Consider the following 56,424-nt stretch of genomic DNA (forward strand, 5'->3'; position numbering starts at 1 on the left):
GCGTCGCGCTGGGCCTCGTTGTGCGGGGTGTGGTGGCGTGAGCCCTTCATGGGGGTGAGGGTGGCGCCGACGACGCGCAGGCCGTGGGCGCGGGCCTCCCGGATCAGGGCGAGGTGGCCCTCGATCAGTTCGCCGACGGTGACCTCGGGGCCGCTCGTGGCACCGAGGTCGTTGATGCCTTCGAGTACGACGACGGTGGTGACGTCCCGTTCGGTCAGGACGTCCGGCCCGAAGCGGGTGGTGGCCTTCTCGCCCAGGGGGCCGCTGTCGCGGACGACCTTGTTGCCGGCGATGCCGTGGTTGAGGACGGCGCGGGGGCGGCCGGCGGCGGTGAGGCGTTCGGCGAGCACGTCGGGGTAGCGGCGGTCGGTGTCCCGCGTGGAGCCGGAGCCGTCGGTGATGGAGTCGCCGAAGGCGACGACGGCGCCCTCGGCGCGACTGTCCGGTGAGGTGCCCCGGACCTCGACGCCGGTGAGGAAGTACCAGGAGGCGTCGGTCTCGGTGAACGCCGAGCCGTCGGTGTCGGCCAGGTGGTCGCCCTCGGCCCGGTGGCTGGTGGTGGCGGCCACACGGTGCACGGTGGCCGGTCCGGTCGCTCCGGTGAGGCGGAGGGTGACGGTGACCCGGTCGAAGGGCCGGATCCGCAGGGCGGCGGCGTCGCTGAGGAGCGTGCCGCTCGCCGGGATCGTGACGGTGCCGTCGCCGCCGAAGGTCAGCCGGCGGACGGAGCCGGGCAGGACCGAGCCTTCGCCGGCGGCGGCGGTGCGGGCCACGGTGGCGCCCGCGACCCGGAGCGGCCGGGTGCCGTAACGGTTGCTCAGTTCGATCCGCAGCCGGTCCCCTCCGGTCGTGACCCGGACGGACTGGCGGAGGGTGTGGTCGGTGAAGCCCTCGGCGGACCAGTTCTCGCTGCTGGTCCCGGGGGGCTGGGGCGAGGCCGCCCAGGCGCCCCGCCAGGGGGCGGGGGCCGCGCCGGGGGCCGGGGACGCCGTGGTCCCGGAGGCCGTCGTGCCCAAGTGCCGCTCCGTGCCGCAGGCCGTGAGGGCGGCGGCGGTGGCGAGGGCGAGGAAGGTGGCGGTCGCCCGCCGGTACATCTGGTGCGTGGTCATCCGTCCCGCTGTTCCGCCCCCGTCGGAGGGGCATCCGCGCCGAACATCACGCCGGTCAACGACCGGCGGACCTCGCCCGGTTCCCGACCGGCGACCGGTTCGTCCAGATTGTGGGTGCGAAGCAGCGTAGCGAAGCCGTGCACGAGCGACCAACGGCGATATCGGCCGTACGGGTGTCGCCCCCTTCCGGCAGGGCGCCCCCGGCAGCTCCGCGGCGCCCCGCGCACCCGGGCCGATGGGGTTCACCACCCCCGCCTAGGATCGCCGGATGCGCACCTCTCGGAAGACACGCAGGCATCCGGGCGTACTCCGGCGGACACCCGCGGCGGTCGGGCTGGTGGCCGCCGCGCCACTGGTGGCGGGGTGTCAGGGGACCGAAGGCGGGGTACGAGCGCGAGAAGTTCGGCCGGGCGTGGGCGGACACCGCCCACGGGGTGCCGTTCGCCCGGAACGGCTGCGACACCCGCGTTGTCTCTGTGCTTCGCGCCGTGACGGATCTGTTCTCGCAGCGTATGCAGGGTGAGGTCGGCTGTGCGTAGTGAGAGGCACGTGAGCCACGGGCTCCCGCGGACTCGAGGGAAGAAGGCCGTGCTTTCGGCCGTGGTCGTCGCCGCGTTCGTCGCAGGCTGTGATGGCCTGGAGCCGGGCGGAAGTTCCGCAGGATCCGGACCGGGCGCAGCGGCCGGCCAGGCAGTGAGCCCGTTGACGAATCCCGACGGGACGAAGCCGGGGCTCGCCGCGCTCACGTCGGAAGCGGACAAGGCCGACGCACGCAAGCTCATTCAGGGACTCACCACAAAGGCGCGCGGGCCGAAAACGGGTTACGAGCGGGATGAGTTCGGCTACGCGTGGATGGATACGGCGGACGGGGTGCCGCTGGCGAGGAATGGTTGTGACACACGGAACGACGTGTTGAAACTCCATGGGAGGCATGTGCAGTTCCGTTCAGGTTCCGACTGCGTGGTTGTCGCGATGGACCTGTACGACCCGTACACCGGCAAGGACATCGCTTGGAAGAAGGCGAAGGCCGCCGAGGTGCAGATAGACCACGTGGTCCCGCTCTCCTACAGCTGGCAGATGGGCGCCGCTCGATGGCCGGAAAGCAAGCGCGAGCAGTTGGCGAACGACGTGCTCAATCTGCTTCCTGTCGAAGGGCGCGCCAATTCGGCGAAGCGGGACTCGGGGCCCGCGTCCTGGTTGCCGCCGAACAAGAAGATCCGGTGCTCGTACGTGGTTCGCTTCGCGCAGGTCGCCGACAAGTACGAGCTCCCGGTGACGGCGGCGGACAAGGCGATGATGCTGAAGCAGTGCGAAGGCTGATCGAGCCGCATTGATGTGGGAAAACGCCATCGCTTTTGGACTGTAGGACACATACGCTTCCCGCTGTGGCTGACCGCGTACAGAAGATCGTGACGGAACTGCCGGGCCTGAAGAGCGTCACCGACGTCTGGAAGGTGGCCGACCGTCGCCTGGCGCAAGGGGACGCCGCCTTCGTCGCGGACCTCGGCATCGCGCTCGCCGGGGCGTACGGCTCCGAGCCCAGGCCGATCTGGCAGTACGGGAGCGTCTTCGACCACCTGCTCCGGCTGCTGGCCACCGATCCCGGCCCCGGGAACGTGAGGCAGGCGCTACGGCTGGTCTCCTCGACGGAAGCCGCGCACAGGGAGCTGGACCGCTACACGGCATCCTTGCTGGCCTCCAGCCACCCGGCAGAGGAACTCGCCGAGGCGTTCACCGGCAACGCCTCCGAGGAACTGCGTGCCTGCCTGGTCCATGAACTCGTACTCAGGGGCGCCGCAGTCACGGAAACGCCGGGGATCGCGGGGTGGGCGGCATCACCGCACTGGAGACACCACTCGCTGGGATGGCTGCCGCTGGCGCTGTCCGATGTGGAAGGGCAGCCGGATCTGCCGAGCTACAGCGCTCGCGGCAGCAGCCACGCGATGCCGTACGGCCCGTCGGCGCATCGCGGGATGTGGGTCGATGCCGGGGCGCAGGTGCCGTCGGTCGAGGAAACGACGACCGAGGCGGCCGCCGAGGTCATCGGCACCGCTGTGGCGAACTGGGCTGAGGAGTCGAACGGTCGGATCGAGGCGAGGGTCTTCGACCTGGCCGCTGTTCCGAAGGCCGAGGTGGTGCCGAGCGTGTTGCTGGGGCTGGACCTGGAATGCCTGAAGGGTGCGGGGAAGGAGACCGCCTTCTCCGTCGCCGCCTGCCCGCCGGACCAGGCATGGAGGGTCCTCTTCGCCGCCGCGTCCACGGGAGGTGCCTATAACTCCGGCGCCCGTGGTGCTTACGGACGGCTGGCCGCGTGGCAGTCCCTGGCCGGCCTCTGCGGTACTGCCGAGGGTGCCCCCGTGGAGGAGGTCGAGGCATGTGCACGGGAGTGCGCCTGGTACGGCTTCGGCGCCGACACCGAGTGGTTCGAGCGCGTGGCCTGGGACATCGGCCTGATCTGTGTCACTCCAGGACGCCGACGCTTGGCGGTGTTGGCCGCGACCGACACCGATTGAGCATGCCGGGGACCCGCTTCGGCGAAGTCCTGACCGTTGGAACGACGTGCCTAGCGGCTGTCCGGTTGACGGGGTGACACGCTCAACCTGCTGCCGGTCGAGGGCCGGGCCAACGCGGCCAAGGGGGACTCCGGCCCGGCGTCCTGGCTCCCGCCCGACAAGCGCGTCCGGTGCGCCTACGCGGTCCGCGTCGCGCAGGTGGCCCTCGCGTACGAACTGCCGGTCACCGAGGCCGACCAGCGCGCGATGGCCCGTCAGCGCGGCGGCTGACCGACCGGCGTCGCGCGGCCCCGGGTGAGGGTGAGCGGGAGCAGGGCGAGGAGGGAGACGAGGACGCAGACGCCCCACCAGCCGGCCAGGTCGAAGGCGCGGACGCCGAGCCAGGAGCCCAGGGTGCCGCCCAGATAGGCGCAGGTCATGTAGGCGGTGTTGAGGCGGCTGCGGGCGTCGTCGCGCAGGGCGTAGACGCGGGCCTGGTTGGCGACGCTGCCCGCCTGGAGGGCGATGTCGAGCAGCAGGGTGCCGGCGAACAGGGCGATCAGGCCCGGCGCGCCCCCCAGCGCTCCGGCGGCCAGGACCGCGGCCGCGAGGAGGACGCCCAGCGCGCAGACGCGGTTCACCGGGTCCGGGCCGTGGCGGTCCACCAGGCGGCCGGCGAGCGGGGTGCACAGCATGGTGGCGCCGCCGACGAGGGCGAGCAACCCCACGGCCGGGGCGCCCAGGCCGTAGCCGGGGCCGGTGAGCAGGAGCGCCACGCACGTCCAGACCGCCGAGAAGCCGCCGAAGACCGCCGCCTGCTGGAGCGCGGAGCGCCGCAGGTCCGGTTCGGCGCGCAGCAGCCGCGGCGCCTCGGCCAGGAGTGACGGGTAGGACCGGTCCGCGGCGCCCGGGGGTGCCGGGGCGGTGGTGCGCAGCGCGCGGGCCAGGACGAGGGCCAGGGCCAGGACGAGGGCGGCGGCCACCAGGTAGGGGGCCCGCCAGCCGGCGGCCTCGCCGAGGGTGCCGCCGAAGGCGCGGGCCAGGAGCATCCCGCCGATGGAACCGCTCAGCAGCGTGCCGAGCACCGCGCCCCGGCGGTCGGCGGGGACGAGGCCGGCCGCCATGGGGCCGACCACCTGCGCCGCGACGGTGGTGAGCCCGACAAGGGCGCTCGCGGCGAGGAGGAGCGGCAGCGTGGGGGCGCAGCCCGCGGCGAGCAGGCCCGCGCCGGTCAGGACGAGGAGGACGACGAGGAAGGGGCGGTACGCGAGCCGGTCGCCGAGCGGCACCAGCAGGAACATGCCGGCCGTGTAACCCGCCTGGGTGGCGGTCACGGTGGCCGAGGCGGCGTCGGGGGAGACGCCGAGGTCGCCGGCGACGAGGGGCGTGAGCGCCTGCGGGAAGTAGAGGTTGCCCACGGCGAACGCGCAGGTCAGGGCCAGGAGCAGGGTCAGTCGGCGGCTCAGGGAGGCCCCGTCCGCCGGTGCGTCGCCCGCCCTGCCCGCCGGTGCGGTACGCCCTCCGCGCGTTCGTGGTGTCATGGGCGAAGTCCACGGCATCGGCGCCCCGGCGCCAATCGATGTAGCGTACGGCTTAATGATCAGCTTCGTGCTCGGGGTCGAGGACCTCGCGGACACCCGCTTCGCGCTCTCCCCGCTGCACGAGACCCTGCTGAGCCTGCGGGTGCTCCAGGACCCGGGGCTCTCCGCGCTGCACCTGCCCTGGCGCCGGTCGGTGATCGGTGAGCTGGGCGGCCTCGACACGGGCCTCCTCATGGCGCTCGTCGCCCGGCGGCGTACCCTCCCCGACTTCCTCACCCCCAACCCCACCGGCTTCGCCCCCTCCTTCGAGGAGGAACTCGCCGCCGTCGGCCGCACCCATCCGGCCCGGGTCCGGCGTGATCTGCTGCTCGCCCACGCGCCGGACCCCCTTCCGGCGCCGCTGCGCGCCGCGACGGCCGGCGACGAGGGCGTCGCGGAGCTGCGGGAGGCCGTCTGCGAGGTCCTGCGGCGGTACTGGAAGGCGGCCGTCGAGCCGATGTGGCCGAGGATGCGCCTGGTGCTGGAGGCCGACATGACCTACCGCGCCCGGCAGCTCGCCCTCGGCGGCGCCCGGCTGCTGTTCGCGGACATGCACCCGCACCTGCGCTGGCACGACGGCGAGCTGCGCATCGGCAACATGATCAGCAGTCATCGCGTGGTGGCCGCCGGGCGGGGACTGCTGCTTCTGCCGTCGGTGTTCGTGCACCAGCCCGCGCCGCCCGTCAGCCCGGAGGAACCGCCGAGCCTCGTCTACCCCAGCCGGGGTGTGGCGACCCTGTGGGACCAGGCCCCGCCCCCGGACGGCACCGCGCTGGCCTCCTTGCTCGGTGCGCCCCGGGCGGGGCTCCTGCGGCTCCTGGAGGAGCCGCTGCCCACGGTGGAACTGGCGCGCCGGCTGAGGGTGACTCCGAGCGCCGTCTCGCAGCATCTGCGCGTCCTGCACGCGACGGGGCTCGTCATCCGGGCGCGGGACGGGCGCCATGTGCTGTACCGGCGCAGCCGCCTCGGGGACCACCTCGTGGCGGGCGGCGCGCAGTGAGGCCGGGGCCGGGCCGGAAAAACGTTTGGGCAGGATCGGACGTGATCACTAGCCTGCCCGCATGGACCTCCGCATCACGACCCTCGCCGAACGCCCCGAACTCGAAGGGGCGATGTGGTCCATGAAGGACCTCTGGCCCGAGTTCATGCTCCACGACCCGGTCGGCTGGGCGAACATGGGGCGGATAGCGCGCGAGCTGCCGCAGTACGTGCTCGTCGCGACCGACGCGGAGGGTGAGGTCGTCGCCCGGGGCTTCAGCGTCCCCTTCCGGCTCGACGCCGACGGCCGCCGCGAGCTGCCGGACCGGGGCTGGGACGAGGTCCTGATGTGGGCGTTCTCCGACCTGCGGCACGGGAAGGAGGCCGACACCGTGAGCGCGATCGAGATCACCGTCGACACCTCGGTGCTCGGCCGGGGCATCTCGCACCGGATGCTGGCCGCCCTGCGCGAGAACGCCGCCGGGCTCGGTTTCACGGAACTCGTCGCCCCGGTCCGCCCGAACGGCAAGCACCGGGAGGCCGGGGCCTCCATGCACGAGTACGCCTTCCGGACCCGCCCCTCCGACGGTCTGCCGCACGACCCGTGGCTGCGCGTCCACGTCCGCGCGGGCGGCACGATCGAGGCGGTCGCCCCGGCCTCGATGACGGTCTCCGGCTCGCTCGGCCAGTGGCGCGCCTGGACGGGCCTGCCGTTCGACGCGGACGGACCCGTCGAGGTGCCGGGCGCCCTGGTCCCGGTCCACTGCGAGGCCTCACGCGGCTACGCGGTCTACGTCGAGCCCAACGTGTGGGTGCGCCACCGGCTCTGACGGCCCGGTGCCCCCCGGCCGGCCGTCACCCGGCGGGGTCGACCACGTCCTTCGCGGCGGGCACCCGCGCGGTGACGGGCTTGCCGTAACCGGAGAAGGTGACGGTCATGGGCTCCTCGCCCCCGGTGGCGGCGATCCGCAGCAGGTGCGGGGTGCCCTCGGTGGCGACGTGGAGGGTGTACGTCTCGGCGCCGTCCTTCTCCGTGAGGGCCAGCGCCTTGTGCCCGCCGACCGTCGTCTCCGCGCCCTTCACGGCGCCGCTGCCGCCCTCGAAGTCGGACAGCAGCCGCTTCAGGTCGCAGAGCTCCACCATGTCCCGGGCGTCCGGGTCGCTCACGGCCGTCTTCGTCCAGCGGCCCTTGAGTTCCTTCAGCACGGCCGCCTGGACCTCGGGGGACTCGCCCTTCGACTCCTCCCGCAGGAAGGCCTCGTCGAAGCGGACGTACGCCGTGGTGGCGTCCGGCTTGATCAGCTCGACGGTGCCGGCCGTCCCCACCGTCATCGTGCCGGAGCACTTCCCGCCGGTGTCGGCGGAGACGTAGGCCTTGATCGGGCCGTCGGCGGTCGTCAGGGAGATGTCCATGGTCAGCGACCGGGCGTTCCGGGTGGCGGTCATGGCCTTGTCGACGATCCGGTCGCCGGTCAGGTCCGCGAAGGGGCCGCCGGCGGTGGCCGGGGAGGCCGCACCGGGGCCGGTCCCCGGGGTGCCGGTCCCGGTCCCCGTCCCGCTGGTGGAGGACGGCCCGCAGGCGGCGGCGCCCGCCGAGAGGGCCGCGCAGAGGGCGGTGGCGAGGGCCGTACGGACGGGGCGGGGGCGGCGGGGGGCGCGCATGGGGGTCTCCGGGGTGGTGCGGTGTGCGGTGCTGCGGGTGGGGCGGGGCCTGGTCAGGGTGTCAGGCGGGGACGCGGGGACGGGGAGAGGGGCCCGTGAGGGCCCCGGTCCTTCCGGTGGCCGGGGTCAGCCGACCTTCAGTTCCCACTGCGCCGCGTTGTAGTCGAAGCCGGGGCTGACCTCGACGGTGAGGTTCCGGGCCGTCGCCGGGGCGTCGAAGGCATAGGTGACCGTGGCCTTCTTGCCGGGCAGGATCGTGCCGCTGAAGCCCTCGCCGACCTTGCCGTCGTAGATCTGCTCGGCGGTCACGCCGTCCTTGCCGGCCCGGGCGTCCAGGGTGACGGCCACGGCGTCGAACTTCTCCTTGCCGCCGTTCTCGATCACGACGGTGAACTGGTAGGCCTTGTTGCCCTTGGTGTGGCCGACCGCGAACTCGCCCGGCGTGTACGGCTTCGGGTCCGAGACGGTGACCTTCAGGTCGTCGTCGTAGACGGAGGTGTCACCGGCCGCCAGGCCGCCGCCCTTGCCGTCGCCGGGAGCGGCGCTCGCCCCGCCCTTGGCCCCGGAGGCGGAGCTCTGCGGGGACGGGTCCTGCGGTGCGGCGTCCTTCACGGCCTTGTCGATCTCCTTCACCGCGTCGCTGACGGCCGTGAAGGTGATGACCGCGCCGACCACCGAGAGGATCAGGGCCGCGAGGCCCAGGAGCGCGCCGGTGAGCGCCACTCCCTTGTTGTTCGCCTCCCGGCGCTTGACCCGGCCCTTCCCCACAAGGCCCAGGATCAGGGCGATCAGGCCGAGGATGCCGGCCAGCCAGAAGAGGAGCGGGATCAGTCCGGCGAGGGTGCCGATGATGCCGAGGATCAGCGCCGCGGTTCCGAGGCCGTTGCGCATGACGGCCTGCGGGGACGGCGGGACCTGCGTGTCGTACGACATGGGTGGTGTCCTCCCGGACCTTGGAGATGTCTGACGCGATGGGTCAATCACAGCAGAGCGTGTGAACCGAGTCAACACGGTTCACGAAAAAACGGATCAGCTCACGCTGTGAAGGGGGGTGAGCGGCCTCTCGCAGTAAGATCGGCGACACACGAGGGACGAGTCAGAGGTCAGGGACGAGCCAGGGGAGCCGCAGCATGCGTCAGGAGCCGGACAACAGGCCCGAGCCGGACACGGCGGGAACCAGCCCGGCGGCGACCGGCACGACCGAGGCGAGCCCGGCGCGGGCGAACCGGTCCGCGACCGGCCCGGTGATGCCGGACCCGGCATCGCCCACCGCCGAACCCGGCGCGAGTACGACCGAGGTGACGGCCGCCGGGATCGCCCGGCTCGCCGGGGTCGGCCGCGCGGCCGTGAGCAACTGGCGGCGGCGCCACGCCGACTTCCCCAAGCCCGTCGGCGGCACCGAGACCAGCCCGTCCTTCGCCCTCGCCGAGGTCGAGCAGTGGCTTCGCGACCAGGGGAAACTCGCCGAGGTCCCGCTCCGCGAGCGTGTCTGGCAGCAGATCGCGGGCCACCCCGCCGGAGCCGTCGCCGCCCTCGTCCACGCCGGCTGCGCACTCCTCCTCGTACGGGACAGGTCGGCCGTCTGGTCCACGCTGGCCGCCCTCCCCGACGACCGGTTCGCCGACACCCTGCCCCTCGCCCTGGAGGAGACACTCACGGCGCGCCTCGGTCCCGTACGGGCCGTCCGCACCCCCGCGCCCGTCGAACTCGCCCCGTCCGTCCCCCTCCTGCGCGGCGCCGCCGACCTGGCCGCCGAGACCGGCGCCCGGCAGGCCTTCGAGTTCCTGCTCGGCCGGCACCTGGACGCCAACCCGCGCCAGTACACCCTGACCCCGCCCGGCCCGGCCGCCCTCATGGCCGAACTCGCCGCGCCCACCGGCCTCCAGGCCGACGGGGCCGGCCGCCCCACCGTCCTCGACCCGGCCTGCGGCACGGGCGGTCTGCTGCGCGCGGTCGAGCGCCCCGCCGCCCTCCACGGCCAGGACGCCGACCGCGACCTCGCCGCCCTCACCGCCCTGCGCCTGGCCCTCTCCACCGACGCCGACATCCGCGTCCGCGGCGGCGACAGCCTGCGCGCCGACGCCTTCCCCGCCCTCACCGCCGACGCCGTCCTCTGCCACCCGCCGTTCAACGAGCGCAACTGGGGCCACGACGAACTCGCCTACGACCCGCGCTGGGAGTACGGCTTCCCGGCCCGTACGGAGTCCGAACTCGCCTGGGTCCAGCACGCCCTGGCCCGGCTGCGGCCCGGTGGCACCGCCGTCCTCCTCATGCCTCCCGCCGCCGCCTCCCGCCGCTCCGGCCGCCGCATCCGCGCCGACCTGCTGCGGCGCGGCGCCCTGCGGGCCGTCGTCGCCCTCCCGGCCGGCGCCGCACCCCCGTACGGCGTGCCGCTCCACCTCTGGGTGCTCCGCAAACCCCTCCCCGGCGGGCGGCCGCCCGCCGAACTCCTGCTGGTGGACGCGGCGTCCGAGCACGCCACGGCGGGCGGCGGCACGGGCGTCCGGGACGGCAGGGACGGCCGCGACCGGCTCGACTGGCAGGCCGTGCACACCGCCGTCCTCGACGCCTGGACGCCCTTCGACCGGGACGGGACGATCGCCGGGACGCCCGGTGCAGGCCGCTCCGTGCCCGTCATCGAACTGCTCGACGACGACGTCGACCTCGCCCCCGCCCGGCACCTCCCGCCACCGGCCGCCGCCGAGGACGCGGACCAGCTCGCCGGTGTCCGCGAGCGGCTCACCGAGACCCTGCGCCGCACGCGGGAACTGACCCCGCCGCCCGTGACCGGCCCGGCGCCGGCCGGTCCCGGCGGACCGGTCCGCGGGCCCACGACGACCGTCGGCGAACTCGCCCGCGCCGGCGCGCTCACCCTGCGCCCGGGCGGGGTGGGCACGGCCCGCGCGGGCACCCCCGTCGCCGTCCTCACCGACCACGACGTCCTCGCCGCGCAGCCGCCGTCCGGCACCCTGCCCGACGGGCCCCCCGAGGAGCCGGTGCTGCTCGCCGCCGGTGACGTCGTCGTGCCCGTCCTCGGCGGCGGCTCGGCCGTACGGGTCGTCGACGCGGCCACGGCCGGCGCCGCCCTCGGCCGCAACCTCCAGCTCCTGCGCCCCGATCCGGCAGCACTCGACCCCTGGTTCCTCGCCGGTTTCCTCCGGGCCACCGCCAACACCCGCCAGGCCAGCAGCTACGCCTCCACCGCCACCCGCCTCGACGTCCGCCGCCTCCAGCTCCCGAGGCTCCCCCTGCGCGAACAGCGCGCCTACGGGGCCCGCTTCCGCGCCCTCGCCGAGTTCGAGGAGTCCCTCCGCCTCACCGCCCGCCTCGGCGAACAACTCGTCCAGGGCCTCCACGACGGCCTCGCGAACGGCACGGTGAGGCCTTAGCCCGTGCCCTCCACGGCGAAGCCGGTCCGGAGCGAGGAGAGCCCGCCGAGCTGCGTGTCGGCGCAGGGCGGGTCAGCGCCGGGCGGCCTCCAGGACCGCTTCCAGCTGCCGCAGCGGCTCGGCGCCGACGAACCGGAGGACGACGGTGTCGGCGCCCGACTCCCGCAGCGCGTCGATCCGTGCCGCGGCCCCGGCGGCGTCACCGGAGACGGTGAAGACCTCCTCCTGCGGGCGGCCCAGCCAGGCGCCGTGCCCCTCGGTGTGCGGGTGCAGGGTCCGCGCGACCTCCTCGGGGTCGCCGCCGACGCAGGCGAACGCGAACACGTTCAGCGTGTGGTCGTCACCCGCGCCGCCCTTGGCCAGCAGCGCCCGGATGCGCTCCAGGTCCCGCGGTCCGTGGCCCTCGGCGATCAGCGTGCCGTCCGCGACCCGCCCGGACAACTCCAGCGAGCGCGGCCGCACCACCCCCGCCACCAGCGGCGGCGGCTCGGCGGGCGGATGCACCAGCTCGATGCCGTCGATCCGCACCTCCCGCCCGTCCACCGTGACCCGCTCCCCGTGCAGCAGCGCCCGCACCGCGGTGATCGTCTCCTCCAGCAGGGCCAGCGGAGAGCGCGGCGCCACCCCGACCTGCTCCATCCACTCCCGTACGCCATGACCGATCCCGGCCACCAGGCGGCCGGGGAACACCCGCGCCAGCGTGGCCAGTTCCATCGCCAGCAGGGCCGGGCTGCGCAACGGCGCCGGGGTGATCCCGATGCCCACCCGCAGCCGCTCGGTCGCGCCCAGCGCCACGGCCGCCGCCGACACCCCGCCGTTCCAGCGCAGATCCTCCACCACCCACAGGTCGTCCGCGCCGAGCGCCTCGGCCCGCCGCGCGAAGGCGGGCAACTCCTCGGGCACCCAGTCGCGGTCGTACATCACACCGATCCGGAGATTCGTCATGCGACGGAACCTACGGTCCGGCCGAAGAGGTGATCAACGGCTTTGCCGGTACGGGTCGGCTGCCGCCGAAGCCCTGGACGTGGTGCCGGACACTCCGGTCCGACGCGTCCTGGACGGAGACGCCGGCTGCCCGGTGGCCTCGCGGAGCCACGCCGGGTGATCCGTTCGACAACGGTTCCGCACAAGGCGGAACCGTTGTCGGCCGTCGTGTATACGCTCGTCTCCGCATCCGTCCGTCCGAGCAGGAGCGCGCCCCATGTACGGCCCCCCGCAGCCGCCCCCGTCGCCGAAGGGTCCCGCCTCCGGCGGCCTCGTCGCGCTGCGGGCCCTCTTCATCGCGCTGCCGCTGCTGAGCTGCGGTTTCCTGGCGTGGGCGCCGCTGCTGCGGCTCGCGGTCCTCACCCGCAGGAAGCTGGACTGGACGCTGTTCGGGCTGACGCTGGCCGTGGCGGCCGGCCTCTTCGTGTTCATGGGCGTGACCGGGGAGGAGTCCACCGACCTGGAGGCGGTCATCGGCGTCGGCCTCATCGTCACCCTGGCGGCCGGGTCGGTCGCGTACTACGTGGTGGGCGAGATCCGGCACTTCGACCGGGCCGCCTCCACCGCCCCGCCCTACCGGGCCGGGGCCGGGGCGTGGACCGGCGTCGCCGCCCAGGCGGTCACGGTGCCGAGCCCGGGCACCGCGCCGAACCCGTACACCTCCGCCCCGCCCGTCACCCCCGCCCCGCCGGTCACCTCCCTCCCGTCCGGCGGGTCCGTCGGCCCGCCCCCCGTGGTGGGCGGGGCGCGGATCGAGCAGGTCCGCGCCGAACTGGACGAGCTGAGCGACCTCCTGCGCCAGGACCCCCGCGACCCCGGCGACGGTGAGGGCCGCCGGTGAACGGCCGCGTCATCGGCGGGCGTTACGAGCTCGCCACCGTCATCGGGCAGGGCGGCATGGGCCAGGTGTGGACCGCGTACGACGGCCGGCTCGACCGCCGGGTCGCGGTCAAGCTGCTCCGCCCCGCCGCCATCACCGGCCCCGCCACCGCCGCCGACGAGCTGCGGCGCCGTTTCGTGCGCGAGTGCCGGGTCACCGCCCGCGTCGCCCACCCGGGCCTGGTGACGGTCCACGACGCCGGCAGCGACGGCGAGGACCTGTACCTCGTCATGCAGTACGTGGAGGGCGCGGACCTCGCCGACCACCTCGCCGAGCACGACCCGTACCCGTGGCAGTGGGCCGTCAGCGTCGCGGCCCAGCTCTGCGCGGTGCTGGCCGCCGTGCACGCGGTGCCGATCGTGCACCGCGACCTCAAACCGCGGAACGTGATGGTCCGCCCCGACGGCTCGGTCGTCGTCCTCGACCTCGGCGTCGCCTCCGTCCTCGACACCGACACCACCCGCCTCACGCACACCGGGTCCCCGATCGGCAGCCCCGCCTACATGGCACCCGAGCAGGCCATGGGCGGCGCCGTCGGCCCCTCCACCGACCTGTACGCGCTGGGCGTCCTCCTCCACGAACTGCTCAGCGGGAACGTGCCGTTCGCCGGTTCCACGGCCCTCGGCGTGCTCCACCGGCACCTGTACGAGCCCCCGGTCCCGGTCCGGCGGGCCCGCCCCGAGGTCCCGGAGGTCCTGGAGGCGCTCGTGCTGCGGCTGCTGGCGAAGGACCCGCAGCACCGGCCGTCCGGCGCGCACGAGGTGTACGAGCACCTGCTGCCGCTGCTGCCCGCGCGCGGGACCCCGGCGGGTCCGATGGACCCGACGCGGCCGTTCCTGCGTCCGCACGCCCCCTGGCCGGACCGCCCGGCCGCGCCGCCGGCACCGGCCGTGCCCGCCCCTCCCCCCGCGCCGCCGGCCGTCCCGGCCGACCCCCGTACGGATCCGCGGACGTACGGTTCCACCCCCGTGCCCGGCCCGGCGCGGCCCGACGTGGCCGCGGCCGTGGAGGAGGTCAAGCGGCTCCTGGGGGAGGGGGCGCTGACGCAGGCCGTGGACGTCCTCGGCGGCATCCTGCCCGCCGCGGCGGCCGAGCACGGCGAGCGTTCCCCCGTCGTCCGCATCCTGCGCAAGCAGTACGCCTCCACCCTGATGGACGACGGCCAGTACCGCCGGGCGCTCCCGGAGCTGCGCCGGCTCGCGGAGGACCGGGACGCGGAGGCGGGTCCGGCGGACGCGCAGACGCTCCAGTTCCGGTACGACGCCGCGCTGTGCCTGGAGCAGATCGGGGAGACGGCGGCGGCGCTTGCCGAGTACCGCGCGGTCCTGCCGTACTACGAGCAGGATCCGGACCCCGGCCGGGCCTTCGACATCCGCCGCCGCGTCGGCCTGCTGCTCGTGGCGGCGGGCGACCACCCCTCGGGTCAGGCGCAGCTGCACCGGCTGCTCCTCGACGCGGAGCGCGCCTACGGCCCGTACCACCCGCTCGTGTCCGAGGTCCGGCGCGTCCTGGAGCACCAGGGCCGCGTCGGGCAGCGGTTCTGACCCCGGGCCGGAACGAGCCGTTCCACCCTCTCGGCCGCATCCTCCGCGCCCGCCCCGCACCGCGTCCCGAGGGGGAGCCGACCGGATCCCGCGAACTCGTGACCCGGGGTCGCGGGACATCTCCCAAGTACCGGAGGAAAGTACCCACCCCACCCCTCCAGCCTCCCCGCACGGCAACACCGGAGCCCCCCTCACCCGCACGGGGGAACTTTGCCAACGCAGCTGGATTCCCAGGTGGTTGCCTGGCATATGCTCGCGGCGACCCAACTGAAAAAGTTCGGCCCCCGGCCGGGACTGGCATCCCGATCGAGGGCCTGACCAACGAGGAAGCGAACCCTTCCCGATGGATACCCAGCACTGTAGCGCGCCCGCTTTCTGCGGGGGCGTCATCCACGTCGTCGTCCCCCACACGCGGGAATACGTGGTCGTCGGCAACCACCTCGCCCAGCACGAGCACCTCTCGCTGACCGCGATCGGCCTCGCCGTCCACATCCAGTCGCTCCCGGCGGGCACCCGCATCGGCGTCAAGATCCTCAGCGAGCGCTTCGAGGAGGGCGCGATCCGCATCGCCGCCGCCCTGCGCGCGCTGGAGCGGTACGGCTACCTGGAGCGGGTCAGGGAACGGCGCCCCGACGGCCGCCTGGTGACCCGTACGACCTTCTACAACCAGCCCGGCGCGGTACGCCTCCCGGACCCCGAGCCGGAGCCGGACCCCGATCCGGACCCCGGGCCCGCGCCCGCCCTGGGGCCGGGGTGCGGATGCGACCGTGCCGGGGAGCCGGCGGCCCCCGCGCCCACCGCCCTGCCGCGGCCCTCCGAGCGGCCCGCGCGGGCGACGTCGCGCACGGAGCCGGTGCCGCTGCCCCAGGGACCGGCGGCCGACCTCCTCCTGGGCCTGCGGCACGAGGACCCCCGGCTGCTGCTCTCCGCCAGGGACGTGCACCGCCTCGCCCCGGCCGTGGACACCTGGTTCGCCCGCGGCGCCACCCCGGACGCGGTCACCCGCACCCTCACGGCCACCCTCCCGGACCGCCTCACGCACCCGGCGGGCCTCCTCGCCCACCGCCTGGAAACCCTGCTGCCGCCCCCGCTCCCGGCCACCCGCCCGGCGACCCCGCGCCCCGAACCCTTCCAGGACTGCGACTCCTGCGAACGCGTCTTCCGCGCCAGGGAACCGGGCACATGCCCCCGCTGCGCCGCCGACGCGAGGCAGCGCGCGGCCTGACGGACGGCGGCGCGCGCAAAGGGTCAGCCTAGGGCGCGCCGGGCGGACGGGCGGCGGCGCCCCCCGCCCGTTCAAGATCGTCCACGGGTGAAGAATGAGCCGCATGACCCCGACGAACACGCCGAAACCGGCGACGATCGACGACGCGGACCTGATCAGCCGCATCCTGGCGGACGCCTTCGACGACGACCCGATGATGCGCTGGTTCTTCCCCGAGGAGAGCACCCGCGCGGCGGGCCTGCGCCGCTACTTCACCACCCTGTTCACCCGGCAGTACCTGCGGCACGGCGTGTGTGAGCGCACCGGGTCCGCCGCCGCCTTCTGGGTGGCCCCGGAGGGCCAGGACAAGGCCGTGCCGGACGCGGAGACCGTGGCCGAGCTGACCGACATCCTGGGCGACCGGGCCCCGCTGTTCCGTGCGGCCGTCGAGGCGGCGGTCGAGCACGGGCCGAAGGAGCCGCACTGGTACCTGGCCGTCGTCGGCGCCGACCCGGCCGCGCGCGGTCAAGGGCACGGTGCGGCGCTGCTGCGCTCCGGCCTCGCCCAGGCCGACGCGGCGGGCATGCCCGTGTACCTGGAGTCCTCCAAGCCCGACAACCTGCCTTTCTACCGGCACTTCGGCTTCGAGGTCCTCGGCGAGGGCGCCCTGCCGGGCGGCGGTCCGACCCTGTGGGCGATGCGCCGCGCGCCCCGCGTCTGAGCCGGTCCCACCCGACCGGATGCCGCCTCCGTGAGGCGGACCCCTCCACCGGGGCGTCGCCGGCCGCCCCGGCGGGGAACGACCTCAGGGACCCCGGCCCCCGCCCGACCCCGCCGGGTCCCTTCCCCCTGCGGACCCTGACCGGGCTCGGGCACGCGCGCGCGTACGGGCACCCACCCGCAGGGCCACCAGCGCCACCAGCGCCGCGGCTCCCGCCACCAGGCCCGCCCGCAGCCCCGGAGGCCGGAAGGAGCAGCTCACCGACGTCTGCCCGGGTGCCACCGGAACGGCGAGCAGACCACCGTACGACCGCGCCGGGGCCCCTTCACAGCTCCAGCCCGCGATGCGCGGGGCCGCCACGACCGCCGTGCCGCCCTCCGCGCCCGGCGGCAGGACGGCCCGCAGCCCGTGCGCGGTGAGCGACACCGAGACCGCCGCCCGGGGGCGCAGCGCGGCCACCGCCGCCCGCAGCCGTCCGTGGTCCAGGCAGCCCTGTTCACCGCGCGGCCCCACCGGCCGCTCGCCCGCCACCCGCTGCACGCCCAGCGAGACCAGGGCCGCCCGCCGCTTGGGCCGGACGCCGAGGAGCCGGACCGGGGCGTGGGTGCCGAGCCGGGCCGTGCCGGTGGCGTCCGGCGCCCACAGGAACACCTCGCTGCCGACCGGGCAGGCCCCGGCGCGCGGAGCGTCGTACACCCGGGCGCCCAGCAGGAGTTCCTGGTTCCGGAACGGTGACGGGCCGTAGGCGGGGCCGGGGCCCGGCGGCCGTACCGTCACGAGCGGCAGGAAGGTGCCGTTTCGCACCACCCGGCCGTCCCGCCAGCGCGCCCCCACCCCGAACAGGGCGTCCGTCACCGGATTGTCCAGGGTCAGCAGGTTCCGGCCGCGCGAGGTCCAGCCGCCGCCGAGCGCCTCCAGCGTCCGCGTCAGGACCGCCGGGGTGTGACTGCTGTAGTACGCGGCGCCCTGACCGCCCAGGAGCAGCGGATCGTTGCCCGCCACCCGGGGCAGCCCCGGATCCGTGCGGTACGCGGGCCAGCCGTCGGCCGCCGCCAGCGCCGCCGCCCGCCGCGCGTGCTCGGGCCCCCACGGCGGATAGTCGTCCAGGCGGGCCAGGCGCTCCCGGTCGGCGTGCGCGGTGGTCGCGGCGGCCTGCCCCACCAGGGTGCCCGCCACCAGGAGCGCGGCGAGCAGCCCGTACCGCCCGCGCCGGGGCAGCAGCAGCGCCCCCGCCACCGCCGCCAGGCCCCCGAGCCCGAGGAGCAGCGCCCAGCGGGTCAGCAGCGCGCTGGGCAGCGCGCCCGCCGCCAGGACGAGCACGACGGCCGCTCCCCCGAGCAGGGCCCGCCGGTCCGGCAGCCCCCGGGCGAGCGCCGCACCGGCGGCCAGCACGAGGACACCGGCCAGGACGAACGTCTGCCGGTACGGGCTGCCGTTCGGGGTGGCGAAGGCGTGCCACACCAGATGCGTCGGCCCCCACTGCGTCGAGGCGACGACCGCCGCGCACAGCCCCGGCCACAGCCACCGCTCCCGGCCCGGCACGTCCCGGCGGAAGAGGAGCGCGGCCACGAGCAGCGGCACCGCCGTGCACACGAAGACCGCCGGGGTCGCGAAGCTGTACGTCACCGGGAACAGCCGGGCCAGCACGTCCGCGCCCGCCACCGGGACGAACTCCCGCCGCACGCCCGGGTGGGCGTGGAGCGAGCCCAGGAGGACGGGGAGGAGGACCGGGGCCGCCAGCCCGGCACCGAGAACGGTGGTCACCACGGCCCGCGCCAGGACGCGGGGCGCCCTCACCCCCGGCCCGGCCGGGCCGGTCGCGAGACGGACCAGCAGGACCAGGGCCGCGCCGAGCGTCGCCATGTGGGCGGTGTAGAAGTTCGCGCACCAGCAGACAGCGACCGTCAGCGGCCCCAGGAGCGGCCGGCGCCCCTGACGTACCCACTCGCCCACCAGACACAGCAGCGGGAAGGCGATCAGACCGTCCAGCCACATCGGGTTGTACGTGCCCTCCGCGAGCGACCAGCCGCACAGCGCGTACGCGGCGCCCAGGACACCCGGCCACCACCGCGCGGGGAGGCCCGGCCCGTACAGGCGGTGCAGCAGGAACGCCATGGCCGCCGCCGCGACCGCCGTCTTCAGCACGGTCAGCCCGTACACCGCGTACTCGACGTCCCCGCGCGGGACCAACGCCACCAGCGGCGCGAACGGGCTCGACAGATAGGTGCCGAGGTCCGGCAGGAAACTCGTGCCCCAGCCCGCCCGCCAGTCCAGCAGGAACCCACCGCCCGGCGCCCGGCCGTGCAGCAGGTCCCACAGGTAGGCGTGGTACGGCACGAACTGGTTCGCGAGGTCGTTGACGGCCCGGCGGCGCGGCCCGAACGGGAAGACCCGGGCCACCGCGTCCCCGCCGCAGACGGCCGCCACCGCCAGGGCGGCGGCGAGCGCGGACGGGAGGAGGGGCCGGGCACCGGCGGACTCGGTGATGTTCGACTTCGGCATGACGAGTCGAATATGTCAGCGAACGGGTGGGAAACAGGCGGTCCGCGAGCCCGTTCACGCAATGGTCGCCTGCCCGCCATCCGCCCGGACCGGCCGGGTCACCGGGCTCCGTTGTCGTGGTCCGCGTGCTGCTCTCGATCGTGGTCCCGTGCTTCAACGAGGAGGACGTCCTCGACCGCTTCCACGACCATGTGACCAAAGAACTCGACCGTCTCGACGGCGAGTTCGAACTGGTCTACGTGGACGACGGAAGCCGCGACCGGACCCTCGCGCTGCTCCAGCGACTCGCCGCCGCCGACCCCGGCCGCGTCCGCTACGTCTCCTTCAGCCGGAACTTCGGCAAGGAGGCCGCCATGCTCGCCGGACTCCGGCACGCCACCGGCGACGCCGTCGTCATCATGGACGCCGACCTCCAGCACCCGCCGGAGCTCGTCCACCGCATGGTCGCCCTGCACGCCGAGGGATACGACCAGGTCGTCGCCCGCCGCACCCGCGAGGGCGACCGGGTGACCCGCACCCTCACCGCCCGGCTCTACTACTGGGCGATCAACCGGCTCGTCGACGTCGAACTCGTCGACGGCGTCGGGGACTTCCGGCTCCTGTCCCGCCGTACCGTCGACGCCCTCCTCGGCCTCGGCGAGTACAACCGCTTCTCCAAGGGCCTCTTCTCCTGGGTCGGCTTCCGCACCACGACCTTCGCCTACGAGAACGCCGTCCGCGAGCAGGGCCGCTCCAAGTGGACCTTCGGCAAGCTCCTCAACTACGGGCTCGACGGCCTGCTCTCCTTCAACAACAAACCCCTGCGGGCCGCCGTCTACCTCGGACTCCTCCTCGTCTCCCTCGCCGTCGCCTACGCGGCCTGGATCGTCGCCGACGCCCTCCTCAACGGTGTCGACACGCCCGGCTACGTCACCCTCCTCGTCGCCGTCACCGCCCTCGCCGGCGTCCAGATGGTCATGGTCGGCCTCATCGGCGAATACGTCGGACGCATCTACTACGAGGTGAAACGGCGGCCCCACTACCTCGTCGCCGAGACCGAGACGGGACGCCAGGAACAGGAGGGACGGGCCGACACCCGGCGGACCGGTGGGTCGTTGTGGGAAACAGTCGCTCCGAAGTAGTGGCTACGGCCCCGGCGACTCCCTACCATCGATCACCGCAAGGTCGTCCAACTTGACGCACGACCAGCCCGGGAGGCTCCTTTGCACCGCCGCACTGCGCTCTCTGTCTCCGCCGCGATCCTCGCCGCGGCCCCGCTGCTCACCGCCTGCGGCAGCGACGCCCACCCAGGGGCGGCGGCGATCGTCGGCGGCCAGCGGATCGACGTCGCCGGCCTCCAGGCCCAGGTGAAGGACGTCCGCGCCGCGCAGGAGGCCTCCCCGAACGGCGCCGAACTGCTCAGGGCCACCGGGGACCTCGGCCGCCGGACGCTCAACGGCATGATCTTCGACCGCGTCGTGGCGAAGGTCGCCGGCGACCAGGGCGTCACCGTCACCCGCGCCGAGCTCCAGCAGACCCGCGCCGCCTTCGTCCGCGAGAGCGGCGGGCAGGAGCGGCTGGAAGCGATGCTGCTCCAGCAGCAGGGCGTGGCGCCCGGGCAGATCGACGAGGTCGTCCGGCGCAACGTCCTCATGAACAAGATCGCCGCCAAGCTGGGCGCCACCGACACCCCCGAGGGCCAGAAGAAGCTGACGGACGTCTTCTCCGCCGCCTCCAGGGAACTCGACATCGACGTGAACCCCCGCTACGGCACCTGGGACGACACCCAGGTCCGGCTCGCGGACTCGGCCCGCGTGCCGTGGCTCCGCCAGACGGACAGCGGCCCGGCCGCCGCACCCGGAAGCTGATCTTCCAGGCTCGGTTCGCCTCCGGGCGCTCAAGCCGGACTCACCGTCCCGACCGTGCTCGGCCCGCTCGTCCCTCGCGGGCCTGCGCGCGTTCGCGCCCGTTCCCCCGGCGCACCCTTCGGCTCACTCGCCCCTCTTTTCCAGGCTCGGTTCGCCTCCGGGTGCCCGAGCCGGACTCACGGCCCCGACCGTGCTCGGCCCGCTCGTCCCTCGCGGGCCTGCGCGCGCTCGCGCCCGTTCCCCCGGCGCACCCTTCGGCTCACTCGCCCCTCTTTTCCAGGCTCGGTTCGCCTCCGGGCGCCCGAGCCGGACTCACGGCCCCGACCGTGCTCGGCCCGCTCGTCCCTCGCGGGCCTGCGCGCGCTCGCGACCGTTCCCCCGGCGCACCCTTCGGCTCACTCGCCGGGGGTGTCCGGGGAGGGGCCGACGTGGGGAGGTAGGTTCGGAAGGTGACTTCTGAGAGCCCCGGCCGCATCGTCCTGCTCACCGCCAGCCACCGTGTCGCACCCGGACTGCTGTCCTGGCCGGCCTGGCAGGCGCTGCGCGGTGCGGACCGGGTGCTCTGCCCCGACGCGCACCACCCCCAGCTGCCGTACCTGACGGAGGCGGGCGTCGCCGTCGAGCACCTGCGGCCCACCGCCGAGGAGCTCGTCGCCGCCTGCGCCGGGGGCCGGACCGTCCTCGTGCTGCCGTCCGGCGAGGGCGACCGCGACCTGACCGACGGGCTCGCCCGTCTCGCCGGCTCCGGCCGGTTCGCCATGCCCGACCTGGAGCTGCTGCCCGGCTCGTACGACCTGCCGGGCGCCCGGCTCCTCGACCTCGTGCAGGTCATGGACCGCATCCGCCGCGAGTGCCCCTGGTCCTCCCGGCAGACCCACCGGGGCCTCGCCAAGTACGGCATCGAGGAGGCCTACGAGCTGGTCGAGGCCATCGAGGACGGCAGCCGGGAGGAACTGCGCGAGGAACTCGGCGACGTCCTGCTCCAGGTCGTCTTCCACGCGCGGATCGCCGAGGAGGACCCCGAGGAGCCGTTCTCCGTGGACGACGTCGCCGGAACGATCGTCGAGAAGCTCGTCCACCGGCACCCGCACGTCTTCGGGGACGCCACCGCCGAGACCCCCGAGGACGTCAAGGCGCACTGGCTGCGCACCAAGGCGGTCGAGAAGCAGCGGGACTCCGTCACCGACGGGGTGCCGCTCGGACAGCCCGGCCTGGCGCTCGCCGCGAAGCTCGCCGGCCGCGTCCGTACCGCCGGCCTCGACGTGCCCCCGCCGGCCGGGGAGGGCATCGGGTACGAACTCCTCCACCTCGCCGCCCGCGCCGAGGCCGAGGGCGTGGACCCGGAGGCGGCCCTGCGCGCGGCCGCCCGCGCCTACCGCGACGCGATCCGCGCCGCGGAAGGGCTGTAGGACAGCGACCAGGCCCGGCTCAGGGTGCGCGCGGGGCGCGGGCCGCCGGGTCGAGCCAGGGGAGCGGCGGGCGGGCCAGCAGCCACTCCGCGCGCGTGGCCGGACGGGCGGCGAACCGGCCCACCGGCGGCAGCGTGTCGTGCCGGATCCGGGCCGGGTCCGCCCCCAGCTCCTGAAGCGTGCCGGCGACCTCCGTCAGGAAACCCGGCGGCCCGGCCAGCCGCACCTCGTGCTCCGGCCACCGGACGCACGACCGCAGCGCCGTCAGCAGCCGCTCGGTCGCCTGCTCCCGGGGACGGCCGGGCGCCGCCGTGATGAACGTGACGCTCAGCCCCGGCAGGCGCGCGCCCAGCCGCTCCGCGTCCCCCCGCCCGTACAGGTACTCCTTCGCGCGCCCCACCACGAACAGCCGCCCCTCCAGGTCCGGCCCGCGCCCGGCCGCCTCCTCCAGGAGCGCCTTCACCGGCGCCCAGCCCGTACCCGCGCATATATAGGTGTGCAGGGCGTCCGCGGGCCCGTCCGCCGCCAGCGCGCCGCCGGGCGCGCTCAGCCGCAGAACCTCCCCCGGCCCCGTCTCCTCCACCAGCACCGTGCTCATCACCCCGCCGGGCACCCGGCTCACGTGCAGCTCCACCGTCCCGTCCGGGCGGGGCGCGTTGCCGAGCGAGTACGTCCGCCAGACGCGCGGGGCGCGCAGCGAGCTGACGCTCACGTACTGGCCCGGGCGGTACGGGAAGGGCCGGCGGGGCCGGAGCGTGAGGACGGCCAGATCCTCGCCGTACCGCGCGTGACGCACCACGTCCGCGTCCCACCAGGCGGGCTCCCCGGCCCCGGCGGCCTCCTCCGCGCCCCGGAGCATCAGCTCGGCGACCCGCCCGTACGCCTCGCTCCAGGCCTTCTCCGCCTCCACCGTCCAGGCCGCCCCGGCGGTCTGCGCGAAGGCGGCGAGCAGGCTCGTGCCGACGGCGGCGTACAGCGGGGGAGAGGCCAGGAACTTCCGGTGGTCCCGGCCGAGGTGCGTCAGGTAGGAGGTGAGCCGGGGGTCCTCCAGGTGGGTCACCACGTGGGTGAGGGCGGCGAAGAGACGGTCCCGCTGGGGCCGCATGTCGGCGGGGAACAGCTCGCGTACGCCCGGGTTGTGGCGGAAGAGATGCGCGTAGAAGAAGGCGACGGCGTGTTCGGCCCGTCTCTCGACGACCGCGAACGTGCTCCTGAGCAACTGGGCATCCACGGGGGGAATCTAGGCCACCCGCCCTCACCGGGGGTCCGCGCGATCTTCATACGTCAGGTCGGGGACCCGGGGGCCGGAGGGGACGGGGGACGGTCGGGGCCCCCGGAGGCCGGACGGGGCGGGCGGTACGGTCGGGGGGTGAGCAGCACCCCCGTACCGCCCCCCGAGCCCTCCGCCGTACCGCCCCAGGTCCCGCCCCCGGCGCCCGCCCTCTTCACCTGGGAGTTCGCCACCGACCCGTATCCGGCCTACGCCTGGCTGCGGGAGCACGCCCCCGTTCACCGGACTCGGCTGCCCAGCGGGGTCGAGGCCTGGCTCGTCACCCGGTACGCGGACGCCCGGCAGGCCCTCGCCGACCAGCGGCTCTCCAAGAACCCCGTCCACCACGCCGAACCGGGCAAGACCGGCATTCCGGGCGAGCGCAGCGCGGGGCTGATGACGCACCTGCTCAACATCGACCCGCCCGACCACACCCGGCTGCGCCGGCTCGTCTCCAAGGCCTTCACCCCGCGCAGGGTCGCGGAGTTCGCCCCGCGCGTGCGGGAGCTGACCGACCGGCTCATCGACGGCTTCGCGGAGAAGGGGGAGGCGGACCTCATCCACGACTTCGCCTTCCCCCTGCCCATCTACGCCATCTGCGACCTGCTGGGCGTGCCCGCCGAGGACCAGGACGACCTCCGGGACTGGGCGGGGATGATGATCCGGCACGGCGGCGGGCCGCGCGGCGGCGTCGCCCGGTCGGTGAAGAAGATCCGGGGCTACCTCGCCGAGCTGATCCACCGCAAGCGGCAGGACCTCGGCGACGACCTGATCTCCGGCCTCATCCGGGCCGGCGACCACGGCGACCACCTCACCGAGGCCGAGGCCACGGCCATGTGTTTCGTCCTGCTTTTCGCCGGTTTCGAAACCACCATCAACCTCATCGGCAACGGCACCTACCAGCTGCTGCGGCACCCGGAGCAGCGCGAGCGGCTCCAGGCCTCCCTGGCGGCCGGTGAGACCGGACTCCTGGAGACGGGGGTCGAGGAGCTGCTGCGGTTCGACGGGCCGGTGGAGCTGGCGACCTGGCGGTACGCGACCCGGGACCTGAGCATCGGCGGGCAGGCGATCCCGGCGGGCGACCCGGTCCTGGTGGTCCTGGCCGCCGCCGACCGGGACCCGGCACGGTTCACGGAGCCGGACACCCTGGACCTGGCGCGGCGGGACAACCAGCACCTGGGGTACGGGCACGGCATCCACTACTGCGTCGGCGCGCCGCTCGCGCGCCTGGAGGGACAGGTGGCCCTGGCCGCCCTGCTGACCCGGCTGCCGGACCTGCGGCTCGCCGCCGACCCGGCCGAACTGCGGTGGCGCGGCGGGCTCATCATGCGCGGTTTGCGCACGCTTCCGGTGGAATTCACCCCTTCCGTACGGGTGGCTCCGGCTGAGGGTTCGTCAGAAGTGTGATCTTCACGTGATCGCGGGGCGACCGACTTGTGACGGACGTTCGAATGCCGCTACGTTTCGCGGCAGTCTTCAGCCGTCACGCGAAAGGCGTACGTATGCGCTCCGGGAACGGACGACACCGTCGACCCCGTCAGGCCCCCGCTCTCGTCGTCGCGGCGGGCGTGACCGGATCCGCCATGGCGCTGCCGCTGCTCGCCACCGGATCCGCCTCCGCCGCCGACGCGGCCACCTGGGACCGGGTGGCCGAGTGCGAGTCGGGCGGCCAGTGGAGTGCCAACTTCGGCAACGGGATGTACGGCGGGCTCCAGTTCACCCAGGAGAGCTGGGAGCGGCACGGCGGGCTCGCCTACGCCCCCAGCGCCGACCTGGCCAGCCGCGCCCAGCAGATCGTGGTGGCCGAGAAGGCGCTCGCCTCGGGCGCGACCGACTGGGCCACCTGCGCCCCGATCGCCGGGCTGGGCAACGACGGGAAGGCGCCGGGCGTGAACCCGGGGCCGGCCGTCACGCTGCCCGAGGAGACGGGCCCCGCCCCGGAGTCGAACCGCACGGCCGGCACGCCGACCGCCTCGCCCGCCTCGCCCGCCGCGCAGGTCTCTCCGTCCTCCCCGGCCTCCTCGGTGCCCGTACCGCGGGCCTCCGGCGCTCCCGCGGCCTCCTCGGCCCCGGACGCCCCCACGGCCTCCCGGACGCCGGGAGCGGCCGGGACGACCGCCGCCCCGGACGCCTCCACCCACCCGGCCGCGCCGGGTGCCTCCACCCACCCGGCCGCACCGAGCGCGCCGACGGCTCCCGGCACCTCCGACACGCCCGGAACCTCCGGAACGCCCGAAAAGCCCCGTACGGCGGAAGGTGACGCTCCGTCGAGCGCGCCCGGCACCGGCAAGCACCGGGGTGACGCCGCCCCGGAGGAAACCGGCAAGACGGACACTTCTGCCGAAGCAGGTCGTCATGCCGCACCGACGGACAAGAAGTCTGAAACTCCGGCAAAGGCTCCGGTCGTCGATGCGTCGCCGACCGGAGTGGACGCAACGGACAGTCAGGACACTTCGGACGCCTACACGGTGCGCCCCGGGGACAACCTGACCGTCATCGCGCAGGAGCGGCAACTCCCCGGAGGCTGGACCGCCCTCTATGACGCCAACCGGCGGACGGTGGGCACCGATCCGGACCTCATCCTGCCTGGTCAGAGCCTTGATCTGACGATCGGTTCGGCGCCGTCGGCCGGGTAGTTCGAGAGGTAATGTCCGGTTCTGCTCAAGTGAGACATGGATCTCTTCGCCCCAACTGGCGCGGCTTGTGCGGAAGATTTGATTCCGTGACCTCTCACCTGCGCAAACACCCTCCGCCGGAAGGACGGTAGGGGCGTTATTTCCGCAATGCGCCCCTTTGAACTTCCGGCAGGAGTGTGGCTACGGTCGTCATCGCTCGCCACCGCGGGCCCCGTCGACCGAGAACGCCGAGTCCTGCCGCCGGCCGATGGGAACAGTCGTCGCGTAAGCGCCGTAGGCAGGAGCGGGGGACCCAAGGTAAGTGCCGGCCCCGGTCGTCGAGAAGGACGACCGACGTTCGGCTTGGGGTGAAGCCGCGTGCTAGGACACGCGGCCGGGCAACTCTTCGGCCCGAACCCGACAGCTCACCTCGCAGGCGTCGGTGAGGAGAATCTCCATGCTGTTTTCCGGCAAGGGCAAACACCGCCGTCCCTCCAAGGCCACCCAGGTCGTCACGCTCGTCGGCGTCACCGGTGCCGCCGTCGCCGCCCCGCTGATGGCCACGGGCACCGCCTCGGCCGCCACCGCCTCCGAGTGGGACCGCGTCGCCCAGTGCGAGTCCGGCGGCAACTGGTCCATCAACACGGGCAACGGCTACTACGGCGGCCTGCAGTTCTCGGCCTCCACGTGGGCCGCGTACGGCGGCACCGCCTACGCCTCCACCGCCAACCTGGCCTCGAAGTCGCAGCAGATCGCCATCGCCGAGAAGGTCCTCGCGGGCCAGGGCAAGGGCGCCTGGCCGAGCTGCGGCGTCGGCCTCTCCCGCGCCACCTACAGCGGCGGCACCACCGAGACCCAGAAGCCGACCGGCACCACCACCTCGCCCGAGCGCCGCTCCGAGCAGCCGACCACGCGCAGCACCAAGCGCACGGCTCCGAAGGCGACCGCCCGCGAGACCTCCAAGAGCGTCACCGCCCAGGCCGCTCCGCAGGAGCGCCGCAAGACCGTCACCACCCCGACCGGCAAGAAGGTCAAGAAGGGTGACGGCGAGTACAAGGTCGCGGCCGGTGACACCCTCGCCACCATCGCCCAGGCGCACGGCGTCAAGGGCGGCTGGGCCACCCTCTACGACCTCAACCAGGACGTCGTCGAGGACGCCGACCTCATCTACCCGGGCCAGCAGCTCCACCTGAAGTGAGCCTCGCGGCCCTGACGAACCTCCCGCGGTGACCACCCCGGTCCGGCGTGCCCCCCGTGCACGCCGGACCGGGGTTCCGTCTGTTACCCATGAGTACCCGCGGGCGGTTCGTCCCGGGATGCATGCCCCCGGGTCCTTTTTCGTCCCACGGGGCGGGCGCCCGGCGGGCCGGAGCCCCCGGGCCGGTTAGGCTCTTGTCGCAAGGCGAACGAGCCTTGCGCCGTATGCGTCACACCTAGCGTCACATCCCAGAAGGAGATGCTCGTGCCGTCCATCGACGTCGTCGTAGCCCGGGAAATCCTGGACTCCCGAGGCAACCCCACGGTCGAGGTCGAGGTCGGCCTCGACGACGGCAGCACCGGCCGTGCTGCCGTCCCGTCCGGTGCCTCCACCGGTGCGTTCGAGGCCCTCGAGCTCCGTGACGGCGACCAGAACCGCTACCTCGGCAAGGGCGTCGAGAAGGCCGTCCTGGCCGTCATCGAGCAGATCGGCCCGGAGCTCGTCGGCTACGACGCCACCGAGCAGCGCCTGATCGACCAGGCCATGTTCGACCTGGACGCCACCCCCGACAAGTCCTCGCTCGGCGCCAACGCCATCCTCGGCGTCTCCCTCGCCGTCGCGCACGCCGCCTCCGAGGCCAGCGACCTCCCCCTCTTCCGCTACCTGGGCGGCCCGAACGCGCACCTGCTGCCCGTTCCGATGATGAACATCCTGAACGGCGGGTCGCACGCCGACTCGAACGTGGACATCCAGGAGTTCATGATCGCCCCGATCGGCGCGGAGTCCTTCTCCGAGGCCCTCCGCTGGGGCACCGAGGTCTACCACACCCTCAAGTCCGTCCTGAAGACCAAGGGCCTCTCCACCGGCCTCGGCGACGAGGGCGGCTTCGCCCCGAACCTGGGCTCCAACCGCGAGGCCCTCGACCTCATCCTCGAGGCCATCAAGCAGGCCGGCTACACGCCCGGCAAGGACATCGCGCTCGCGCTCGACGTCGCCGCCTCCGAGTTCTACAAGGACGGCTCCTACGAGTTCGAGGGCAAGGCCCGCTCCGCCGCCGAGATGACCGACTACTACGCGGAGCTCGTCGACGCGTACCCGCTGGTCTCCATCGAGGACCCGCTGTTCGAGGACGACTGGGACGGCTGGAAGACCATCACCGAGAAGCTGGGCTCCCGCGTCCAGCTGGTCGGCGACGACCTCTTCGTCACCAACCCGGAGCGCCTCGCCCGCGGCATCGAGGAGGGCGCCGCCAACGCGCTGCTCGTCAAGGTCAACCAGATCGGCTCGCTGACCGAGACCCTGGACGCCGTCGAGCTGGCCCAGCGCAACGGCTTCAAGTGCATGATGTCCCACCGCTCCGGCGAGACCGAGGACGTCACCATCGCCGACCTGGCCGTCGCCACCAACTGCGGCCAGATCAAGACCGGTGCCCCGGCCCGCTCCGAGCGCGTCGCCAAGTACAACCAGCTCCTGCGCATCGAGGAGATCCTGGACGACGCCGCGGTCTACGCCGGCCGCAGCGCGTTCCCGCGGTTCCGCCCGGCGAACTGAGGCACCGGCACAAGGGCTGACACAGCCCGTATCCGTACGTCCCCGCATGCGGTCCCGTACCGTGTGCGGGGACGTACGCACGTGAAGGGGAGGCGCGCACATGGCCCGGGACCGGTTCTCCACCGCGACCAGGATCAGGCTGCTCGGTGAGCAGACCGCCGCCCGCGTCTACCGCTCCCAGAGCCGCCGCCAGGCCCGCCGTTCCCGGCTCACCGGCCGCGCGGCCTTCCTCGCCCTCGTCGTCTGCTCCCTCGTCGTGGCGCTCGCCTATCCGATAAGGAGCTACGTCTCCCAGCAGGGCGAGATCGCCGAGCAGGAGCGGAAGGCCGCCGAGGCCGCCCGGCGGGTCGAGGAGCTGCGGGACGAGAAGGCCCGCCTCCAGGACCCGGCCTACGTCCGCCGCCTCGCCCGCGAGCACCTCCACTACGTGCTGCCCGGCGAGACCGGGTTCACCGTCGACGACCCCGGCGCGGAGCCGCGGCCCCGCAGCGGCCACGGCCCGGCGGACCGCCCCTGGTACGACAACCTGTGGGACGGCGTGGACCGCGCCGACCGCCCCTGACCGACCCGTACGGCCGACCGACCCGTACGCCCCCTTTGATCCCGTACGACCCCGACGACCAAGGCAGACATGGAAACGCCCCCTCCGCAGACCGAACGCACCGAGCCCACCGAGGCGGACGTCGCCGCCTTCGAGGCGCAGCTCGGACGCCCGCCGCGCGGCCTGCGCGCCATCGCGCACCGCTGCCCGTGCGGCAACCCGGACGTCGTCGAGACCGCGCCCCGGCTCCCCGACGGCACCCCCTTCCCGACCACGTACTACCTCACCTGCCCCCGGGCGGCCTCGGCCATCGGCACCCTGGAGGCCAACGGGGTCATGAAGGAGATGCAGGCCCGGCTCGCCACCGACCCCGAGCTCGCCGCCGCCTACCGGGCCGCGCACGAGGACTACCTCGCGCGCCGCGACGCCATCGAGGTCCTGGAGGGCTTCCCCAGCGCCGGCGGCATGCCCGACCGGGTCAAGTGCCTGCACGTCCTGGTCGGGCACTCGCTCGTGGCGGGCCCGGGCGTCAATCCCTTCGGCGACGAGGCGCTGGCGATGCTGCCGGAGTGGTGGGCGAAGGGCCCGTGCGTCACCCCGTGCGCGGACGAGGACAAGGGCGGGGAGACGACGTGACCCGGGTCGCCGGAATCGACTGCGGTACGAACTCCATCCGCCTGCTCGTCGCCGACGTGCACCCGGAGACGGGTGAGCTGATCGAGCTGGACCGGCGGATGACGATCGTCCGGCTCGGTCAGGGCGTCGACCGGACCGGCCGGCTCGCCCCCGAGGCGCTGGAGCGGACCTTCGCCGCCTGCCGCGAGTACGCCGGGGTCATCAGGGAGCTCGGCGCCGAACGGATCCGCTTCGTCGCCACCTCCGCCTCCCGCGACGCCGAGAACCGCGACGAGTTCGTCCGCGGGGTCGTGGACATCCTGGGCGTCGAACCCGAGGTCATCACCGGCGACCAGGAGGCCGAGTTCTCCTTCACCGGAGCCACCGGTGAGCTGCGGGGCGCGGAGACGTACCTCGTCGTGGACATCGGCGGCGGCTCCACCGAGTTCGTCACCGGCGACCGGCACGTCGAAGCCGCCCGCTCGGTCGACATCGGGTGCGTCCGGCTGACCGAGCGGCACATCAGGCACGACCCGCCGACCGCCGAGGAGGTGGAGGCCGTCCGCGCCGACGTCCGCGCCGCCCTCGACCTGGCCGCCGAGACGGTGCCGCTCAGCTCCGCCGGGACCCTCGTCGGGCTCGCCGGGTCGGTCACCACGGTCGCCGCCATCGCGCTGGGCCTTCCGGAGTACGACTCCGCCAAGATCCACCACGCCCGGATCTCGGCGGTCCAGGTTGCGGAGGTCGCCGAGCGGCTCCTCGCCTCCACCCACGACGAGCGGGCCGCGATCCCCGTCATCCACCCCGGCCGGGTGGACGTGATCATCGCCGGAGCCCTCGTCCTGAGGGAGATCGTCGAGCGGGTCGGAGCCCGCGAAATCGTGGTCAGCGAGCACGACATTCTCGATGGGATCGCGCTATCCGTGGCATAGCGGACGCCTATGGAGGGGTCCGGCGACAGCCTGTCGGAAAAGGTTCGTGAAGTTCTTCACAAGGAAAAGGGCCCTGATGGCGCCCCGGGAGGGTCTTGTGACCCTCCGAGGGGCGTCTCAGGGCCCTTTCGCAGGCGGAACGCCCTCTTCGCTCGATGTTTCCATCGCGTGAACGGGCGGGCCGGTACGGCGTTAACGGAGGCTCTCCGGACCAGTTCACGAGGGGTGAACAACGTTCGCCAAGGCCACGCGGTTCCTTTGCACCACCATGACCTGGGTCACGTGAGCCGCGCAGTGTAGCAGAGGTGCCCCCGGACCTTGTGAAGGGGCGCACGAGCACCCCCCTCCAGCGGGGTGGATACTCGATGGCATGAGCACCACGGAGCGTCCCAGGATCCTCGTAGTAGGCGGTGGGTACGTAGGCCTGTACGCAGCTCGGCGCATCCTCAAGAAGATGCGCTTCGGCGAGGCGACCGTCACGGTCGTCGACCCGCGGTCGTACATGACCTACCAGCCCTTCCTCCCCGAAGCCGCCGCCGGCAGCATCTCCCCGCGACACGTCGTCGTCCCGCTGCGGCGCGTCGTTCGCGGAGCCGAGGTGCTCACCGGTCGGGTCACCACCATCGACCAGGACCGCAAGGTCGCCACGATCGCGCCGCTCGTCGGCGAGGCGTACGAGCTGCCGTTCGACTACCTGGTCATCTCGATGGGCGCCGTCTCCCGTACCTTCCCGATCCCCGGCCTCGCCGAGCAGGGCATCGGCATGAAGGGCATCGAGGAGGCCATCGGCCTGCGCAACCACGTCCTCGAGCAGCTCGACAAGGCCGACTCGACCACCGACGAGGAGGTCCGCCGCAAGGCCCTGACCTTCGTCTTCGTCGGCGGCGGCTTCGCCGGTGCCGAGACGATTGGCGAGGTCGAGGACATGGCCCGCGACGCCGCGAAGTACTACCAGAACGTGTCGCGCGAGGACATGCGCTTCGTCCTGGTCGACGCGGCCGACAAGATCCTTCCCGAGGTCGGCCCCAAGCTCGGCCAGTACGGCAAGGAGCACCTGGAGAGCCGCGGGATCGAGATCTACCTCGAGACCTCCATGGACTCCTGCGTCGACGGCCACGTCGTGCTGAAGAACGGCCTCGAGGTCGACTCCAACACGATCGTGTGGACCGCCGGCGTCAAGCCGAACCCGGCCCTCGCCCGTTTCGGTCTGCCGCTCGGCCCCCGCGGCCACGTCGACTGCAACGAGAAGCTCCAGATCAACGGTCTCGACTACGCGTGGGCCGCGGGCGACAACGCCCAGGTCCCCGACATGGTCGGCCGCCGCGCGGGCAACCCGAACGCCTGGTGCCCGCCGAACGCCCAGCACGCCCTGCGCCAGGCCAAGGTCCTCGGCGACAACGTGGTGGCGGGCATGCGCGGCTTCCCGCAGAAGGAGTACGCGCACGCCAACAAGGGCGCCGTCGCCGGCCTCGGCCTGCACAAGGGCGTCGCGATGATCGTCATGGGCAAGGTGAAGATCAAGCTCAAGGGCCGGCTCGCCTGGTACATGCACCGTGGCTACCACGGCATGGCCATGCCGACCTGGAACCGCAAGATCCGCGTCTTCGCCGACTGGACCCTCGGCATGTTCCTCAAGCGCGAGGTCGTCTCGCTCGGCGCCATGGAGACGCCGCGCGAGGAGTTCTACGAGGCGGCCAAGCCCGCCCCCGCGCCGGCCGCCCCGGCGCAGGAGAAGGCCAAGGCCTCGTAAGCAGCACCCCGCTCGTCCCCGAAGGGCCGTCCGCCATCCGTGGTGCGGACGGCCCTTCGCGTGTTTTGCCGACTCGTTGCGTTGCGCCGGGACTGGGAACGCCCACGGACGGTGTTCTCTTGGTGACAGGCATTTCTGGGGCACGAGATCACGGAGGTGTTGCACCATGGCCGACGCCGCGACGCGGCTGACGAGAGTGGCCGAGGACCTGCTGGGAGAGCCGTTCCCGGTACGGGTGCGGGCCTGGGACGGCAGCGAATCCGGCCCCGCGGACGGTCCCGTCCTGGTCCTCCGTGACCGTCGCGCGCTGCGCCGGATGATCTGGAAACCGGGCGAAGTCGGCCTGGCCCGCGCCTGGGTGGCCGGCGAGGTCGACGTCGAGGGCGACCTGTACGAGGTCCTGGACCGGCTCGCCGGACTGATCTGGGAGCGCACCGGCGAGAGCCGGGGCCTCCTCGCCTCCGCCCGTGACCCCCGCCTGCGCGCCGCCGCGGGGACCCTGCTCCGGCTCGCCGGGCCCCAGCCGCCCCCGCCGCCGCCCGCCGAGGAGATCCGCGGCCGCACCGGCGGACGCCACACCAAGCGCCGGGACAAGCAGGCCGTCAGCCACCACTACGACGTGGGCAACGACTTCTACGAACTGGTCCTCGGTCCCTCCATGGTCTACTCCTGCGCCTACTGGACCGAGGGCGGCACCCTGGAGGACGCCCAGCGGGACAAACTCGACCTGATCGCCCGCAAACTGAACCTCCGTGAGGGTGACCGGCTGCTCGACGTGGGCTGCGGCTGGGGGTCCATGGCCCTCCACGCCGCCCGCGAGTGCGGCGCCCGCGTCGTCGGCATCACCCTCTCCCGCGAACAGGCCGCCTTCGCCCGCAGGCGCGTCGCCGAGGAGGGCCTCACCGACCGGGTCGAGATCCGCGTCCAGGACTACCGGGACGTCACGGACGGACCGTACGACGCGATCTCCTCCATCGGCATGGCCGAACACGTCGGCGCGGTCCGCTACCGCGCGTACGCCGACACCCTGTACGGGCTCCTCAAGCCCGGCGGCCGGCTCCTGAACCACCAGATCTCCCGCCGCCCCGAGCCCGACGAGGAGGCCTACGAGGTCGACCCCTTCATCGACGCGTACGTCTTCCCCGACGGTGAACTCGCCCCCATGGGCCGCACCCTGGGCATCCTGGAGGACGCCGGTTTCGAGGTCCGCGACGTGGAGGCGATCCGCGAGCACTACGCCCTCACCCTGCGCCGCTGGGTCGCCAACCTGGAGAAGGAGTGGGACCGCGCGATCCGCCTCACCTCGCCCGGCCGGGCCCGGGTCTGGCGGCTCTACATGGCCGCCTCCGCCCTCGCCTTCGAACGCAACCGGATCGGCGTCAACCAGTTCCTGGCCGTGAAGACCCCGGCGGCCGGGACCAGCGGCCTGCCGCTGCGGCCGCGCGTCTGGGACGAGCGGGGCTGACGGGCGCCGGACGGCCGGAAGGGCCGGTCTCCCGTGTGCGGGGGAGACCGGCCCTTCGCGGTGGTGACGGGGGCGGCTACTCGGCCTTGATGGCGGCGAGCATGTTCAGCTTCGCCGCGCTGCGGGCCGGCCACAGCGAGGCGAGGACGCCGACCAGACCGGCCAGGACCAGGAAGACGCCGATCCGCTCCCAGGGCAGGACCAGGGCGTAGCCCGGCAGGCTGGCCTTGAACGTCTCGCCGATCGCCCAGCCGAGGAACGCGCCCAGGCCGATGCCGACGACCGCGCCGAACACCGAGATGACCACGGCCTCCAGACGGACCATCCGCTTCACCCGGCGCCGGTCGAGACCGATCGCGCGGAGCATGCCGATCTCCTGCTGGCGCTCGAAGACGGACATCGCGAGGGTGTTGACGACGCCGAGGACGGCGATGATCAGGGCCATGCCCAGCAGGCCGTACACGATGTTCAGGAGCATGTTGATCGGGCCGCCGAAGGCGTCACGGATGTCCTTGTGGTTCATCACCGTGATGCCCGGGTTGTCGCCCATGGCCTTCGACAGCGCCCTGGCGTTGGCGTCGGAGGCGCCGCCGTCCATCGCGACGTAGACCTCCCGCGTGTAGGGCTGCTGCTCGTGGGCGTTGATCAGCTTGCGGTCGATCATGACGGGGGAGACGAACTCGCTCTCCTCGTAGATCGCGCCGACGGTCAGCTTGCCCTTGGCCTTGTCCAGGTACTCGACCGGGACCGTGTCGCCGACCTTCAGGCCGCGCTTCTCGGCGGTCTTGTCGGCGACCGCGATCCGCCCCTCCTTGAGCGAGGCCAGCGAGCCGTGCACGACGTGGAGGTTGAGGACCTTCTCGATGTCGCCGGGGGTGACGCCGGAGGCCGAGACGTAGTTCCCCTTGATCTCCAGGGCACCGGCCTGCTGCGGGGAGACGGCCGTGACGCCGGGGGCCTTCGCGAGAGCGGTGATGGCATCCTCGCCCAGGCTGTCGCCGCTGGCCATGACCACCATGTAGTCGGCCTTGATCTGGTCGACGGTCATCCTGTCGATGGCCGAGCCGACGGTCGCGCCGATCACCGACAGGCCGGTGACCAGGGTGAGGCCGATCGCGAGCGCGGAGGCGGTGGCGCCGGTGCGGCGCGGGTTGCGGACCGCGTTCAGGCCGGCGAGCTTGCCGGAGATGCCGAACAGGCCGACGAAGAGCGGGCGGATCAGGGCGATCACGGGCCGCGACAGCATCGGGATCAGCACGATCACGCCGATGAGGGTGAGGAACGCGCCGCCCGCGATGAGCATGCGGCCGTCGTCGCCGCCCTTGCCCGCGCCGAGCACGATCAGGACGACGCCGAGCGCGGTGAGCGCGGCACCGATGGAGTTCCGCAGAACGAGCGACTTGGTGCTCGCGGTGGCGTGCACGCTGTTCATGGCCGCGACCGGCGGGATCTTCGCGGCGCGGCGGCCGGGCAGCCAGGCGGCGAGCATGGTGATCAGGACGCCGACGGCGAACGCGGAGACGACGGGGGCGGGGCCGACGACCAGGCCGCCGGCCGGGATCTTCAGGTCGAAGGCGTTCATGGCCGACCGGAGCGCGACCGCCAGGCCGATGCCCAGGACGAGGCCGACGGCCGAGGCGATCAGACCGACCAGGCCGGCCTCGGCGAGGACGGAGCGGGTGATCTGCTTGCGCGAGGCGCCGACCGCGCGCATCAGGGCCAGTTCCTTGGTGCGCTGGGCGACCAGCATCGTGAAGGTGTTGGCGATGAGGAAGACGCCGACGAAGAGCGCGATGCCCGCGAAGCCCAGGAGCACCTGGTTGAGGGCGCCGAGTCCGGCCTCGATGTCCTTGGCCTGCTGGTCGGCGAGGGCCTGCCCGGTCTGGGCGGTGGCCTCCTTCGGGATCACCTTCACGACCTCGTCGAGCAGCTTGTCCGCCTGCGCGCCGGAGGTGGCCGTGACGGTCAGCTCCTGGAAGTACCCGGGCTTCAGGTAGAGCTTCTGGGCCACGGCGGTCTCGAAGAGGACGAGGCTGCCGCCGGCGTTGACGGCGCCGTCCTCGGTGGTGAAGACGCCGGAGAGGGTGTACTCCTTCACCGGGCCGTTGGTGGCCACGCGGACGGTGTCGCCGACCTTGTAGCCGCCCTTGTCGGCGGAGGCCCGGTCGAGCGCGATCTGGTCGGCGCGGACCGGCCCGCTGCCCGAGACGAAGGCGTACGCGCGGTCCTTGCCGTCCTTGCCGGGGGCGAAGTTGGTGCCCTTGTTCGACCAGCCGACGCCGATCAGCTTGCCGTTCTTGTCGGGCACACCCGCGAAGCCGCCGACGCGCGGGGCGACGGAGGCGACCCCGTCGAGTCCGGCGACCTCGTCGACGTCCTTCCGGGAGAGGCCGGGCGCCTGCCGGGCGTCCTCGGGGTTCGGGTGCATCTCGACGGCGACGGCGACGTCGTCGTAGCTCTTCGCCGACTGGTTGCGGAAGGCCTGGGAGAGGGTGTCGGTGAAGACGAGGGTGCCGGAGACGAAGGCCACGCCGAGCATCACGGCGAGGACGGTCATCAGCAGTCTCGCCTTGTGCGCGAGCACGTTGCGCAGGGCGGTACGGAACATGGGGTGTCCTGAACGGAAGGGTGGGACGGACGGAGGTCGGGGGGTGCGGGGCGCGCCGCGGGGCCGTGCCGGTGCGGGTCCGGTTCCGGCGCCCGCGCGTCAGCTCGTACGGCCCTTGGCGTCGAAGGCCTTCATGCGGTCGAGCACGCCGTCCGCCGTCGGGCTCAGCATCTCGTCCACGATCCGGCCGTCCGCGAGGAAGATCACGCGGTCGGCGTAGGAGGCGGCCACCGGGTCGTGGGTGACCATGACGACGGTCTGGCCGAGCTCGCGCACCGAGTTCCGCAGGAAGCCCAGCACCTCGGCGCCGGAGCGCGAGTCCAGGTTTCCGGTCGGCTCGTCACCGAAGATGATCTCGGGGCGGGAGGCCAGCGCGCGGGCCACGGCCACGCGCTGCTGCTGGCCGCCGGAGAGCTCGGTGGGGCGGTGGCTGAGCCGGCCCGAGAGCCCCAGCATGTCGATGACCTGCCGGACCCACTGCTGATCGGCCTTGCGGCCGGCGATGTCCATCGGCAGCGTGATGTTCTCCATGGCCGTCAGCGTCGGCAGCAGGTTGAACGCCTGGAAGATGAAGCCGATCTTGTCCCGGCGCAGCTGGGTGAGCTGCTTGTCCTTCAGCGTGGACAGCTCGGTCTCACCGATCCGTACCGAGCCGGAGGAGAAGGAGTCCAGGCCGGCGACGCAGTGCATGAGCGTCGACTTGCCGGAACCGGACGGGCCCATGATCGCGGTGAACTCGCCCTGCCGGAAGTCCACGCTGACCCGGTCGAGCGCGACCACCTGGGTCTCGCCCTGTCCGTAGACCTTGGAGAGATCCGTGGCGCGGGCGGCCACCGCGGTGGCGCGGGGCACGGTCGGGGTGGTGGTCACGAGGGGGACTCCTGTCACTGCGGCTTTCGGGAACCACTCCATCGTGTCGAGCGTTCCGGGCCGGGACGTCCGTCCGTGTGCCCGTTCCCGGGGCCCTCTCGAGTCGGACCGGGGCCGCCCACCCTCCTCCTGAGGTATGACGGCGCCCCTGAGGCGAAGGTGACAGACCTGCGACGAGTTTTCGTCATTCCAGGGGTGGGGCTTTGCGCCTGCGACCCCCGTCACAGTCGGCCGAACCGGCCCCGACCTGGGCTGACGCACCCTCAGGCGTCAATAAAATAAGACAACATCGGACCGATGTTCCTCTGAACGAGGGATGCGGTCCCGATAGGCTCCTGTGCCAACGCGGAGCTTCGCGGCAAGCCCGGATGGTGGAATTGCAGACACGGCGAGCTTAAACCTCGCTGGCCTTCGGGCCGTACCGGTTCGAGTCCGGTTCCGGGCACCACCGGGCCCAGGCAACCCCTGAGGCCCGGCACACCCCCTCCTTCGCCCCCTTCACTCCTCCCACCGGGCCCGTCCCCGTTCCCGCCCGGCTTCTCCGGGTAAAAGATCCTCCCCGAGCACTAGAGAGTTTCTTTTGCCTACGCATTACCCTTGACGCAGGGCCGTGCAGTACGGCCCGCCATGGAGGAGTGAGATGAGGAGCAGCAACCCGGTCTTCTCGCGACGGGGGTTCAGCCGCGACAACGGCTACGCGGGCTTCAACGCGCAGCAGCCGCAGGCCGGGGGCCCCGCCGTCGGAAGCAACCCCTACGCCATCGGTAACCCGTACGCCGAGGGCGCGGCGAACCCGTACGCGACCAACCCGTACGCCCCCCAGGACACGCAGCTCGGCGCCCCGCAGCAGGCCCGCGGCAACGTGATGACGATCGACGACGTCGTGAGCCGTACGGCCATGACGCTCGGCACGGTCGTGGTCACCGCCGTCCTGTCCTGGCTGCTGCTGCCGGTCGACCCGGCGAACCTGGGCAAGTCCTACGGCATCGCCATCGGCGCGGCCCTGGTCGCCCTGGTCCTGTCGCTGGTGCAGTCCTTCAAGCGCAAGCCGTCGCCGGCGCTGATCCTGGGCTACGCGGCCTTCGAGGGCGTCTTCCTCGGCGTGATCTCGGCGGCCGTCTCGACCTACATCGCGGACGGCGTCGTCATCCAGGCGGTCCTGGGCACCATGGCGGTCTTCGCCGGTGTGCTCGTGGCCTACAAGCTCGGCTGGATCCGCGTCAACCGCCGCTTCTACGGCTTCGTGATGGCCGCGGCCATGGGCTTCCTGCTGCTCATGGTGGCCAACCTGCTGTTCTCCGTCTTCGCGGGCGGTGACGGCCTCGGCTTCCGCAGTGGTGGCCTCGGCATCCTCTTCGGTGTCATCGGCGTGATCCTGGGCGCCTGCTTCCTCGCCCTCGACTTCAAGCAGGTCGAGGACGGCGTGAACTACGGCGCGCCGCGCGAGGAGGCCTGGCTGGCCGCCTTCGGCCTCACCATGACCCTGGTGTGGATCTACCTGGAGATGCTGCGTCTGCTGTCGATCCTGCAGGGCGACGACTGACGCGTCCGTACTCGGGGGAGGGGCCCGTCCGGCACTGCCGGGCGGGCCCCTCCGCGTTCCCGGCCCCGGGGTCTACCGGGCGGCGTCGAGGAGGACGCGGGCGGCCTCCTTCGCCTCGACGGCGGGCTCCGTGCCGCCCGTGATGCCCGCGACGGCCATGGCGCCGTTGGCGAGGAGGGCGAGCTGGCCGGCGAGGACCGGCGGGAGGCCGAGGGCGTCCGTCTGCTCCGCGAAGTACGACCGCAGCGCCTCCTTGTGGTCCCGGGCGACGGCCGCCACCGCCGGGGCGACCCCGCCCAGCTCCCCGAAGGTGTTGATGAAGGCGCAGCCCCGGAAGCCGGGCTCCGCGAACCAGTCGGCGAGCCAGTCGAAGACCGCGAGGACCCGCTCGTACGGCCCGTCGGCGACCCGGGCGCCGTGCGCGGTCAGGGACTCCCGCACCTCCTCGTCGCGGCGCCGCAGCACCGCCTCGACCAGCAGGTCCTTGGACGGGAATACCTGGTAGAGGCGCTTCAGGGAGACCCCGGAGGCGCTGCGGATGGCGTCCATGCCGACCGCCTGCACCCCGCGTTCGCCGAACAGCCGCCGGGCGGCGTCGAGCACCTTCAGTTCGGCGGATTCCGCGTCCATCGTCCGATCACCCCTTGCATGGAGAACCATCGTTCTCGTAGCCTACAGGCCATCGGGAGAACGATCGTTCTCCCGATCCGGATACGGAGAACGGGGAGACCCATGTCCAGCTTCGCCCTGCGCGCCCGCACCGCCACCGTCGACGGGCTCGACGTCTTCTACCGGGAGGCCGGCGACCGCGCCGACCCCACCCTCGTCCTGCTGCACGGCTTCCCGACCAGCTCGCACATGTACCGAGGGCTCATGGCCGAGCTCGCCGACAGCTACCACCTGATCGCCCCCGACCACATCGGCTTCGGCGCCTCCGCCGCCCCCGCCGCCGAGGACTTCGACTACAGCTTCGAGCGCCTCACCGCGATCACCCTCGGCCTCCTCGACCGGCTCGGCCTCGACCGCTTCGCCCTCTACATCCAGGACTACGGGGCCCCCATCGGCCTGCGCATCGCCTCCCGCCACCCCGAGCGGATCACCGCCGTCGTCACCCAGAGCGGCAACGCCTACCTGGAGGGCTTCACCCCCTTCTGGGACGTCCTCTTCGCCCACGCCAAGGACCGCGCCACCCACGAGGCCGCCGTCCGCGAGCTGCTCACCGCGGAAGCGACCCGCTGGCAGTACACCCACGGCGTCCCCGCCGACCGGCTCGACCGCGTCGGCCCCGAGACCTGGACCCTCGACCAGGCCGGCCTCGACCGGCCCGGCAACAAGGAGATCCAGCTCCAGCTGTTCTGGGACTACCAGTTCAACCTGGACGGCTACCCGGCCTTCCAGGAGTACTTCCGCACCCACCGGCCCCCGCTGCTCGCCGCCTGGGGGCGCGGCGACGAGATCTTCGGACCGGCGGGCGCCGAGGCCTTCGCCCGGGACCTGCCCGATGCCGAGATCCACCTCCTCGACGCCGGGCACTTCGCCCTGGAGACCCACGGCGAGGAGATCGCCGCGCTCGTCCGGGACTTCCTGGGCCGGCACGTGAACTGACACCGCCACCCCGCCGGGGGCCGGCCGGGCGGACCGTCAGAGCATCCGGCGGGCCGCCCGCCGGAGGTCGTACTCGTGAATGATCGCCTTCGCGTGGCCGTACGCGAGGCCGTGCTCCCCGCGCAGCCAGCTCAGCTTCTCCTCGAAGCGCAGCAGGGACGGCCCCTCCTCGACCGCGCGCAGCCAGTCGGACACCTCACGACCGGTGCAGCGGGGGATGCGGGCCAGCAGATTGCGGTGGGTCTCCTCGGAGAATGCGTGGGACATCGGCGCCTCCGGACGCGCTCGTACCGTGTACTCCTTCACGTCACCGTGCCCGAGGGTTCGCCCGTTGGCAATGGCGCCGTCAGGGCGCGTAGGGTCACCGCGTGTTTGATACGAGCGCACTGACCGCCACCGTCGAGCGGTTCGCCGACCGGCTGCGGGCCGCCCCGCAGAGCCGCCTCCAGCGCGGAGCGGCGGCCGAAGGACTCGCCCTCGCCCGCACCCTCGCCGACCGCGCGCAGCGCGCCGAGGACCCCGCCCGCACCCCCAGGACCATGCCCGACGCGGGCGTCTTCACCGTCGCCGACCAGCTCGTCGTCGCCGGGAACGACCTGGCCCACATCCTGCGAACGGCCCCGGCCGGCTCCCGGGAGCAGGAGCTGGACGAGGCCGTGAGGCTCGTGCGGGAGGCCGCGGAGCGGTCCGGGCTGTAGCAGCCCTCCGGTCATAGGGAGGCGATCACCCGGTCGGCGAGGATGTACACGTTCTCCTCGTCCGTGTCGCCGTACGAGAACGTCAGCGCGAAGGCGCCCGAAACCCCCGAACCGCCCAGCAGCACCGGCGTACGGCCCGCGCGCAGCGCCTCCGCCAGGCGCTCCGCCGTCTCCCGGTGACCCGGGGTCATGCAGAGCGTGGTGCCGTCGGCGAACACGTACACGTCGAGCGTGCCCAGCGGGCCCGGACGCACGTCCGTCAGCGCCGTCCGCGTGTCCGCCAGCTCCTCCAGGCGCGCCACCGTCCGCTCGTGGTCCGTGACGACCGGCGTCTGCACCGGCACGAAGTCCGGGTGCGAGGGGTGCCGGCGCCGGGCCGCGGCCAGCTCCGCCGAGTCCTCGGGGAACTCGTCCAGCGGCTCGGCCGGCCCGTCCAGCGCGGCCGCCTCCGCCTCCATGGCCTCCAACGCCATCGCCTCCAGGCCCACCAGGTCCGCCTGGCGCGGCACGTACAGAGTGCCGTCGTCACCGGGACCGCCGAGCCCGCCGAGCAGGTTCGGGGCGTCGGCCGCGTCCCGCGCCTCCTGCGCGGCCCAGAAGGCCCGCGCCTCCGCGAGCTCCCGCTCCCGCTCCTCGGCCAGCGCCTCGGCGACCGCGGACCGTATCTCGTCGGCCTGCGAGGTGCGGGCCGCCGGGACCGTCACGCCGTGACCGGCCGCCAGCTCCGTCCGCAGGGCCGTGACCTGCTTGCGGAGACCGTGGACGGCGTGCAGGGCGGCAGCGCCCACGGCCGTGGCAGCGGCCGTGGTCACCAGCAGGGCAAGAGACATGGCGCTCACTGACGTACTCCCGATTCCGAGTCGATCCCCCGACTTCCTACATCAGCTTGTCGTGGGGTGGGTCCCACTGTCAGTGCATTACGTCACGAATTGGACAGGTATTTATGCCGGGCGTTTGGTCCCGGAACCGCTCTGACCTGGGAAAACGAACTCCCCCGGGATGTAGGTCACATCCTGGGGGAGATTCGGTCACGGCTGGGACGCGAGACGGTTGACCGATTCGGCCCGGGGGGACGCGCGTCCCGCGCCCGGGGGCAGGCTCAGCTCAGACCGTCCGACTCAGCTCAGCCGCTTCGGCTCAGATCAGCCGCTCCGGCTCAGCTCAGCCGCTCGTTTCCCTGGTCGCGCTGAGCCTCGCCACCGCTGCGGGCAGGTGCCCCTTCGTTCCTCAGGGACCCCTACCCTCCGCTCCGGCTCAGCTCAGCCGCTCGATCACCATCGCCATGCCCTGGCCGCCGCCCACGCACATCGTCTCCAGGCCGAACTGCTTGTCGTGGAACTGGAGGCTGTTGATCAGCGTGCCGGTGATGCGGGCGCCGGTCATGCCGAAGGGGTGGCCCACGGCGATCGCGCCGCCGTTGACGTTCACCTTGTCCAGATCCAGACCCAGGTCCTGGTAGGACGGGATGACCTGCGCGGCGAAGGCCTCGTTGATCTCGGCCAGGTCGATGTCGCCGATCGTCAGGCCCGCGCGCCGGAGCGCCTGCTTCGACGCCTCGACCGGGCCCAGGCCCATGATCTCGGGGGAGAGGCCGGAGACACCGGTGGAGACGATCCGGGCCAGCGGGGTCAGGCCCAGCTCGCGCGCCTTCGTGTCCGACATGATCACGAGCGCGGCGGCGCCGTCGTTCAGCGGGCAGCAGTTGCCGGCCGTGACCAGGCCGTCGGGGCGGAAGACCGGCTTGAGGCCCTCCACGCCCTCCAGGGTGACGCCCGCGCGGGGGCCGTCGTCCGTGGAGACGACCGTGCCGTCCGGCAGGGTCACCGGGGTGATCTCGCGCTCCCAGAAACCGTTCTTGATGGCCTGCTCGGCCAGGTTCTGCGAGCGGACGCCGAACTCGTCCATCTCCCGGCGGCTGATGCCCTTCCAGCGGGCCAGGTTCTCGGCGGTCTGCCCCATGGCGATGTACGCGTCGGGGACCAGGCCGTCCTCGCGCGGGTCGTGCCAGGTGGAGCCCTCGGACGCGGCGACCTCGGCGGTACGGGCCTCCGCCTCGGCGAAGAACGGGTTGTGCGTGTCCGGCAGCGAGTCCGAGTTGCCCTTGACGAAGCGCGACACCATCTCGACACCGGCCGAGATGAAGACGTCACCCTCGCCGGCCTTGATCGCGTGCAGCGCCATGCGGGAGGTCTGGAGCGAGGAGGAGCAGTAGCGGGTGACCGTGCAGCCCGGCAGGTGGTCCATGCCCATCTGCACGGCCACGATCCGGCCCAGGTTGTTGCCCTGCTCGCCGCCGGGCAGACCGCAGCCCAGCATCAGGTCGTCGATGTCACGCGGGTCCAGCTCGGGCACCTTCGCCAGGGCGGCCTGGACGATGGTGGCGGTCAGGTCGTCCGGGCGCAGGTCCTTCAGGGAGCCCTTGAAGGCCCGGCCGATCGGGGAACGGGCGGTCGAGACGATCACGGCTTCGGGCATCACGGCTCCATGAGGGTGCGGAATGGGCGGACCGAAAGGGAAGTTACCCGTACGTACCGCGCGGGGTCATCGGGCGGGGCATGTGACGCGGACCTCTTTTCTAAGCGCTCGCTCAGTCACGGACGGTTGGTGGGGGCCTCCGTGGCCGCCGCCGGCTCGGACGGGACCGGCAACCGCCGCCGGCGCCGGTGCTTCAGCAGCGCCCAGGGCCCGCGCGCCCCGGTCACCTCCGTACCGGCCTCCCGTACCGCCTCGGCCGCCGCCTCCGCCACCGGCAGCATGTCCTCCCGGCGGGCCGGCTCCAGCCGGTCCGTCTCCGGCCACAGGCCGAGCGCCGCGCAGAGCGTGGGCAGCACCGCCATCGCCGCGGTGGCGTACCCCTCGGCCGAGGGATGGAAGTTGTCCACCCCGAACATCTCGCGCGGATTGGCCGCGAACTCCGGCCCGAGCAGATCACCCAGCGACACCGTCCGGCCGCCCTGCTCCACCACCACGATCGTCTGCGCGGCCGCCAGCTGCCGCGAGACCCGGCGCGCCAGCCAGCGCAGCGGCTGGTACACCGGCTCGATCGTGCCCAGATCCGGGCAGGTGCCGACGACCACCTCCGCCCCGGCCGTCCGCAGCCGCCGCACCGCCGCCGCCAGCAGCCGTACCGACTCGGTCGGCGGCATGCGGTGCGTCACATCGTTCGCGCCGATCATGATCACGCACACGTCCGGCGGACCGAGCGGCTGCGCCAGCAGCAGCGACACCTGCCGCTCCAGATCGTCCGACCGGGCGCCCGACAACGCCACGTTCCGCAGCACCACCGGCCGCTCCGCCACCGCCGCCAGCCCCGAGGCCAGCAGGGCGCCCGGGGTCTGCCCCGAGCGGCGTACGCCCTGACCCGCCGCCGTCGAATCACCCAGAAGGGCGAGCCGCAGCGGGTCCTCCGTGCCGAAGGCCCTCCCGTACAGGCCGTCCGCCCCGGGTGGCAGTGGTGCCGCTCCGCCCCCCACCGACCGCTTCGCCAGCTGCACCTCCGCCAGCAGGACCCCGACCGCCGCCACGCCGAGCAGCCCGATGCTCCCGCCGCCGTACGCCGCGCCCGCCGCGATCCGCCGTGCCACCCGCGCCCTCGACACGAGGCCGTCACCTCCTTCAAGCCGTTCAGGGACTAACTGCCCCGTAAGGCGCTCCGACTACGCATACGCTGGCCACACCATTACGGAGACCCCGGAGAACACGGTGCAATTCCACGACTCGATGATCAGCCTCGTCGGCAACACCCCGCTGGTGAAGCTCAACAACGTCACAGCGGGCATTCAGGCGACCGTCCTGGCCAAGGTCGAGTACTTCAACCCCGGAGGCTCGGTCAAGGACCGGATCGCCCTCCGCATGATCGAGGCGGCCGAGCGCAGCGGCGAGCTCAAGCCCGGCGGCACCATCGTCGAGCCCACGTCCGGCAACACCGGCGTGGGCCTCGCGATCGTGGCCCAGCAGAAGGGCTACAAGTGCATCTTCGTCTGCCCCGACAAGGTGTCCACCGACAAGATCAACGTGCTGCGGGCCTACGGCGCCGAGGTCGTCGTCTGCCCCACCGCCGTCGACCCCGAGCACCCCGACTCGTACTACAACGTCTCGGACCGCCTCGTCCGTGAGACCCCCGGCGCCTGGAAGCCGGACCAGTACTCCAACCCGAACAACCCGCGCTCCCACTACGAGACCACCGGTCCCGAGCTGTGGGAGCAGACGGACGGGCGCATCACCCACTTCGTGGCGGGCGTCGGCACCGGCGGCACCATCTCCGGCACCGGCAGGTACCTGAAGGAGGTCAGCGACGGCAAGGTCACGATCATCGGCGCCGACCCCGAGGGCTCCGTCTACTCCGGCGGCTCCGGCCGCCCGTACCTGGTCGAGGGCGTCGGCGAGGACTTCTGGCCCACCGCCTACGACCAGAACGTCACCGACCGCATCGTCCCGGTCTCCGACAAGGACTCCTTCCAGATGACCCGCCGCCTCGCCAAGGAGGAGGGCCTCCTCGTCGGCGGCTCCTGCGGCATGGCGGTCGTCGCCGCCCTGGAGGTCGCGAAGGAGGCGGGCCCGGACGACGTGGTGGTGGTCCTGCTGCCGGACTCGGGGCGCGGGTACCTGTCGAAGATCTTCAACGACGAGTGGCTGGCCTCGTACGGCTTCCTGGAGGAGGAGGGCCCGGCGGCGACCGTCGCCGACGTGCTCAGCTCCAAGGAGGGCGGCGCCATCCCGACCCTCGTCCACATGCACCCGGACGAGACCGTCGGGCAGGCCATCGAGGTGCTCCGCGAGTACGGCGTCTCCCAGATGCCCATCGTGAAGCCGGGCGCCGGGCACCCCGACGTCATGGCCGCCGAGGTCGTCGGCTCGGTGGTCGAGCGGGAACTCCTCGACCACCTCTTCACCAAGAAGGCCTCCCTGGACGACCCGCTGGAGCAGCACATGAGCGCGCCGCTGCCGCAGGTCGGCTCCGGTGAGCCGGTGGCCGCCCTCATGTCCGTCCTCGGCAGCTCGGACGCGGCGATCGTCCTCGTCCAGGGCAAGCCGACCGGTGTCGTCAGCCGCCAGGACCTGCTGGCCTTCCTGGCGGGCGACGACTCGAAGTGACCCGCGCGCCGCGGGCGGGCGCCGGCCCGCCCGCCCGCGGCCCCGGTGGGGACCGGCCGGACTTCGTGTGATCGGTACCGGCGCGACACGTCCGCGCAGCACCCGCTTAACACCGATCCGGCACAGTGAGGGGTGTCGGCGTCACGGACCTCCGGAGCGGCTCCCGGACCTCCTCACGACGCCTCGGACGCGGAGACCGGCCCTGACCCGGGCCCGTGTCCCCGTGGGGACCGCCGTCGTCCCGACCCCCGGTGACGGGGGTGCGGCGGTCCCCGCGTCACTCCTCCCGCCGTCCCGCGGCCCCCGTCTGCATATCCTTATGCAGGTTCGAGGGTGGATGAATACGCGGAAGGGGGACGGCATGAGCGACAGCCCGGCCGGACGGCTGCAGGCGCTTTTCGAGGGGCACCGGCTGACGCCGACGCAGCGGCGGATCGCGCACTGCATGGTGCGGCGGGCCGCGGACGTGCCGTTCCTGTCCAGTGTGGAGCTCGCGGACCTCGCGGGGGTCAGCCAGCCCTCGGTGACGCGCTTCGCCGTCGCGCTGGGCTTCGACGGCTACCCGGCGCTGCGCCGGCACCTGCGGGAGGTCGCCCCTCCCGAGGCCGCCGGGGGCGGGGAGGAGGAGCCCGCCGGGCACAACGCGTACCAGCAGGCCGTACTCGCCGAGATCGAGAACCTGCGGCACCTCGCGGGCCTCCTCGCCGACCCCGCGCCCGTCGAACGGGCCGGCCGGCTGCTCGCCCGCTCGCGTCCGCTGCTCGTGCTGGGGCTGCGGGCCGCCTCCTCCCAGGCCCGTGGCTTCGCCTACTTCGCCGCCAAGGTCCACCCGGACGTGCGGCTGCTCGACGAGGGCGGCACCATGCTCACGGACCGCGTCGACGCCGCCGTACGGGCCGGGGCCACGGCCCTGCTCTGCTTCGCGCTGCCCCGGCACCCGCGCGAGGTCGTGGAGGCCCTGGAGTACGCGCGGGCGGCCGGGCTCACGGTCGTGACGGTCGCCGAGTCGGCGTTCGCGCCCGTCGCCGCCCACAGCGACCTGCTCATCCCGGCCGCCGTCGGCACCGCGCTCGCCTTCGACACCGCCTGCGCGCCGATGATGCTCGGCCGGGTCCTCCTGGAGGCGATGGCCGACGAACTGCCGGACGCGCAGGCCCGGCTGGAGGAGTTCGACGCGAAGGCGGCGGCCCGGGGCCTCTTCGTGGAGTGAGGCGCGGCGGGCGCCGGCCCGCGCCCGCGGTCAGATCTCCAGCTCCTCCTCGATCTTCTTCAGCCGGTGCCGGGCCATCGCCAGGTTGGAGCGGTTCTTGTCCAGCGCCAGGTAGAGGAAGAGACCGTTCGTGCCGCGTCCCTTGAGGAGGCGGATCAGGTGGTACTGGCCGCCGAGGGTGATCAGGATGTCCTCGATCTCGTCGCTGAGCCCCAGCATCTCCATGGCCCGCACCTTGGCGCGCACGACGTCGGTGTTGCCGGCCGCGGCCACGTTGAGGTCGAGTTCTTCGCTGCCGCCGATGGTGCCGAGCGCCATGCCGCTCGTGTAGTCGACGAGGGCGGCGCCTATCGCGCCTTCGATGGAGGCCGCTTCCTTGAGGGAGGTCTCGGGGTTCGCCATGGTGTCGTACTTCCTGTTCCTGATGTGAGGGGACGGGGTCGGGATCGGTTACGGGATACGGGGTGGGGCGCCGGGTCGGTCCGGGGCGCCGCGCTCCAGGGCGCCGTCGACGAGTTCTCCTATGCGGGCGCTCGACCGGCGGGCCTCCAGGTGGAGCCGCCCCACGTTGACGCGGGGCTCCGCGAGGAGGGTGAGGACCGCCGAGCCGCCCGCCGCGTACGTCGCCACGTAGCCGTGGTCGCCGCGGACGAGCAGTTCGCGGAAGGCGCCCTGGCCCGTGGAGTCGGTCAGCCGGCGGCCGACGCCGAGGGCCGCCGCCGTCAGCGCGGCCACGCTCTCCGCCTCGCCGTCCACCGTGTCGGAGGCGAGGACGAGGCCGTCCGCGCTGGCCGCCAGCGCCCCGGTGAGCTGGGGCAGCCGGGCCCGCAGCCGTCTGAGTTCCACGAGGACCTCGGCTTCTGCCGTCATGAGCTGTCTCCTCTCGGCGCGCAGGCGCAGGGCACGCCTCATCACTGGTGTGCCTCCAGGGCGTCACGGAGCCGGCGCAGCAGAGCGATGTCGGGATCGGCCACCGGCGGCAGGGGTGCCGGGGAGGCCGGGGGCGGGGAGTGGGGGGTGGTGGCCGCGGGAGGTGTCTCGACGAATCCGGCCGCGGCCAGGCGCCGTACGTCGAGCAGGGTGTGGAAGGCGGGGCGGCCGAGCAGCCGGGCGAGCTCGGCGGGGGTGCGGCGGCCGTCGGCGGCGTCGAGCAGCGCGCGCTTGCGGGCGCCGACCGCCCGGCCCTCCGGAGCGGGCCGGGGGACGACCGGGGCGGTGTCGACGGAGGCGTACGGCCAGGCGGTCGCGAGGAGTTCGCGGCGGCGGGCGGTCTCGTGCTCGACGGCCGCCGCCGGGACCGGCCGGACGGTGCCGAACCAGTGGCCGACCCCGTACCGGAAGCGGGTCGGCCCGCTCGTGGGGGAGAGGGCGAAGAAGGCGGCGTCGAAGACGGCGCAGAGGTGGCATATCTCCAGTTCGCCGCGGGGCAGCCGGCCGCTGTCCATGAGGAAGCGGCCCACCGCGCGGTGGGCGCCGGCCCGGTCGACGGCCTCGTCCCAGCTCGCGCGCGGGAGGCGGCCGCCGGCGGTGAGGAGGACGTCGATGCCGGGGGCGGCGGGGCTCTCGGCGTGGACGACGTCGCCGTCGACCAGGTAGAGCGTGCCGTGGTCACGCAGGAGGGCGCCCGTGGCGCCCTCGGCGGCGAGCCGGACGAGCATGGGGGAGACCGGCGGCGGGGGCGCCGCGGGCCCGGGGACCGTCTCGGAGGACGTCCCGGGGGCGGCGGGGGGTGGTGGGGCCGTCACGGCGGGCGTCACCCCAGGACCAGTCTCTCGGCGAGATCGCGGAGACGGAGGCGGGCGAGGGCGAGGTTTCCGGTGTCGCGGTCGAGCCAGAGGTGGAGGAGGACGCTGCTGTCGAAGGAGGTCTCGACGAAGCGGAGCACGTGGTAGCCGGCCCGGGTGGTGACGATCAGGTCCTCGACGGGCGGGCCGTCCGGCGTCCCGGGTGTCCCCGGCGGGCCGGCGGGGGCCGGCCCGGTGGTGTCCGGCGCCGTGAAGGTGTCGAACTCGGCCGCGGCCCGGGCCAGTTCCGCCGTCTCGGCGGCCGAGGTCTCGTGGTCGCCGGCCGGTGCGGCCCCGGCCGTCCCGAGCGCGAGCCCGCTGGTCCAGTCGACGAGGGCGGCGCCGCGGGCGCCCGGCAGGGACATGGCCTCCTGAAGGCACTCGTCGATTCCGGGCACGCGGATTCCCCTCCCGATGCGGCGCGCGAACGTACGGCAGTGACGGTGACGTTACTGAACGTTCCGGGGCGCGGGAGCCGTTCCGGCATTTTCCATCGGAACATGCCCGGTGGGGTGGGAAAGGTTGGCGTGAAAGCGTCGCCCGGGGTGGCGCGTTGCGGCCGGTGCGGGGGCGTTCGCGCGCGGGCGCGGGCGGCCGGGTCGGGGAAACGCGGGCCTCACGGGCACGGCCCCGCCCGGATGTCCGCCCCTCGGAGGCCGCCGTGAGTCCGTCAGGTAGGGGCTCGGCACGGGCACCCGGCGGTGGGGCGCACGGCCCCCACGGCCCGTACGGCCGGCTCCCCGGGCGTCTGCGCCTCGGTCCCGCCCGCCCCTCCGGCGGCCGTCCGCCCCTCCCTCAGACCCGGGACTCCACCGTCGCCGCGATGTCCGACAGGTCCTTCGCCAGGGCCCTGGCCACCGCCCGGGTCCCCAGGCGGGTGAACAGCCGGGACAGCGGGCCCGGGGCGCGGCCGTCGGCGCGGCGGGCGGAGAAGGTCATCCGCAGCACGGTCGCCGGAGGCCCGGAGCCCGCACCCGCCGCGGGGCCGGTCCCGGCGGCCGGGTGGAGGGTGATCTCGGAGACGTACCGCATGCCGTGGGACTCCGCGAGCGTCACGTACCGGTCGGGCGGTTCGCACGCCGTCACGGTCATCTCCTCCGTCGCCTCCCTGCCCAGCATTCGCCGGGTCTCGCGCCACCGGGTGCCCTCGCCGAAGACGCCGTCGGTGAGGACCTCGACGCGGGTGACGGCGGAGAGCATCCGGGGCAGGTCCGGGAGGTCGGTGATCGCCTCCCAGACCCGCCCCGGCGAGGCGGCGACCCGGCGTTCCACGACGACGGTGGTGGTGTCCTTGTCCGCTGCGGTCATGGGTCCATGGAAGCCGGGCCGCCGGGGCCGCGCCATCGCACGAGCGCGTCGGCGTGGGCCCCGCCCGACTCGGCGACGATCTCGGCCAGGGTCTGCGGTGCGCGGACGGTCGTGAACGTCACCGTCCCGTCGCCGTCGGCGGTGAAGCCGTGGATGCCGGGCCGCGGCAGGCTGTTGTAGGCGTAGTGGTGGGCGAAGTAGTACGCGCCGGTGTCCGGGACGGCCACGATGTCGCCCGGCCGCAGCAGCGGGAGCGCCCGGCCGGTGGCGAGCAGGTCGCCGGCGAAGCAGGCGGGCCCGGCGACGTCCTGGACGACGGCCGCGCCGTCGCGGGGGCGGCCCTCGGCGTCGTAGGCGAGGACGCGCAGCGGCCAGGAGGCGGGGGCGTAGACCGTGCGGGTGGCGAGCTGGACGCCCGCGTGGGTGACGGCGATGGGCCGCCCGCCGGAGGTCTTGGTGTACTCCACGCGGGCGAGGATCGTGCCGTGCTTGGCGAGCAGGGAGCGGCCGAACTCGGTGACCAGGCCGTACCGCCCGTCGAAGAGGCCGGGGACGGTGTCCGCGAGGAGCCGGGCGTAGGCGGCGTAGGTCGGGTTCTCCTCGTCGGAGGTGAAGTCGACCGGCAGGCCGCCGCCGATGTCGAGGGTGTCGATCCGCTGCCGGCCGGCCCGCTCGTTGATCTCCTCGGCGAGGGCGTGGACCTCGCGGACGGCCTCGGCCATGAGGGCGAGCGGGACGCCCTGGGAGCCGGTGTGGGTGTGCAGGCGGGTGAGCCAGGGGCGGTCGAGGAAGGCCCGGACGACGGCCTCGCGGGCGCCTTCGTCACGCAGGGCCACACCGAACTTGGAGGTGGCGGTGGCGGTCGAGAGCGCTTCGATGGTACCGGCTCCGACCTGCGGGTTCACCCGCAGGCCGAGGGGTGAGGTGGTGGGCGCGGAGGTGACGAGCGCGTCGAGGCGGGCCAGCTCCTGGAGGTTGTCGGCGTTGACGGCGATGCCGAGCGCGAGGGCTTCGCGCAGCTCGGCGGGGGTCTTCGCGGGGGAGTCGAGCACGGTGCGGGTGGGCGGGACGCCGGCGGCGCGGGCGAGGGCGAGCTCACCGGGGCTGGCGACCTCGGCGCCGAGCCCGGCCGTGTGGAGCAGCCGCAGCACGGCGACGAGCGGGGCGGCCTTCACGGCGAAGGCGTGCAGGACGGGCGCGTCGGTGACGGCGGCGAAGGCGCTGGTCAGGGCGGCGGCGGAGGCGCGGATGCCGGCGGTGTCGAGGAGGGCGACGACCGGGCGGTCGGGGGTGAGGAGTCCGTGGGCGACGGCGGCCCGTACGGCGTGATCGCGGCGGAGGGAGGCCATGGCGACCATCCTGGCCGGTCTTCCGGAGCGGTGTCAGGGGGACAGTGGGGCGGGCCCTGTTGACTACATCTATTCATCACGTCAGGATGTGAATATCTGGTCGACATTCGAGGAGGCATCGCCATGTCAGGACCCCGCCCCGTACGGGCCCCGCGCGGTACGGAACTGAGTGCCCTGGGATGGCAGCAGGAAGCCGCCCTCCGCATGCTCCAGAACAACCTCGACCCCGAGGTCGCCGAGCACCCCGACAAGCTCGTCGTCTACGGCGGCACCGGCAAGGCCGCCCGCGACTGGCGCTCCTTCGACGCCATGGTCCGCACCCTGCGCACGCTGAAGCAGGACGAGACCATGCTCGTCCAGTCCGGCCGCCCGGTCGGCGTCATGCAGACCCACGAGTGGGCCCCGCGCGTCCTCATCGCCAACTCCAACCTCGTCGGCGACTGGGCCAACTGGGAGGAGTTCCGGCGCCTGGAGCAGCTCGGCCTCACCATGTACGGCCAGATGACCGCCGGCTCCTGGATCTACATCGGCACCCAGGGCATCCTCCAGGGCACGTACGAGACCTTCGCCGCCGTCGCCGCGAAGAAGTTCGGCGGCACCCTCGCCGGAACCATCACCCTCACCGCCGGTCTCGGCGGCATGGGCGGCGCCCAGCCGCTCGCCGTCACCATGAACGACGGCGTCGCGATCTGCGTCGACTGCGACCCGCGCGCCATCGAGCGCCGCATCGAGCACCGCTACCTGGACGTGAAGGCCGACAACCTCGCCCACGCCCTCCAGCTCGCCACCGAGGCCCGCGACGCCCGCCGCCCGCTCTCCATCGGCCTCCTCGGCAACGCCGCCGAGCTGCTCCCGCAGATGCTCGCCGAGGGCGCCCCCGTCGACATCGTGACGGACCAGACCTCCGCCCACGACCCGCTCTCCTACCTGCCCGTCGGCATCGCCTTCGAGGACATGGCCGACGCCGCCGCCAAGGACCCGGCCGGCTTCACCAGCCGTGCCCGCGAGTCCATGGCCCGGCACGTCGAGGCCATGGTCGGCTTCATGGACGCCGGCGCCGAGGTCTTCGACTACGGCAACTCCATCCGCGGTGAGGCCCAGCTCGCCGGCTACGACCGGGCCTTCGCCTTCCCCGGCTTCGTCCCCGCCTACATCCGCCCGCTGTTCTGCGAGGGCAAGGGCCCCTTCCGGTGGGCCGCCCTGTCCGGCGAGGCCTCCGACATCGCCAGGACGGACAAGGCGATCCTCGACCTCTTCCCGGAGAACGAGTCCCTCCACCGCTGGATCAAGATGGCCGGCGAGCGCGTCCACTTCCAGGGCCTGCCCGCCCGCATCTGCTGGCTCGGCCACGGCGAGCGCGACCGCGCCGGCGAGCGCTTCAACGACATGGTCGCGAGCGGCGAACTGGCCGCCCCCCTCGCCATCGGCCGCGACCACCTCGACTGCGGCTCCGTCGCCTCCCCGTACCGCGAGACCGAGGCCATGCTCGACGGCTCCGACGCCATCGCCGACTGGCCGCTGCTCAACGCCATGGTCAACGTCGCCTCCGGTGCCTCCTGGGTCTCCCTCCACCACGGCGGCGGCGTCGGCATGGGCCGCTCCATCCACGCCGGCCAGGTCACCGTCGCCGACGGCACCCCCCTGGCGGGCGAGAAGATCCGCCGCGTCCTCACCAACGACCCCGGCATGGGCGTCATCCGGCACGTCGACGCCGGGTACGACATCGCGGAGCGGGTCGCGGACGAGAGGGGCGTCCGCGTCCCCATGCGCGAGGGCGACTCCGCCACCGGCACCGCGGAAGGCACGGCGTGAGCGAGAGCTTCCACGCCATGTGGCGGTCGCTGCGGCCCCTCGGCCGCAGCGCCGCCTCGGGCGGCTACCGCCGCTACGCCTGGACCGAGGCCGACGCCGACTGCCGCCTCTGGTTCCGGATGCAGGCCGAGGCCCGCCGCCTGAACTACGAGGTCGACCGGAACGGCAACCAGTGGGCCTGGCTCGGCGACCCCGCCGCCGGCGACGCCGTCGTCACCGGCTCCCACCTGGACTCCGTCCCCGACGGCGGCGCCTTCGACGGCCCCCTCGGCGTCGTCTCCTCCTTCGCCGCCCTCGACGAACTCCGCTTCCGCGGCGTCTCCTTCCGGCGGCCCCTGGCCATCGTCAACTTCGGCGACGAGGAGGGCGCCCGCTTCGGCCTCGCCTGCGTCGGCTCCCGCCTCACCGCCGGCCACCTGACGAAGGAACAGGCGTACGAGCTGCGCGACGCCGACGGCATCAGCCTCCCGCAGGCCATGGAGGCCGCCGGACACGACCCCGAGGCGATCGGCCCCGACCCGGAACGGCTCGGCCGCATCGGCGCCTTCGTCGAGCTCCACGTCGAGCAGGGCCGCGCCCTCGACCTGTCCGGCGACGCCGTCGGCATCGCCTCCGCCATCTGGCCGCACGGCCGGTGGCGGTACGACTTCGCCGGCGAGGCCAACCACGCGGGCACCACCCGGCTCGTCGACCGGCGCGACCCCATGCTCACCTACGCCGAGACCGTCCTCGCCGCCCGCCGCGAGGCCGAACTCGCCGGAGCCGTGGCCACCTTCGGCAAGATCGCCGTCGAACCCAACGGCGTCAACGCCATCCCCTCCCTCGTCCGTGGCTGGCTCGACGCCCGCGCCGCCGACCAGGCCTCCCTGGACGCCGTCACCGCCGGCATCGAGACCGCCGCCCGCGCCTACGCGGACCGGCACGGCATCGACCTCGCCGTCGTCCGGGAGTCCTTCACCCCCGTCGTGGACTTCTCGCACGCCCTTCGCGACGAACTGTCCCGCGTGCTCGGCGAGAAGACGCCCGTCCTCGGCACCGGCGCCGGCCACGACGCGGGGATTCTGTCCGCATCGATCCCCACCGCCATGCTGTTCGTACGGAACCCCACCGGCGTCTCGCACTCACCGGCCGAGTTCGCCGCCGAGGACGACTGCGTGGCCGGGGTCCGCGCCCTCGCCGACGTACTGGAGGACCTGGCGTGCCGCTGACGACCACGTACTGGCTGGAGCACGCCTGGCTCGGCACCCACACCGAGCCGGGCGTGGCCCTGGACGTCACCGCGGACGGCCGCGTCGGTGCCGTCCGCACCGGCACCGAGACCCCGCCCCCCGGCGCGGTCGTGCTGCGCGGCTTCACCCTCCCCGGCCTCGCCAACGCCCACAGCCACGCCTTCCACCGCGCCCTGCGCGGCACCGTCCAGGTCGGCTCCGGCACGTTCTGGACCTGGCGCGAGGTCATGTACGCCGTCGCCCAGCGCCTCACCCCCGACTCCTACTTCGCCCTCGCCCGCGCCGTCTACGCCGAGATGGCGCTCGCCGGCATCACCTCCGTCGGCGAGTTCCACTACCTCCACCACGCGCCGGGCGGCACCCCCTACGCCGACCCCAACGCGATGGGCGAGGCCCTGATCGCCGCCGCCGCCGAGGCCGGCATCCGCATCACCCTCCTCGACACCGCCTACCTCTCCGCCGGCTTCGGCAAGGCCCCCGAACCGCACCAGCTCCGCTTCTCGGACGGCACGGCGGAGCGGTGGGCCGAGCGGGTGTCCGCCCTCAAGGACCGCGACGGCGTCCGCATCGGCGCGGCCGTCCACTCCGTACGGGCCGTCCCCGCCGACCAGCTCGCCACGGTCGCCCGCTGGGCGGAGGAACGGCGCACTCCCCTCCATGTGCACCTGTCCGAGCAGACCGCCGAGAACGAGGCCTGCCTCGCCGCCCACGGCCGCACCCCCACCCGGCTCCTCGCCGACCACGGCGTCCTCGGCCCGCGCACGACCGGCGTCCACAACACCCACATGACCGACGCCGACATCGCCCTCGTCGGCTCCACCGGCACCGGCACCTGCATGTGCCCGACCACCGAACGCGACCTCGCCGACGGCATCGGCCCGGCCGTCGCCCTCCAGCGCGCCGGCTCCCCCCTGTCGCTCGGCAGCGACAGCCACGCCGTGATCGACCTCCTGGAGGAGACGCGCGCCATGGAGCTGGACGAGCGCCTGCGCTCGCGCACCCGCGGCCACTGGACCGCCGCCGCCCTCCTCCGCGCCGCCACCGCCGACGGCCACGCCGCCCTCGGCTGGGACGGG

49 protein-coding genes, 1 tRNA gene, 1 pseudogene and 1 riboswitch (2 of these 52 running past the window's edge) are annotated in these 56,424 nt (G+C 73.4%); of the genes and pseudogenes, 31 read left to right on the plus strand and 20 right to left on the minus strand.

The window, feature by feature from the left end; genetic code table 11:
- Nucleotides 1–1,109: the 5' portion of an SGNH/GDSL hydrolase family protein gene (locus tag ACFY60_RS25785; protein ID WP_388615869.1), read on the minus strand. It extends 181 nt beyond the left edge of the window; only the first 1,109 of its 1,290 coding nucleotides appear in the window; the start codon lies at nt 1,107–1,109; its stop codon lies beyond the left edge, outside the window.
- A 588-nt stretch (nt 1,110–1,697) separates the two neighbouring features.
- Here ACFY60_RS25785 and ACFY60_RS25790 point away from each other — a divergent pair.
- The 3 genes and pseudogenes from ACFY60_RS25790 to ACFY60_RS25800 form a co-directional block, all read left to right on the plus strand.
- Nucleotides 1,698–2,429: an HNH endonuclease family protein gene (locus ACFY60_RS25790; protein ID WP_388615866.1), complete on the plus strand. Its 732-nt coding sequence runs from the start codon at nt 1,698–1,700 to the stop codon at nt 2,427–2,429.
- 65 nt (nt 2,430–2,494) lie between these two features.
- Entirely contained in the window at nt 2,495–3,622 is a 1,128-nt protein-coding gene (locus tag ACFY60_RS25795) for a DUF6183 family protein (RefSeq protein ID WP_388615863.1), read from the plus strand.
- Nucleotides 3,623–3,697: 75 nt separating this feature from the next.
- A pseudogene (locus ACFY60_RS25800) lies at nt 3,698–3,892 on the plus strand (HNH endonuclease); the annotation flags it as partial.
- Here the strand turns inward: ACFY60_RS25800 and ACFY60_RS25805 are convergent.
- Nucleotides 3,877–5,142 (minus strand): MFS transporter, encoded by a 1,266-nt coding sequence (locus tag ACFY60_RS25805; RefSeq protein WP_388615860.1) that lies wholly within the window; start codon nt 5,140–5,142, stop codon nt 3,877–3,879. The pseudogene ACFY60_RS25800 and the gene ACFY60_RS25805 sit on opposite strands and share 16 nt — an antisense overlap.
- Nucleotides 5,143–5,197: 55 nt before the next feature.
- On the opposite strand from ACFY60_RS25805, the gene ACFY60_RS25810 reads away from it, so the two are divergent.
- On the plus strand, nt 5,198–6,181 hold the full coding sequence (locus ACFY60_RS25810; protein ID WP_388615858.1) for an ArsR family transcriptional regulator: 984 nt from the start codon (nt 5,198–5,200) through the stop codon (nt 6,179–6,181).
- A gap of 61 nt (nt 6,182–6,242) precedes the next feature.
- Nucleotides 6,243–6,989 carry an N-acetyltransferase gene (locus ACFY60_RS25815; protein ID WP_388615856.1) on the plus strand — a complete coding sequence of 249 codons (747 nt, stop codon included), beginning with the start codon at nt 6,243–6,245 and terminating at the stop codon, nt 6,987–6,989.
- A gap of 25 nt (nt 6,990–7,014) precedes the next feature.
- Here the strand turns inward: ACFY60_RS25815 and ACFY60_RS25820 are convergent, their stop codons facing one another.
- Together ACFY60_RS25820 and ACFY60_RS25825 are read right to left on the minus strand one after the other, a co-directional pair.
- Nucleotides 7,015–7,821, minus strand: a complete 807-nt coding sequence (locus ACFY60_RS25820) for a hypothetical protein (protein WP_388615853.1) — start codon at nt 7,819–7,821, stop codon at nt 7,015–7,017.
- Nucleotides 7,822–7,947: 126 nt separating this feature from the next.
- Nucleotides 7,948–8,754, minus strand: coding sequence for a DUF4352 domain-containing protein (locus ACFY60_RS25825; protein WP_388615850.1), 807 nt, complete (start codon nt 8,752–8,754; stop codon nt 7,948–7,950).
- Between the two features lie 314 nt (nt 8,755–9,068).
- On the opposite strand from ACFY60_RS25825, the gene ACFY60_RS25830 reads away from it, so the two are divergent.
- Nucleotides 9,069–11,210: an N-6 DNA methylase gene (locus ACFY60_RS25830; RefSeq protein WP_388616105.1), complete on the plus strand. Its 2,142-nt coding sequence runs from the start codon at nt 9,069–9,071 to the stop codon at nt 11,208–11,210.
- 72 nt (nt 11,211–11,282) lie between these two features.
- Here ACFY60_RS25830 and ACFY60_RS25835 read toward each other — a convergent pair whose 3' ends face one another.
- The gene (locus tag ACFY60_RS25835) at nt 11,283–12,155 is read right to left on the minus strand and encodes an LLM class flavin-dependent oxidoreductase (protein ID WP_388615847.1); all 873 of its coding nucleotides are present in this window, start codon (nt 12,153–12,155) and stop codon (nt 11,283–11,285) included.
- 256 nt (nt 12,156–12,411) lie between these two features.
- Between ACFY60_RS25835 and ACFY60_RS25840 the strand changes: the two genes are divergently transcribed.
- The 4 genes from ACFY60_RS25840 (at nt 12,412) to ACFY60_RS25855 (ending at nt 16,543) form a co-directional block, all read left to right on the plus strand.
- The gene (locus tag ACFY60_RS25840) at nt 12,412–13,035 is read left to right on the plus strand and encodes a hypothetical protein (protein ID WP_388615844.1); all 624 of its coding nucleotides are present in this window, start codon (nt 12,412–12,414) and stop codon (nt 13,033–13,035) included.
- Nucleotides 13,032–14,618: a protein kinase gene (locus ACFY60_RS25845; RefSeq protein ID WP_388615841.1), complete on the plus strand. Its 1,587-nt coding sequence runs from the start codon at nt 13,032–13,034 to the stop codon at nt 14,616–14,618. The genes ACFY60_RS25840 and ACFY60_RS25845 overlap by 4 nt, the downstream gene beginning before the upstream one ends.
- Before the next feature lie 343 nt (nt 14,619–14,961).
- Entirely contained in the window at nt 14,962–15,843 is an 882-nt protein-coding gene (locus tag ACFY60_RS25850; protein WP_388615838.1) for a helix-turn-helix domain-containing protein, read from the plus strand.
- Nucleotides 15,844–15,937: 94 nt separating this feature from the next.
- Nucleotides 15,938–16,543 (plus strand): GNAT family N-acetyltransferase, encoded by a 606-nt coding sequence (locus tag ACFY60_RS25855; protein WP_388615835.1) that lies wholly within the window; start codon nt 15,938–15,940, stop codon nt 16,541–16,543.
- A gap of 84 nt (nt 16,544–16,627) precedes the next feature.
- On the opposite strand, the gene ACFY60_RS25860 is transcribed toward ACFY60_RS25855, so the two are convergent.
- A complete protein-coding gene (locus tag ACFY60_RS25860; RefSeq protein WP_388615832.1) occupies nt 16,628–19,045 on the minus strand; it encodes a YfhO family protein in 2,418 nt (805 codons plus the stop codon).
- 125 nt (nt 19,046–19,170) lie between these two features.
- On the opposite strand from ACFY60_RS25860, the gene ACFY60_RS25865 reads away from it, so the two are divergent.
- The 3 genes from ACFY60_RS25865 to ACFY60_RS25875 all read left to right on the plus strand — a co-directional run bounded on the left by ACFY60_RS25865 (nt 19,171) and on the right by ACFY60_RS25875 (nt 22,301).
- Complete coding sequence (locus tag ACFY60_RS25865; RefSeq protein WP_388615829.1) at nt 19,171–20,166, plus strand: glycosyltransferase family 2 protein; 996 nt, start codon at nt 19,171–19,173, stop codon at nt 20,164–20,166.
- 81 nt (nt 20,167–20,247) lie between these two features.
- A complete protein-coding gene (locus tag ACFY60_RS25870; RefSeq protein ID WP_388615826.1) occupies nt 20,248–20,892 on the plus strand; it encodes a SurA N-terminal domain-containing protein in 645 nt (214 codons plus the stop codon).
- A 449-nt stretch (nt 20,893–21,341) separates the two neighbouring features.
- Nucleotides 21,342–22,301: a nucleoside triphosphate pyrophosphohydrolase gene (locus ACFY60_RS25875; RefSeq protein WP_388615823.1), complete on the plus strand. Its 960-nt coding sequence runs from the start codon at nt 21,342–21,344 to the stop codon at nt 22,299–22,301.
- Between the two features lie 19 nt (nt 22,302–22,320).
- Here ACFY60_RS25875 and ACFY60_RS25880 read toward each other — a convergent pair whose 3' ends face one another.
- Entirely contained in the window at nt 22,321–23,532 is a 1,212-nt protein-coding gene (locus ACFY60_RS25880) for a globin domain-containing protein (RefSeq protein ID WP_388615820.1), read from the minus strand.
- A 138-nt stretch (nt 23,533–23,670) separates the two neighbouring features.
- On the opposite strand from ACFY60_RS25880, the gene ACFY60_RS25885 reads away from it, so the two are divergent.
- The 9 genes from ACFY60_RS25885 to ACFY60_RS25925 all read left to right on the plus strand — a co-directional run bounded on the left by ACFY60_RS25885 (nt 23,671) and on the right by ACFY60_RS25925 (nt 34,238).
- Nucleotides 23,671–24,978, plus strand: coding sequence for a cytochrome P450 (locus ACFY60_RS25885; protein WP_388615817.1), 1,308 nt, complete (start codon nt 23,671–23,673; stop codon nt 24,976–24,978).
- A gap of 161 nt (nt 24,979–25,139) precedes the next feature.
- Nucleotides 25,140–26,207 carry a transglycosylase family protein gene (locus ACFY60_RS25890; protein WP_388615814.1) on the plus strand — a complete coding sequence of 356 codons (1,068 nt, stop codon included), beginning with the start codon at nt 25,140–25,142 and terminating at the stop codon, nt 26,205–26,207.
- A 259-nt stretch (nt 26,208–26,466) separates the two neighbouring features.
- A riboswitch (cyclic di-AMP (ydaO/yuaA leader) is annotated at nt 26,467–26,640 on the plus strand.
- A 3-nt stretch (nt 26,641–26,643) separates the two neighbouring features.
- Nucleotides 26,644–27,384, plus strand: a complete 741-nt coding sequence (locus ACFY60_RS25895) for a transglycosylase family protein (RefSeq protein WP_388615811.1) — start codon at nt 26,644–26,646, stop codon at nt 27,382–27,384.
- A 264-nt stretch (nt 27,385–27,648) separates the two neighbouring features.
- Nucleotides 27,649–28,935, plus strand: a complete 1,287-nt coding sequence (gene eno / locus ACFY60_RS25900) for a phosphopyruvate hydratase (protein WP_345285224.1) — start codon at nt 27,649–27,651, stop codon at nt 28,933–28,935.
- Between the two features lie 100 nt (nt 28,936–29,035).
- Nucleotides 29,036–29,497, plus strand: coding sequence for a septum formation initiator family protein (locus tag ACFY60_RS25905; protein WP_388615808.1), 462 nt, complete (start codon nt 29,036–29,038; stop codon nt 29,495–29,497).
- 69 nt (nt 29,498–29,566) lie between these two features.
- The gene (locus ACFY60_RS25910; RefSeq protein WP_388615805.1) at nt 29,567–30,112 is read left to right on the plus strand and encodes a DUF501 domain-containing protein; all 546 of its coding nucleotides are present in this window, start codon (nt 29,567–29,569) and stop codon (nt 30,110–30,112) included.
- Nucleotides 30,109–31,023, plus strand: a complete 915-nt coding sequence (locus ACFY60_RS25915) for an exopolyphosphatase (RefSeq protein ID WP_388615802.1) — start codon at nt 30,109–30,111, stop codon at nt 31,021–31,023. Before ACFY60_RS25910 ends, ACFY60_RS25915 begins: the two co-directional genes overlap by 4 nt.
- Before the next feature lie 370 nt (nt 31,024–31,393).
- Nucleotides 31,394–32,773, plus strand: coding sequence for an NAD(P)/FAD-dependent oxidoreductase (locus ACFY60_RS25920; RefSeq protein WP_345285218.1), 1,380 nt, complete (start codon nt 31,394–31,396; stop codon nt 32,771–32,773).
- Between the two features lie 166 nt (nt 32,774–32,939).
- On the plus strand, nt 32,940–34,238 hold the full coding sequence (locus ACFY60_RS25925; protein WP_388615799.1) for a class I SAM-dependent methyltransferase: 1,299 nt from the start codon (nt 32,940–32,942) through the stop codon (nt 34,236–34,238).
- A gap of 76 nt (nt 34,239–34,314) precedes the next feature.
- Here the strand turns inward: ACFY60_RS25925 and ACFY60_RS25930 are convergent, their stop codons facing one another.
- Complete coding sequence (locus ACFY60_RS25930) at nt 34,315–36,846, minus strand: ABC transporter permease (RefSeq protein WP_388615796.1); 2,532 nt, start codon at nt 36,844–36,846, stop codon at nt 34,315–34,317.
- Nucleotides 36,847–36,945: 99 nt separating this feature from the next.
- On the minus strand, nt 36,946–37,716 hold the full coding sequence (locus tag ACFY60_RS25935; protein WP_388615793.1) for an ABC transporter ATP-binding protein: 771 nt from the start codon (nt 37,714–37,716) through the stop codon (nt 36,946–36,948).
- A gap of 362 nt (nt 37,717–38,078) precedes the next feature.
- On the opposite strand from ACFY60_RS25935, the gene ACFY60_RS25940 reads away from it, so the two are divergent.
- Nucleotides 38,079–38,164: transfer RNA gene (locus ACFY60_RS25940), tRNA-Leu, on the plus strand.
- Nucleotides 38,165–38,356: 192 nt separating this feature from the next.
- The gene (locus tag ACFY60_RS25945) at nt 38,357–39,259 is read left to right on the plus strand and encodes a Bax inhibitor-1/YccA family protein (protein ID WP_388615790.1); all 903 of its coding nucleotides are present in this window, start codon (nt 38,357–38,359) and stop codon (nt 39,257–39,259) included.
- Between the two features lie 72 nt (nt 39,260–39,331).
- Here ACFY60_RS25945 and ACFY60_RS25950 read toward each other — a convergent pair whose 3' ends face one another.
- The gene (locus ACFY60_RS25950; protein WP_388615788.1) at nt 39,332–39,889 is read right to left on the minus strand and encodes a TetR/AcrR family transcriptional regulator; all 558 of its coding nucleotides are present in this window, start codon (nt 39,887–39,889) and stop codon (nt 39,332–39,334) included.
- 102 nt (nt 39,890–39,991) lie between these two features.
- On the opposite strand from ACFY60_RS25950, the gene ACFY60_RS25955 reads away from it, so the two are divergent.
- Nucleotides 39,992–40,864, plus strand: coding sequence for an alpha/beta fold hydrolase (locus tag ACFY60_RS25955; protein ID WP_388615785.1), 873 nt, complete (start codon nt 39,992–39,994; stop codon nt 40,862–40,864).
- Between the two features lie 36 nt (nt 40,865–40,900).
- On the opposite strand, the gene ACFY60_RS25960 is transcribed toward ACFY60_RS25955, so the two are convergent.
- Nucleotides 40,901–41,131: a DUF4287 domain-containing protein gene (locus tag ACFY60_RS25960; protein WP_309053037.1), complete on the minus strand. Its 231-nt coding sequence runs from the start codon at nt 41,129–41,131 to the stop codon at nt 40,901–40,903.
- 101 nt (nt 41,132–41,232) lie between these two features.
- On the opposite strand from ACFY60_RS25960, the gene ACFY60_RS25965 reads away from it, so the two are divergent.
- A complete protein-coding gene (locus ACFY60_RS25965) occupies nt 41,233–41,562 on the plus strand; it encodes a hypothetical protein (RefSeq protein WP_388615782.1) in 330 nt (109 codons plus the stop codon).
- A gap of 11 nt (nt 41,563–41,573) precedes the next feature.
- Here the strand turns inward: ACFY60_RS25965 and ACFY60_RS25970 are convergent, their stop codons facing one another.
- The 3 genes from ACFY60_RS25970 to ACFY60_RS25980 all read right to left on the minus strand — a co-directional run bounded on the left by ACFY60_RS25970 (nt 41,574) and on the right by ACFY60_RS25980 (nt 45,146).
- On the minus strand, nt 41,574–42,392 hold the full coding sequence (locus ACFY60_RS25970) for a hypothetical protein (protein WP_388615779.1): 819 nt from the start codon (nt 42,390–42,392) through the stop codon (nt 41,574–41,576).
- A gap of 424 nt (nt 42,393–42,816) precedes the next feature.
- Nucleotides 42,817–44,037, minus strand: coding sequence for an acetyl-CoA C-acetyltransferase (locus ACFY60_RS25975; protein WP_388615776.1), 1,221 nt, complete (start codon nt 44,035–44,037; stop codon nt 42,817–42,819).
- 116 nt (nt 44,038–44,153) lie between these two features.
- On the minus strand, nt 44,154–45,146 hold the full coding sequence (locus ACFY60_RS25980) for an SGNH/GDSL hydrolase family protein (protein ID WP_388616102.1): 993 nt from the start codon (nt 45,144–45,146) through the stop codon (nt 44,154–44,156).
- A 118-nt stretch (nt 45,147–45,264) separates the two neighbouring features.
- On the opposite strand from ACFY60_RS25980, the gene ACFY60_RS25985 reads away from it, so the two are divergent.
- Nucleotides 45,265–46,656 carry a cystathionine beta-synthase gene (locus ACFY60_RS25985; protein WP_388615774.1) on the plus strand — a complete coding sequence of 464 codons (1,392 nt, stop codon included), beginning with the start codon at nt 45,265–45,267 and terminating at the stop codon, nt 46,654–46,656.
- A gap of 361 nt (nt 46,657–47,017) precedes the next feature.
- The gene (locus tag ACFY60_RS25990; protein ID WP_388615771.1) at nt 47,018–47,866 is read left to right on the plus strand and encodes a MurR/RpiR family transcriptional regulator; all 849 of its coding nucleotides are present in this window, start codon (nt 47,018–47,020) and stop codon (nt 47,864–47,866) included.
- Nucleotides 47,867–47,896: 30 nt separating this feature from the next.
- Here the strand turns inward: ACFY60_RS25990 and ACFY60_RS25995 are convergent, their stop codons facing one another.
- From ACFY60_RS25995 to ACFY60_RS26020, 6 genes are all read right to left on the minus strand, one after another.
- The gene (locus ACFY60_RS25995; protein WP_388615768.1) at nt 47,897–48,268 is read right to left on the minus strand and encodes a hypothetical protein; all 372 of its coding nucleotides are present in this window, start codon (nt 48,266–48,268) and stop codon (nt 47,897–47,899) included.
- A 48-nt stretch (nt 48,269–48,316) separates the two neighbouring features.
- A complete protein-coding gene (locus ACFY60_RS26000; RefSeq protein ID WP_388615766.1) occupies nt 48,317–48,778 on the minus strand; it encodes a roadblock/LC7 domain-containing protein in 462 nt (153 codons plus the stop codon).
- Nucleotides 48,778–49,524, minus strand: coding sequence for a transcriptional regulator (locus ACFY60_RS26005; protein ID WP_388616099.1), 747 nt, complete (start codon nt 49,522–49,524; stop codon nt 48,778–48,780). The genes ACFY60_RS26000 and ACFY60_RS26005 overlap by 1 nt, the downstream gene beginning before the upstream one ends.
- 95 nt (nt 49,525–49,619) lie before the next feature.
- Nucleotides 49,620–50,048 carry a hypothetical protein gene (locus ACFY60_RS26010; protein WP_388615764.1) on the minus strand — a complete coding sequence of 143 codons (429 nt, stop codon included), beginning with the start codon at nt 50,046–50,048 and terminating at the stop codon, nt 49,620–49,622.
- A gap of 397 nt (nt 50,049–50,445) precedes the next feature.
- Nucleotides 50,446–50,958 (minus strand): SRPBCC family protein, encoded by a 513-nt coding sequence (locus ACFY60_RS26015; RefSeq protein ID WP_388615761.1) that lies wholly within the window; start codon nt 50,956–50,958, stop codon nt 50,446–50,448.
- Entirely contained in the window at nt 50,955–52,316 is a 1,362-nt protein-coding gene (locus ACFY60_RS26020; protein ID WP_388615758.1) for a diaminopimelate decarboxylase, read from the minus strand. Before ACFY60_RS26020 ends, ACFY60_RS26015 begins: the two co-directional genes overlap by 4 nt.
- A 114-nt stretch (nt 52,317–52,430) precedes the next feature.
- Between ACFY60_RS26020 and hutU the strand changes: the two genes are divergently transcribed.
- The 3 genes in view from hutU to ACFY60_RS26035 are tightly spaced (at most 17 nt apart) and all read left to right on the plus strand, a layout consistent with a single transcriptional unit that may run on beyond the window.
- Nucleotides 52,431–54,119 (plus strand): urocanate hydratase, encoded by a 1,689-nt coding sequence (gene hutU / locus ACFY60_RS26025; RefSeq protein ID WP_388615756.1) that lies wholly within the window; start codon nt 52,431–52,433, stop codon nt 54,117–54,119.
- A gap of 17 nt (nt 54,120–54,136) precedes the next feature.
- The gene (locus ACFY60_RS26030) at nt 54,137–55,327 is read left to right on the plus strand and encodes an allantoate amidohydrolase (RefSeq protein ID WP_388616097.1); all 1,191 of its coding nucleotides are present in this window, start codon (nt 54,137–54,139) and stop codon (nt 55,325–55,327) included.
- Nucleotides 55,318–56,424: the 5' portion of a formimidoylglutamate deiminase gene (locus ACFY60_RS26035; protein ID WP_388615753.1), read on the plus strand. The gene runs 237 nt beyond the window's last position; 1,107 of the gene's 1,344 nt are visible here — the first part of the coding sequence; the start codon lies at nt 55,318–55,320; its stop codon lies off the right edge, out of view. The genes ACFY60_RS26030 and ACFY60_RS26035 overlap by 10 nt, the downstream gene beginning before the upstream one ends.

Origin of the sequence: Streptomyces sp. NPDC012827 (genome assembly GCF_042900905.1) — a bacterium.
In the GTDB taxonomy this organism is placed as follows: Bacteria; Actinomycetota; Actinomycetes; order Streptomycetales; family Streptomycetaceae; genus Streptomyces; species Streptomyces gulbargensis.

Excerpts from the sequence above, each read along its gene's own strand:
- ACFY60_RS26000 (WP_388615766.1), bottom strand. The coding sequence starts at position 48,778 with ATGAGGCGTGCCCTGCGCCTGCGCGCCGAGAGGAGACAGCTCATGACG.
- ACFY60_RS26015 (WP_388615761.1), bottom strand. The coding sequence starts at position 50,958 with ATGACCGCAGCGGACAAGGACACCACCACCGTCGTCGTGGAACGCCGG.
- ACFY60_RS25975 (WP_388615776.1), bottom strand. The coding sequence starts at position 44,037 with ATGCCCGAAGCCGTGATCGTCTCGACCGCCCGTTCCCCGATCGGCCGG.
- ACFY60_RS26005 (WP_388616099.1), bottom strand. The coding sequence starts at position 49,524 with ATGCTCGTCCGGCTCGCCGCCGAGGGCGCCACGGGCGCCCTCCTGCGT.
- ACFY60_RS25860 (WP_388615832.1), bottom strand. The coding sequence starts at position 19,045 with ATGCCGAAGTCGAACATCACCGAGTCCGCCGGTGCCCGGCCCCTCCTC.
- ACFY60_RS25925 (WP_388615799.1), top strand. The coding sequence starts at position 32,940 with ATGGCCGACGCCGCGACGCGGCTGACGAGAGTGGCCGAGGACCTGCTG.
- ACFY60_RS25905 (WP_388615808.1), top strand. The coding sequence starts at position 29,036 with ATGGCCCGGGACCGGTTCTCCACCGCGACCAGGATCAGGCTGCTCGGT.
- ACFY60_RS25840 (WP_388615844.1), top strand. The coding sequence starts at position 12,412 with ATGTACGGCCCCCCGCAGCCGCCCCCGTCGCCGAAGGGTCCCGCCTCC.
- hutU (WP_388615756.1), top strand. The coding sequence starts at position 52,431 with ATGTCAGGACCCCGCCCCGTACGGGCCCCGCGCGGTACGGAACTGAGT.
- ACFY60_RS25945 (WP_388615790.1), top strand. The coding sequence starts at position 38,357 with ATGAGGAGCAGCAACCCGGTCTTCTCGCGACGGGGGTTCAGCCGCGAC.
- ACFY60_RS25815 (WP_388615856.1), top strand. The coding sequence starts at position 6,243 with ATGGACCTCCGCATCACGACCCTCGCCGAACGCCCCGAACTCGAAGGG.
- ACFY60_RS25820 (WP_388615853.1), bottom strand. The coding sequence starts at position 7,821 with ATGCGCGCCCCCCGCCGCCCCCGCCCCGTCCGTACGGCCCTCGCCACC.
- ACFY60_RS25930 (WP_388615796.1), bottom strand. The coding sequence starts at position 36,846 with ATGTTCCGTACCGCCCTGCGCAACGTGCTCGCGCACAAGGCGAGACTG.
- ACFY60_RS26020 (WP_388615758.1), bottom strand. The coding sequence starts at position 52,316 with ATGGTCGCCATGGCCTCCCTCCGCCGCGATCACGCCGTACGGGCCGCC.
- ACFY60_RS25960 (WP_309053037.1), bottom strand. The coding sequence starts at position 41,131 with ATGTCCCACGCATTCTCCGAGGAGACCCACCGCAATCTGCTGGCCCGC.
- ACFY60_RS25810 (WP_388615858.1), top strand. The coding sequence starts at position 5,198 with ATGATCAGCTTCGTGCTCGGGGTCGAGGACCTCGCGGACACCCGCTTC.
- ACFY60_RS25995 (WP_388615768.1), bottom strand. The coding sequence starts at position 48,268 with ATGGCGAACCCCGAGACCTCCCTCAAGGAAGCGGCCTCCATCGAAGGC.
- ACFY60_RS25850 (WP_388615838.1), top strand. The coding sequence starts at position 14,962 with ATGGATACCCAGCACTGTAGCGCGCCCGCTTTCTGCGGGGGCGTCATC.
- ACFY60_RS25805 (WP_388615860.1), bottom strand. The coding sequence starts at position 5,142 with ATGACACCACGAACGCGCGGAGGGCGTACCGCACCGGCGGGCAGGGCG.
- ACFY60_RS25950 (WP_388615788.1), bottom strand. The coding sequence starts at position 39,889 with ATGGACGCGGAATCCGCCGAACTGAAGGTGCTCGACGCCGCCCGGCGG.
- ACFY60_RS25990 (WP_388615771.1), top strand. The coding sequence starts at position 47,018 with ATGAGCGACAGCCCGGCCGGACGGCTGCAGGCGCTTTTCGAGGGGCAC.
- ACFY60_RS25855 (WP_388615835.1), top strand. The coding sequence starts at position 15,938 with ATGAGCCGCATGACCCCGACGAACACGCCGAAACCGGCGACGATCGAC.
- ACFY60_RS26030 (WP_388616097.1), top strand. The coding sequence starts at position 54,137 with ATGTGGCGGTCGCTGCGGCCCCTCGGCCGCAGCGCCGCCTCGGGCGGC.
- ACFY60_RS25920 (WP_345285218.1), top strand. The coding sequence starts at position 31,394 with ATGAGCACCACGGAGCGTCCCAGGATCCTCGTAGTAGGCGGTGGGTAC.
- ACFY60_RS25970 (WP_388615779.1), bottom strand. The coding sequence starts at position 42,392 with ATGTCTCTTGCCCTGCTGGTGACCACGGCCGCTGCCACGGCCGTGGGC.
- ACFY60_RS25835 (WP_388615847.1), bottom strand. The coding sequence starts at position 12,155 with ATGACGAATCTCCGGATCGGTGTGATGTACGACCGCGACTGGGTGCCC.
- ACFY60_RS25825 (WP_388615850.1), bottom strand. The coding sequence starts at position 8,754 with ATGTCGTACGACACGCAGGTCCCGCCGTCCCCGCAGGCCGTCATGCGC.
- ACFY60_RS25910 (WP_388615805.1), top strand. The coding sequence starts at position 29,567 with ATGGAAACGCCCCCTCCGCAGACCGAACGCACCGAGCCCACCGAGGCG.
- ACFY60_RS25895 (WP_388615811.1), top strand. The coding sequence starts at position 26,644 with ATGCTGTTTTCCGGCAAGGGCAAACACCGCCGTCCCTCCAAGGCCACC.
- ACFY60_RS25830 (WP_388616105.1), top strand. The coding sequence starts at position 9,069 with ATGCCGGACCCGGCATCGCCCACCGCCGAACCCGGCGCGAGTACGACC.
- ACFY60_RS25955 (WP_388615785.1), top strand. The coding sequence starts at position 39,992 with ATGTCCAGCTTCGCCCTGCGCGCCCGCACCGCCACCGTCGACGGGCTC.